This window comes from Phaeovulum sp., from assembly GCF_030684035.1.
GTDB lineage: Bacteria > Pseudomonadota > Alphaproteobacteria > Rhodobacterales > Rhodobacteraceae > UBA6213.
Genome location: NZ_JAUXPI010000044.1, coordinates 1 through 56,217, shown reverse-complemented (window position 1 = coordinate 56,217; position 56,217 = coordinate 1). Strand labels below are relative to the sequence as shown.

Sequence of the window (56,217 nt, the reverse complement as noted above, 5' to 3'; positions counted from 1 at the left end):
TTTGGCATACTGACCTGACGTATCATGGCAAGCCAGGCAATCAACCTGTGTCGGATCGGACGAGGCTTCTTCGCGCACGTCGGTCCAGCCATAGCCGATATGGCACGAGGTGCAACGCGCCTCGTTGCCCGCCACGTTACCACAGAAGGAATTCAGAACTTCCGATTTGCCGAGCAACTGCCCGGTCTCGGGTTGGGTGTAATCCCACTGCCAGTGCACCGTGTGCATGACCTGATCGGAGGCCTCGGTGTGGCAGCTAAGGCACGCTTGCGTGACCTCGGGCCCCGAGGCGAAGGGCTTTTTCAGCACCTCGAACTTGGAATGGTCGGCGGTGCTGCTGCCGACAAGTGCCGCCGCCGGCACCCCCGCCGCCGCAACCTCGGCCTGAGCAGCCACTGCTCCTCCCCACAAGATCGGCGCGAGCGCGAACGCCGCAAGTGCCCATGCGCGATGTGCCATCAGTACCCCGTCTAAAGTATGAAAAGATAACTCCCTGTAATTAGTTTACTGGAGACACATATTATTCTGCAAACGCCGAATTGACGCAGCGGCAGGGCATTGTGTCGCACCCCGCGCGCATTGCGCCCGCATTCCAGCCCCCGCGTCCAGCACCCGACAAGCCCGAATCGCTTGCATCAAGGTGCATTCCCGGCACCAAATGGGCGCGTAATGCTCGACTTCGCCTTGGGTGGCGCTCCACCCCAACCGGATCAGGGGACTGACATGGATTTCAGCATTTCGCGCGGCTTGGGCCTGATGCGGCAGACGGCACCTTTCGTGCTGTTCCGCATGGTCGTCTATTTTGCCATCACCGCCGCCTATATCATCGCCACCGGCACCGGCGCGGGCATCGGCTGGGGCATCGGTGGTTTTGGCGACGAGGAATTCCGCGCCTCATCCACGTTCTGGGGCGGCCTGATCGGTTTTGGCGGCGTCGCCGGGGTGCTGTTCTTCCTGCGCGACTATCTGCTTTATGTCGTCAAGGCGGGCCATATCGCGGTGATGGTCGAACTATTGCAGGGCGGCACCCTGCCGCAGGGGCGGGGCCAGATCGAACATGCCCGCGCCGTGGTGACCGAGCGGTTCGGTCAGGCTTCGGCACTTTTCGTGCTCGACCGGCTTATCAAGGGCGTGCTTGGCGCAATCACCGGTCTGGTGCAGGGCTTGCTTACCATTCTGCCGATTCCGGGGCTCGACAAGATCATGGGGCTGGTGCGCGCCTATCTGCGGGTTGCTGTCGGCTTGCTTGACGAGGTGATGCTGGCCCATGCGATCCGCACGAAATCAGACAATCCCTTTGCCAGCGCGCGCGAGGCACTGGTGCTTTACGGGCAGAACGCCAAGCCGATCATGATCAATGCGGTCTGGCTTACCGCCATCGTCTATGGCCTGTCGCTGGTGGTGTTTGTGGTCATGCTCGCACCCGCCGCCGCGGTGGTCTACCTGATGCCCGGCACGATCGCGGCAGGCGGCGTGGTGTTTGCGCTGCTGTTCGCCTGGGCGGCAAAGGCGGCGCTGATCGAACCCCTTGCCATTGCATGCATGTTGCAGGTGTTCTTCAAGGTCACCGAAGGCCAGACCCCTAACCCGGAATGGGAAGAAAAGCTCACCCGCGCCTCTGACAAGTTCCGCAAGCTGGGCGAAAAGGCGGCAGGCTGGGTGGGGCAGAAACCCGCCGCTCCGCCTGCGGCACAAAACGCCGCGCCCCGACCGGAATGACCGTCGGGGCGCAACTGGAACCTATTTGACGGCCTGTTGCTCAAGGTAGGCGATGACGGCCTTGAGGTCGTCAGCGCTAAGCTTGATGCCGTCCATTCCGGCAACGGTGGCGAGCGCCAGATGCACTTGGCCAGGGTTCTTGCCGCCAAGGTTCGGTGCCACCAGCACGGTTGCATCATGGCCATGGCACTCAACGCAGCCAAGGCCGTCGGGCCCGGATTCAAAGATGGCCTTGCCCATGGCCGCCAACTGGATGAAGGACGGCGAGGTCGAGGCAGGGGTACCCGCGGCACCCGGTGCAACGAGCGTGGCCGTCGCGGTGCCAATGCTGAGCAGATAGGCCGAAGCGGCGGCGATCTGTTCTTCGGTCAGCGTCAGCGGCTGCATCGCAAGCTGTTCAGCCAGCGCCGAGTGCACCGTGTTGAAATCCTGGCCAGGAACAAGCCCCCCGACGACCAGAACCGGGTCAAGGCCGTGGCAGTCGACGCAGGCGGCACCTTCCACACCCGTTTCGTAGATTGCCTTGCCCTTGGCGGCCAGGTCCGCATCTGGCACCGTCTGTGCCCAGCCTGTTGCCGCCCCGGCCAAGCCCAGGGCAATGGCTGCGACCGAAACCCTCGCGCTGCGCAGATGGTTCAAATTCATGACGACCTCCTCGTTCAGGGGCGACGCACCCAGGCACTGCCGCCGCAATTCGGGAAAAGGGCTCGACGCCGCGCTTGCCGCATGTGCCCAAGGCGCACACGACCCGAGGGGCGATGAAGCCCACACCAAGGTACCGGGCAGCGATACTGATCCGTGCCACCCGACTTAGGAACAGTGCGGCAAGATTCGCCCCTGCGCCATGACCCATATCAAATATGTATTTTCAAAAGAGCAAATGTAATCGCCCGGCTGCCTGCGACTTCGGAACCTTCGGTACCTTGGCAGCGGATAGTTACTGTGGGGCGTCGATCGAGTTGAGGTAGGCCGACACCGCAACCATTTGTGGCAAGGTCAAAAGCACGCCCTCCATCTGTTCGATCTGATCCATCACGTCATGCACCTGCAAAACCGTTACCCCGGTCAGGTCAGGTGCAACAAGAACGGTCTGGTCGTGGCCGTGGCATTCGACGCAGCCAATATGTGCCTCGGACGATTCGTAAAGCGCCTTTCCTTCGAGCACCAGTTTGCTCATCGGTGCCGCCGCCGGTGCCGGGGTCAGCGATTGCAGATAGCTCGAAACCGCGACCATCTGTGCCAGGTTGAGCGAAAGCGACTGCATCGCTTCGACATTCTCCAACGCGGTGTGAACCATCTGCACGCTGCCACCCTCGATGCTCGGACCGACAAGGCCCGTCTGGTCTTCGCCATGGCAAGCGGCGCAGGGAATACCGCCTATCCCTGCCTCGAAGATCGCCTTGCCCTTTGCCACCAGATCAGAGCCATCGGCAACCTGCGCCCTGGCAGGAGCCGCCAGCACGGATGCCAGCGCCGCAACTGCCAGTGCAACCCCGCGTCCGCTCCGCGCCAGTTCAAGAATTGTCACCATCGGATCCTCCTGCAACGACGCGCGCACCGGGCCGCGCGGCCCAGCTTGCAGCGCTATCGCGCCTTTCGTGCCGACGCGCTTTGATGTGCATCAAAGATACATATTTACTTGATCGATACCCTGCTTTCGCCGTGCACAAGGTGGACGAGCCGGTGGGCATTTGCCTAAGCCTCGGGCCATTGATGCAGATCAAGGAAGCGCAGACGTATCGGCGTAGGGTCCGGCCAAACCACCGACAGGGGGAAGGCAGTGACCGACTACAATGACGCAGGTGCAGCCGGGGCGATACATACCCGCCCCTCCAAGACAAATCCTTACGAAGACATTCGTTCCAGGGGTTTCCCGATCCTGACACGCACCGACTTTTCCGATGTCACATTTCTGCTGGAGGTCGAACACCCGGCAATGGCGCGCGCCGCGAAGCCCGGGCAGTTCGTGATCATCATTCTCGACGAGCATGGCGAGCGGGTGCCGCTGACCATCGCCGATTTTGACCGGGACCGCGGCACGGTGACGCTGGTGGTGCAAGCGGTGGGGAAATCCACCCGGCAGATGCAGGCAACGCTGCACGAAGGCGGCACGCTTTACGGCATCGTTGGCCCGATGGGGGTGCCGAGCCATGTATCGGGTGCGAAAAAGGTGATCTGCGTCGGCGGCGGTCTTGGCGTCGCGCCGATCTACCCGCAGGCCCGTGCCTTCAAGGAAGCCGGGGCCTACGTCATCGGCGTGGTGGGTTTTCGCAACAAGGATCTGGTGTTCTGGGATGACAAGTTCCGCGCTGTCTGCGACGAGTTCATCATCTGCACCGATGACGGCTCGGTCGGCATCAAGGGCCTCGTGACGCTCGGCATCACCCAGGCGCTGCAGGCCCATGTCGATGTCGACGAGGTGGTGGTGATCGGCCCGCCGATCATGATGAAAGGCTGCGTCGAGACCACCCGCCCCTACAAGGTCAAGACCATGGTCAGCCTCAACCCGATCATGGTCGATGGCACCGGCATGTGCGGCGGCTGCCGGGTGAAGGTTGATGACCGGATCCGCTTTGCCTGCGTCGATGGGCCGGACTTTGATGGCCACAAGGTCGATTTCGATGACCTGATGCTGCGCCTCAAGCGCTACAAGGCGCAAGAACGCGACGCTCTTGAACGTTACGACGAAAACTGCCGCCGCACGCAATTGCCGCATGAAGCCGGGGGGGCGCACTGATGGCCCGCAAGACGATCCGCTCGATTCCGCAGCAGCGCGCGCTGATGCCGGTGCAGGAACCCGAAATCCGCGCCAAGAACTTTGACGAGGTGGCACTCGGCTTCGACGTGCCGAACGCGCTTCTGGAATGCGAGCGCTGCCTGGTCTGCCCGCAGCCCGCCTGCATCGAGGGCTGCCCGGTCAACATCGACATTCCGGGCTTCATTACCCGGATGATCAAGCACGATTACCAGGGAGCCTATGATCTGCTGACGGATTCGACGCTTTTGCCCGCCGTCTGCGGCCGCGTCTGCCCGCAGGAAGACCAGTGCGAAGGCGTCTGCCCGGTGGGTGCGGGCGGCACGCTGGAACCTGTCGCCATCGGGCGGCTGGAACGCTGGCTGGGCGACCGCGCCATTGCCGAGGGCTGGCGCAAGGTCAGCCATATCGAACGGCAGCCTTTTCGCGTCGGCATCGTCGGGTCGGGTCCGGCAGGCATGGCCTGCGCGGCGGACCTTGCCAAGGCCGGGTGCAAGGTCACGATCTTCGAGGCGCTGCACGAACCGGGCGGCGTTCTGCGCTACGGCATCCCCGAATTCCGGCTGCCGAATTCGGTTGTCGATGCGGAGATCGGAGCAATCGAGGCGCTGGGGGTGGAAATCAAGTGCAACACGCTGGTCGGGCGGCTGTTCACCATTGAACAGATGCTTGGCGAGATGGGGTATGACGCGGTCTTCATCGGCACTGGCGCAGGCTCGCCGCGCTTCATGGACCTTCCCGGCGAGGGGCTGAATGGCGTGCTTTCGGCCAACGAGCTTCTGACCCGCTGCAACCTGATGCGCGCCGGTCAGTTCCCCGCCTACGACACGCCGCTGGGTCTGGGCAAACGCGTCGCGGTCATCGGTGCCGGCAATACCGCGATGGATGCGATGCGGGTAAGCCTGCGGCTTGGGGCGGAAGAGGTGCATTGCATCTACCGGCGCACCGAAACCGAATGCCCCGCACGCAAGGAAGAACTGCACCACGCCGAAGAAGAAGGCATTGAATTCCACTGGCTGACCAACCCGGTCGAGATACTCGGCGACGCGAATGGCAACGTGCGCACGCTGCGCTGCGTGCGGATGGAACTGGGCGACCCTGACGCGAGCGGTCGGCGCAGCCCGGTGGTGGTGCCGGGGTCGGAGTTCGATTTCGAGGCCGATACCGTGGTTTACGCAATCGGCACCTCGCCCAATCCGATCCTCGGGCAGACCTCGAAGCTCAAGCTCGACAAGCGCGGCTATATCCAGTGCGACGATAGCCTCGCCACCTCGCTTGCGGGGGTTTATGCGGGCGGCGACATCGTCACCGGTGCCGCCACGGTCATTCTGGCCATGGGTGCCGGGCGCAAGGCTGCGGCAAGCATCAAGCGCTACCTCGGCATCCGCGACTCGGGCAGGGTTTACGCGCCCGAGCATGCCGGGCTCGATGGCAGCATTTTCGGCATCGATCTGGCGGAACGCAACTTTACCCATGTGCGGCTGATCTAGGAAAGCAGGCAGATTATGGACAACAAAGCCGAACAGGCGGTGATCGAACGGCAACCGAGCAAACCGAGGCCAAAGCCAGCGGTGGTGCTGAGCGAGCACATCGTCGAAATCGTTTCCGACTCGGGCGAAGGCGCGCAACGCTGCGGGCAAAGCTTCGGTGCCATCGCGGCGCGATCCGGCAACGGCATCTGGACGGTGGAAATCATTCCCGCCGAAATCCAGCCCCCGCACCGCTCGGTGGCCGGGGCTTCGGGCAACCGGGTGCGCTTTGCCTCTGGCCCGGTGACAAACGGCGGCAACGAGGCCGACCTCGTGGTGGCCTTCAACGAACAGGTGCTGCTCAGCCGTCTGCACGCCGACGAGATCAAGCCCGGCGGCATCATCCTGATGGAAAGCAAATGGCGCAATGACCGCAACGCGGGCATCGCCGCCTCTTACGCGCAGGTTGTCGAGGAGATCCGCACCCGCGGCTTTCGCGTCTATGAGGTGCCGATGGAGGTGGAATGCCTCAAGCTCGTGCCCGACCCGCGCAAGGGCAAGAACATGTTCGTGCTCGGCATGCTCTGCGGCATCTACAGCCTTGATGAAGGGCTGGCGCGGGCGCAGGTGGCGCGGATTTTCGGCAAGAAAGACCAGAAGATCATCGATGCCAACATCGAGTTGCTTGATGCCGGCCGCAGCTGGGCAGAAACCAACCTCGATCTGCGCTTCACCGTTCCGGCCAAGCGCGCGACAGAAGCGCAGGTGGTGATGAACGGCAACACCGCGCTCGCGCTCGGCGTGGTCGCCTCGGGTATGGAAGTGTGCGCGATGTATCCGATCACGCCCGCCACCTCGACCTCGCATTACCTGAGCAACATCTTCGAAAAGGTCGGCTGCGTCGTGCACCAGGCCGAAGACGAGATTGCCGCCTGCGCCTTCGCCATTGGTGCCAGCTACGCGGGCAAATGCGCGGTCACCATCACCTCGGGCCCCGGCCTCTCGCTCAAGCAAGAGGCGCTTGGCCTTGCGGTGATGGCCGAGATCCCGCTGGTGGTGATTGACGTGCAGCGCGGCGGCCCCTCGACCGGGCTGCCGACCAAGGTGGAACAGGGCGATCTGATGGCGGCGATTTTCGGCGGTCACGGCGATGCCCCCAAGGTGGTTATGGCACCCTCGACCATCGAGGACTGCTTTTATTCGGTCATCACTGCGCGCAAGATCGCCGAAACCTTCAACATGGTGGTCATGCTGCTGTCGGATGCGAGCCTTGCAACCGCCCAGCAACCCTTCCCGCGACCGAGCTTCCGCGAAGACTGGCTGGCCCCGCCGGTCAACCAGAGCCCGGTGCCCGAAGATGCCAAGCCCTATGACTGGGATCCGCGCACCGGCATTGCCACCCGCTTCATCCCCGGCCAGCCGAACGGCATGCACTGCCTGACCGGCCTTGCACATGACCGCGACAGCCATGTGGCCTACGACCCCGAGATCAACGAAGAAGGCTTGCTCAACCGCTCGCGCAAGCTTGCGGCGCTGCAAACCACGCTGCGGCTGCCGCCGCTTTGTGGCGGCGACAGCGGCGAAATGCTGTTGATCGGCTGGGGCAGCACGCTTGGCGCGATCGAGGAGGCGGTGGGAATTCTGCGCGCCCAGGGCATCGCGGCCTCATCGCTGCACCTGAAGTTCCTGCAACCGATGGCTTCTGGCATTGGCGAGGTGATGAAGCGCTTCACCCATGTGATGAGTATCGAAAACAACTGGAACGACCCGCTTTCGGACCCGCTCATCACCCCCGAAAACCGCCGCTATTCAAGCCTCGCGCTGCTGTTGCGCTCGCGTTACCTGGTTGACATCGATTGCTGGGGCAACGCCCGGGGGCAACCCTTGAAACCCACCGCAATCGTTGCCGCCGTGCGCTCCAAGCTTGGGAAGGAATAGCCCGATGTCCGAGAATCTTTCCGCCTGCATGATGCGCATGGTCGAAACCGACTATGCGCTATCGGACTACCAAAGCGACATCGCGCCGCGCTGGTGCGTCGGTTGCGGCGATACCGCGATTTTGACCGCGATGCAGAAACTTTGCCGCGATGAGCAACTGGCCCCTGAAAAGACCGTCTGCGTATCCGGCATCGGCTGTTCCAGCCGACTGCCGCACTACATGAACGCCTATGGCTTTCACGGCATCCACGGCCGTGCCTTGCCGGTTGCCGAAGGCGTGAAAATCCGCCGCCCCGACCTCGACGTGTTCGTCACCACCGGCGACGGCGACTGCACCTCCATCGGTGCCGCGCACTGGATCCACGCGATCCGCTACAACATGAACATGACCGTGCTTTTGCACGACAACCAGATTTACGGGCTGACCAAGAAGCAGGCCTCGCCCACCTCGCCGATCGGCCAGAAAAGCAACACCACGCCCTTTGGCTCAGTGCTCTTGCCGCTCAATCCTCTGACCGTGACACTCGGGGTTGCCAACGTGTCGTTCGTGGCGCAGGCGGTGGACTGGATCCCCGATCTGCTCTACGACATCCTGAAAAAGGCGTTCCATCACCGTGGCTTGTCCTTCGTGCGCATCTTGCAGCGCTGCCCGGAATTCATGCAGCACCGCTTTGACGACTATGTGCGCGACCCCTCGAAAATGCGCATTCTCACCCATGGCAACGGGCTGCGCCTCAGCCCCGAGGTTTCGCGCGTCTACAAGAACCAGGAAACCCACGACCCGCTTGATATGGGCCGCGCCCTGGCGATAGCGGCGATTGCCGACGAAATTCCGGTGGGCATTCTCTACAACGATCCCTCGGTGCCCTGCTACGACGATCTGCGCGCCGGCGAACGGCCGTCGACCCCCGCGCTGGTCGAGACCGTGCTGCGGGAGGAATTCGACAAGGTCACGATCTGGCCCGATGACGCGGAACCGGTGGCAGCGGAGTAAAGACATGCAGCACCAGAAAATGCCCGGAACCACGCCCAGCCATGGCCCTGCCAGCGCAGTCAACCGCCCCGCGCTTTTTGCGCGCTATGGCACACTTGAAGATTTGCGCTACGACTACCCGCTTGTGCTGGTCGAGGATGACAAGGGCGGGACCCAGTTCCGCCCGCTGATGCGGCTCATCGACGACGCGCTTGGTGCTGTCGCCCAGCCGGGCCCGGCAGGCGAGGCGCAACGCCAACAGGTGCTGCGGCTCGAGGCCGCGATACGTCGCCGTGTCGCCGCAGGTGAAAGCGGCCGCCTTTCAGACCTGTGGCGGACCTCGGCGGCGGCGCTTTTGCAGGCGCAGGGCGAACAGCCCTTCGGCCCGATGGACACCAACCTTGACCGCGCGCGCGAGCGGCTGCATGCCGATGGCATGGTGATCGGCTGCGATGCGGCCACACCCAAGGCGGTGCTGAGCCATGCCTGGCACGCTGTTCACCGCGACAAGGCCGCGGCCTTTCGCAAGAAGGTCGATGGCCTGATCTTGCGGCTTTCCGACATCCTCAAGGCCGACTTCATGAAATCGGACGAGGCGCATGGTGCCGAGGCGCTGAAATCTGCCGTCGGCCAAGCCGATAGCGTCGGCATCGATTTTGGTGCCCTGTCCGGCATTCTCGCCCGCGCGCGGCCGGTGGACAGGCTGCCCGAAGACCGCTTGCATCGCATTGGCTGGGCGCTTTCGGTGCTTGGCGGCCAGCGCTTCTATGGCCCGGTGCGCGGTTCCGAACTGCTGCCCGGCCAGCCCAAGCCGCACAGCTACATATTCGAAAGCTGCGCCAGAGCGCTTGATGCCTACCGCGAGCGGCTGCCCGAAATGGTGGAATTCGTGAAGGCGCTGACCACGGCAGAGCTGGAAGCCGAGGGCAAGTATCGCCCTGCCCAGCACGACCCGGTGCTCAACGCTTACGACGAAAGCGACCTTACCGCGGAACAGGAAGCCTTGCTTCCCGCCGCGCTGGTGCTGCTGCGCGACGGCGAGGACGACATCGCCGAAACCGTGCGCGCCTTCGAGGCACTGGCATCGGGCCTGCCGATCAAGGTGCTGGTGCAGACCGACGACATTCTGGGGACCACCTCGCCCGAACCATCTCGCCACGCTTTTGGCGGCGGCTCGGCGCGGCTTGCGGCAATGGCAATGGGCACCAACAACGCCTTCGCATTGCAGGTTTCCTCGGCGCATCTTTACCGCATGCGCGATGCCCTGGTGCGCGGCATGCGCTACGATGGCGCGGCGCTTTTCTGCGTCTATTCGGGTGCCACGCCAAGTGTGGAGGGGGTCGCCCCCTACCTTCTGGCGGCGGCGGCAACCGAGTCGCGCGCGTTTCCGACCTTCTGCTACGACCCCTCGGCTGGCCCCGACTGGGCGCGGCGGTTCGACCTTGCCACCAACCCGGCGCTGGAGGCTGATTGGCCCGGCTATCGGCTCGATTTTGAAGATGGCACCGGGCAGCGGCTGAGCATCGATACCGCCTTCAGCTTCATCGACTTTGCCATGTGCGATGCACGCTACGCGCGCTACAGCCAGCCGATTGCGCAAAAGGACTGGTCCGAAAAGATGCTGCCTGCCGCCGATTGGCTGACACTCGAACCGGCCATGGCGGTGGCGCGGGTTCCCTATGTGCTTGGCATCAACGCGCACAACGAGTTGACGCGCTGCGGCGTGGCAGAAAAGGTGGCCGAAGCGGCAACCCGCGCGATTGATGCCTGGCGGCGCCTGCAAGAGCTTGCCGGCATTCGCAATTCGCACGCCGAGCGGTTGCTTGCCGCCGAGCGGGTGAAGTTCGAGGCGCGGACGGCCGAGGCGGTGGCAAAGGCTGTTGCGGCAGCCGCCGCTGCCGCCCCCGCAAGCGTCGGCCCGGCACCGACCGTCGCCGTTGTTGCCTCCGTCCCGGCGGCCAGTCCCGCCAGAGCCGCAGCGCCATCCGCAGCGGCCACGGCGGCACCCGCTGCCAGTGCCGCCGCCGCGCCGCCTTCGGACCTGCCCTGGATCGAAACCGCGCGCTGCACCACCTGCAACGAATGCACGCAGATCAACGCGCAGCTTTTCGCCTATAACGACAACATGCAGGCCTATATCGTCAACCCTGACGGCGGCAGCTTCCGCCAACTGGTCGAGGCGGCTGAAGGCTGTCAGGTGTCGATCATTCACCCCGGCAAGCCGCGCAACCCGGACGAGCCCGACCTGCCTGCCCTGATCGAGCGCGCCAAGGCCTTTGCCTGAGGCAGTGCTTTCGTTTTGTCCGCGTCGGCGCTATCTTGCGCCGACGCGGCGCTTTGCCGCATGGGGGGCCGCAATGCTCGACGGGTTTCAAAGGCTTCGCTCCATCGTCAACGATCCGGCGCTGACGCCTGCGCAAAAGGCGCATGCGCTGGCGGTGCAGGCGGAAAACCTGCTGGCCTACCCCGCGCTTGATCCTGAAACCCGCGACGCGCTTGATGCGCGCATCATCTGCGACATGTACGAGGGTGCGGCACCCTACCGGCCGCGCTATGTGCTGGCCGATTTCTCGGTGGTGCTGGAAAAGGGTTCGTGCTGGCTTGAACTGCCGCCCCCCGAAACGCTTGATGATGCGCTGAACACGCTGATGATTGCCTATCATCATGTGCCCTCGATCACCGGAATGCCGGTCTATATCGGGCAACTTGACGCGCTGCTGCTGCCGTTCTGTGCCGGTGTCTCCGACGACGAACTTTACAGCAAGATCAAGCGCTTCTGGCGCTATATCGACCGGGTTCTGCCGGACGCCTTTCTGCATGCCAATATCGGCCCGACCGATAACGCGGTGGCCCGCGCCATTCTGCGGGTGGATGCCGAGCTCAAGCAGATCGCCCCGAACCTGACGCTGTTTTATGACCCCGCAGTCAGCACCGAGGCGCTGCTGGCGCAGGCGGTGACCAACATCACCGAATGTTCCAAGCCGCATATCGCCAACCACCCGATCCACGCCGCAACCTTTGACGAAGCGGGTTACGGCATTGTCAGCTGCTACAACGCCCTGCCCTTGCGCGGCGGTGCCTCGACCCTGGCACGGGTGAACCTGCGCGAGGTGGCGCTGCGGGCCAAGGGGATCGAGCATTTCCTTGGTGAGCTTCTGCCCCGCTATGTCGAGACCTGTTTCAACCTGATGCAGGCGCGCATCGATTATCTCTATGACGAATCCGGCTTCTTTGAAAGTTTCCTCGTCACCGAAGGCTGGATCGACCGCGACCGTTTCACCGCAATGTTCGGCGTTTTCGGCATGGCCGAGGCGGTGGACATTCTGCAAGGCAAGGCAGGCCTGACGGGCCGCTATGGCCACGACCAAAACGCCAACGCGCTTGGCCTGCGCATCACCGAAGCTCTGGCCGCGATGGTCGAGGCGCGCCCGATGCGGAATGTCTGGCGGGGGCGCGCAATGCTGCACGCGCAAGCCGGGCTTTCGACCGACAGCGAAACCACCCCCGGCATCCGCATTGCCTATGGTACCGAGCCCGACCCGGTCGCCCATGTGCAGGCGCTTGCCCCGCAGCACCGCTATTACGCGAGCGGCGTGAGCGAGATCCTGACGCTGGACGAGACCGTGAAGGCAAACCCGGCCGCAGTGCTTCAGCTTTGCAAGGGAGCTTTCGCCAGCGGCTTTCGCGAATTTACCGCCAATGTTGCCTCGAACGATCTGGTGCGGGTGACCGGCTACATGATCCGGCTTTCAGATGTCGCCCGCCAGGATGCGGGCGAGGGTTCGCGCACCAACACCACCGCGCTTGGGGCCGAGGCGGCCAAGCTCACCGGAATTCTGGCGCGCAAACCACGGGTAGTCGGGCAGGAACTCGATGCGGGCCAACGTCAGTAAGGTTCTGCGCTGGTCGGCGGTCGATGGCCCCGGCAACCGGCTGGTGCTGTTCCTGCAGGGCTGCAATTTTGCCTGCCCCGGCTGCCACAACCCGCATACGATCGGCATTTGCAACAACTGCGGCGACTGTGTTCCCGCCTGCCCGCAAGGCGCACTTTCGCTGACCAATGGCACCATCGCCTTCGATGCCGCGCGCTGCGACGAATGCGACCTCTGCCTGCGCGCCTGCCCGATCAGCGCAAGCCCGATGACTGAAAGCCTGACAGTCGAAGACGTGCTGGCGATGCTGCGCCAGAACCTGCCGTTTCTGAACGGCATAACCATTTCTGGCGGCGAGGCGACGGTGCAGGCAAAATTCGTCGAGGCGCTTTTTGCCGCGATCAAGGCCGATCCGGCACTTGCGGCGCTCAGCTGTTTCATCGATTCAAACGGCCACCTCGGGCCGCAGGGCTGGCAGCGGCTCATGCCGGTGACCGATGGGGTGATGCTCGACATCAAGGCCTTTGCGCCTGGCACCCATGCCGCGCTGACCGGGCGCAGGAACGACAAGAGCCTTGAAAGCGCGCGCATTGCCCAGAAGGCGGGCAAGCTTTACGAGTTGCGCTTTCTGATGGTGCCGGGCTTTACCGACAGTGACGCCGAAATCGATGCGCTGATCGCTTTTGCGCGCGGGCTTGGGCCGGTGCGCATAAAGCTCAACGCATTTCAGCACCACGGCGTACAGGGGCCCGCGCGCGACTGGCCAAAGATGCCGCGCGCCTGGGTCGAAGCCGCCGCCGCAAAGCTGCGGGCGGCGGGGCTGGGCGAGGTGGTCACACCTTCGGTCTGGCTCTAGCCGCCGCAACTCTGGCCGTTATTTCCAGGCGCTCCACGGGAACGGTTTCACGTCGCTTTTCCCGGCAAGAAAAAGCGAGGCCACTTCCAGCCAGTGCGCCAGACCTTCGCCAAAGCTCTTGATGCCTTCGTTGCGGCTTTTGCCGATCAACATCCAGAGGAACTGGATCACGGCACAGAGCGTCAGCAGAGTTGTGGCGACCCGGAGCAGCACCAGCATCACCAGCATCAAGAGCCCGTGCATCCAGATGTTCTTCGGCAGATCGCTTGCAACAGCTTCGGTCGGGGTTTCAGGGGGGGGTGTATCCGCAATTTGGTCCATCTTGCTCTCCTTTCGCGGCAAGCCCCGGCACGAGGCCGCCACTTGCCGCAATTCCAGCGACTTCGGTGGGCATTTAACACCCAATCAGTCGCCCGCGCCATGACCCGGATCAAGCCAGCAGGCGTGCCCGGTCACCGCACTGTATCATATCCGGACCCGGCCCGGGGATCGCACCGATTTACCCCGCCCCATGCCCGCCCGCGCGCCGCTCTGCCAGCTGCGCGCGCCAAGACCAGATCAGGCGCGAAACGGCACCCCAGCGCGAGGTCTGAATGTAGCGCCGCGCATCAAGCGGCGGCGCAAAACCGATCCGCCTATGGCCATTCTCGGCGCTGGAAATCGCCGCAAAGGCGGCGGCCACCGCCCGCAGGATGATCGCCCTGCGCTCTTGCCGGTCGCCGCCGCGCTTGCTGAACCGGGGAAAGGTCGGGTTCGGGTTCATCTCGAAAATCACCGGATGCCCGCTGACCATCCCGTAATCGATCCGGCCAAACTGAAGCCCTCCGATATCGGACATCTGCATGAGCGCCTCGGCATGCGGGTTGTCGCGCACATAGGCGAACTCTTCGGCGTTGAAAGCCTCGGAAAGCTCGCTTTTCGCGGATTTCACCACCCAGTCGGCGCTGCGCAGGATGTGCTGCGGAATGATCTGGTCCCCAATCCGGAAAGCGCCGTATTTGCGAAAAAGGCCCTCGCGGTCAGGCTCTGACTCGAAACTGACCGCGACCCGGCGCTTGAGCGGCCGACCGGAGCCGCGCAGATCCGCGATGGCGGCATCAAATGCCTCATCCGAGGTGATAAGCCCGGTCTCCGAGCCAAGACAGCCGTCCTCAAGCCGCAGAAACACCGGGTAACGCGCCGGGCGGTCGCCGCCGTCGAGCCGGGTGATCTCGACCGGGTTCAGCCCGACCCGATGCAGGCGGCGCAAGAGCGGGTAGCGCTCGGCGGCGTGGCAGGGATGGTTGAGGATCAGGGTTTGCGGATTGTCGCGCAGCGCCGCCTCGGCGATTGCAGCGGCAGCCATCATGCCAAAGCCGTCAAGAAACTCGAAGTCGGTGAAGATGAGCGTGCCCGCTGGAAATGACAGCCTTCGGAATGCCTGCTGATAGGTAACCAGACGGATCGGCGGCAGGCCGCTTCGCGCTTCGGCCAAAAGCTTGCGCGCCGGGTTCCGGTTCATCTCGTGAACGAATAGGACAATCATTCTGCGCTCCCTTGCGCCGCCATCTGCTGGCAGACTGATCGCGGGTAGCGCGCGCCGCAAGCCCGATCCGCGCGGCGCGCGGCAGTGAAATCCGGCATGGTGCAGCCGGTCGGCTTTTCGTAAGAAGAAACTGACAAGGGCTTCGCCGCAACGAATAGCGGCAGACAGTGGGGAAACTCGGGATGGCGCGCGATCCACGCCTGCAACCGGAGGCGCAAGGGCTGTTTGATGATTGCCTTGCGGTCTGGCTGATCAATCTGCCGCGTGCGATTGCGCGGCGCGAGACCATGCAGGGCCAGCTTGATGCGACCGGGATAACCTACTCCATTATTGACGGAGTCGACGGCAACGCTGAGGCGGCCGGAATCGCGCAGCATGTCGATGAAGCCGCCTTTATGCGCAACACCGGCCGACGCATCCTTTGGGGCGGGATCGGCTGCTATCTCTCGCATCTTCAAGTCTGGCGCGCATTTCTTGCGACCGACAAGCCTGTGGCGCTGGTGATCGAGGATGACGCGGTTCTGCACGACGATTTCTGCGAGGCGGTGACGCTTGCACTTCAGGTCCGTCCGCTTTGGGATGTTCTGAAACTCAGCCGGGGCATGGCTGCGCTGCCGATCCGGCAAGGCTTTGTCGGCCGCTATGCGCTCAATGCCTATCTCGGGCCAACTACCGGTACCAGCGCCTATCTGATCAACCGTGCGACGGCAGAGCAGCTATTGCAGAAAATGCTGCCGATCACCCGCCCCACCGACCACGAGTTGGGCCGCTTTTTCGCGCATGATTTCCGCCTGCTCGGGATGGAACCGTTTCCAAGCCATCCCGACCGGTCCCTCGAAAGTCTGATAACCGGGGCCCTGCCCTACCGCCATTTCAAGTTTTCGCGGCACAAACGGCTTTATCACTACTGTCTCAGGGCTACGAATTATCTGCGCAGGTTCCTCTATCTTGCCCGCCACGGCATGATCTGGCCGCAGCGAAAACAGCTGGCGGAAAATACCAGCCACAAGTCGGCTGAGCGTGCCAAGGCATGACCACTTCGCCGCCCGACGAGACGTCGCAGGCCGCCACGCCCGCAACCGACGAGCCACTGGAAAGGCTTGCGCGCTTTGCTTTCGACTGGGCCGACACGCTCTGCGAGCCCGATCATGGCTGCGGCCCCTACCATCGCGCCTGGAGCATGATCCGCCTGCTGACCAAGAACAGCGCGCTGCCCGCAGGCGGGGCGTTCATTGCCGATGGCCTTCACCGCGCGGCCTCTGGCGGGCGGTGCCGCGTGCTGCTGGCAGGGGCCGCCGACACCGGGCTTGTCGCGCTGGTGCTGAACGCGCTTCGCGCGCAGGAGATCGAGCCCGAGATCGTTCTGGCCGATCGCTGCGCAACAACGATCGAGCAGAACCGGCTTTTCGCGCGCCATCTGGGCATGCGCTTCGAGCTGCACCGTTGCGATATATCCGCGCTCACATGCCGCCCGGTCGATGCCGTGGTCATGCACAGCTTTCTCAACTTTCTGCCGGTGCCCGCGCGGCAGGCAATGATCGACGCGCTGGCGCGCGCGCTGCGGCCGGGCGGGTTGCTGATCGCGCATCAACGCCTCGACGTGGGCCGCCGCAAGCATGACCCCCAACCCATCAAGGAAAATCGCGCCCTGCTGGAAAGCGCCGCGCGCGCGCGCGGCTACCCGGACCCGCTTGCGCGCGCCATCGGCGCGGCGGGGGCGGATTTCTGGTCCAATAGCTTCGCGCATGCGCCGACACCCGAGGCCGAATTTCTCGTGCTGCTGGCAAATGCCGGGTTCAACCTCATTTCGCTGTCGCGGCCGCAGGCGGCGGCGACCAGTTCGCCGATCTTCATCGCCGGCCAATCGCGCGAAACTCCGCAGGCGGCAATCCTCGCCGAGCGCATGCCGCCGCGCTAGAAAATCCCGGCAAGCAAAGCGAAGAAAGCCGGGCGCGGCAACCGCAGCATTGCGATCTGGTCCAGATACTTCGCCACCGCCAGGCCCGTCGCCGCGGCAACCAGAGCGGCAATCAGAAGCCTGCCGGGCCTGCCCTGCGACCCTGCCGAGAGCCAGACACCGACCATCGCAGCAATTGCGATCGGCGGGCCGAGCAACCAGACCGCCACCGGCTGAAGCCCCAGCAGCAGCAGCGGAAGCCTGTGCGCCTTCGCAATGATGGGCGGTTCGGTCGGCGCGCCCGTCTCTCGGCTGCGCAAGAACGACCGGCTGCCAGCGAGCGCGATCACGCCAAGCACGACAACCCCCGACCAGACGATGAGCTGTGCATAGCCCGAATAGGCCGCCCCGCCGCGCAGGCTTACCAACGCGAACACCCCGGCAGCCGCCAGCAGCGGCACCGCGAAGGCAGGCTCGGAAAGGCTTGGCGCAGGCCGCTTTGCGCGTACGCTGAAACGCCGCGACATCCACCAGACCGAAAGCAGAATGATCGCCGCGATCACCCAGGCCGCAGGCCGCTCTTGCGGGGCAATCCTGCCGTAACTGAACAATTGCAGCGAAAGATTGAGGTTGCTCTCGATGAAACCGCCCAGAACAAAGGCAATCACGAATGGCACGCGGGGCCAACCGAACTGCTTGAAGAAATACCCAAGCATTCCGAAGCCAACCGCTGCATAAAGATCAACGAGCAGCCCGTTCAGTTGAACCACCGTCACCAGACTTGCAACCAGCATCGGCAGAGCCACCCGGTCGATCCGCAACCGGGTAAGCCGGGCAAGCGATGGCGCCAGCGCCACACCCAGAAGCGAGGTCAGGATGTTCGACAGGAGCAGCGCGAATATGAGCGTGTAGGTGAACGACAGGTCGGTTGTAAGCATCGGCGTACCGGGCACGAATCCATGAATGCCGAGCACTGTGAGCAAGATCACCCCGCCCTCGCTGCCCGGCAATCCAAGCGCCAGAACCGGCAGCAACGACCCGCCATCCTTGGCGTCCACCGCCGCCTCGGGGGCAATCACGCCACGGATATCACCTTTGCCAAACCGGCTCCGGTCGCCAGCACTCTGCACCGCGTGGCCATAGGCCACAAAACTCGCCACCGTTCCGCCGACGCCAGGGATCACGCCGACCAATGTTCCGATCACCGCCGAGCGGATAGTGAGACCCCAGTGGCGAAACACCGCCAGCACACCTTGCCGCGTGGAATCGCCCGCCTCCGGCCCCGGCGCTATGGCCTTCACCTCATAGCTGCGCCGCCAGGAAATGATTTCGGCAAGCGTGAAAAAGCCCAGAAACATCGCCACCGTGTTGAACCCATCGAACAGCTCGAAGTTGCCGAAGGTCCAGCGCGGGCGGCTCGTTTCCGGGTCTGCGCCGACCATCGCAAGGATCAGCCCGAGCAGGGTCACCGCAACGGCCCGGATCGGCGAATTGCTGGGCACGGCGATGATCGTCGAGAGCCCCCAAACCCCCAGAAGGAACTTCTCAAGCGGGCCGAACTGCAGCAGCAATGGTTGAACGAATGGCAGAATTGCGATCAGCACCAGCACCCCGAAAACCGATCCCAGCGCCGACGCGGTGGCCGCACATGCGATTGCCGTGCGGGCACGCCCCCCGCGCGCCATTGGATAGCCATCGAGCAACACCGCCGCGCTGGAGGCATTTCCCGGAATATTGAACAGGATCGCGGTGATCGAGCCCATGAATGTGGCCCCGCCCGTAAGCGCGCCAAACAGCAGCAGCACCGAAACCGGGTCCCATGTCAGCGTTGCTGCAATTGCAACCGCCGCAACGCTCGCCCCGCCGATCCCTGGCAAAAACGACGGGATCATTGCCAGTATCGTGCCCAGAACCGGGATCAGGATGTTTGGCCAGGACAGGACATTGAATATCCCGAGGCCGAGGGGTGAAATCAGGTCTCCCAATCGCTTTTCCCGCTCACCTTCTCAGGGTTTCATCTCGGCCCTGAACTGGTCAAATAGCGGTGCGGCTTCGGCAAGGGCGGCAATGGTGCGGACCACGAGCGCTTCGGCGTCCCTGGCGGTCATCGGGCTTACCGGGCGCCCGACCGCTTCGGCGGCCTGCCGGAAAGCGTCGCTCATGAGCGTGGTTTCGGTTGCGGCGGCAAGACAGGCAAACGCCGCAGGGCGCAAGGAAGCCGAAGCAAAGAGCGCCCTCGACCCGGTTGACAGGTTGACCGCCTGTCGCGCCAGCGCCTGCAATTCGGCACGTTCAGCCTCGGGTAGGGAGGCGCTGCGCTGCCAGACTATACCGCCTTCGCCCGCGAGGTACGGCGCGTCGGGAACCGCCGGATATGCGCCCTCTGAAAGCACCATCAGGATTTCGAGGTCGCTCGATGCGGCGGTCTTTCTGGCTGTCGTCAAGGATGCCGGCGCAAAATCTGTCTCGCCCCGCATCACCGCGGCAGTAGTATCTGCCGACCCCGAATAGCCCGATACAACGCGCGCTTGGAGCCGCATGGCCAATGCCGCAAGGTTGATGCCGGCGAAGTTCGCTTCGGCGGAACTGGCGGATGCCACCAACTCCCGCGTCTCGGGTGAACCGAGGTCAATGCCAGCGCGGCCGATCCACGCGTCGGGGTCGGTATGCATGACGCCCAGAATCCGGACCGAACCATAGCTCAACGCGTTGTCGCCAAGTGCCAGCATCGAAAGCACATCGATGGTGCTGTCGATCAGCATCACCAACTCATCGGCACCGGCCTCGGCCACCGATACCAGCGCCGCCCGCCCGCCACCGCCGCTGTTATAGGAAATGCGCACACTGCTGCCGCTCGCTTGTTCCAGAACCGGGGCAATGCTGCGCGCGTAAAGGTCGTACCCGCCGCCCGGCGCGTTCGGCACGATGATGGTGATCCGCTGGCCCCGGAACAGTTCGGCGCATTCCGCCGTTGCTGGAGTTTGCGCAGATCCCGATTGCGCAGCCAGAGTTGCAAGCATCGCGGCAGAGGCCATGAGATTGAAAATGCGCAAGATCAGCTCCTGTGTCAGTGATCCGGTTAGCCCGGAGAAAGCTCGCATCCGGTCCCCTGGGTTGCAAGCCTCAAACGCAGCGCTTGCCGCGAAACCGAAACCCGGCTGCCGCTGTCCGCGCGCCGCATCTTGCCGCTCAAGGGGGGGGGGAAGTGGTGCCCAGAGCCGGAATCGAACCAGCGACACGCGGATTTTCAGTCCGCTGCTCTACCAACTGAGCTATCTGGGCACCATGCGAGGCGCAGGGCGCTTCGGGTGCGCGTTTCCTAGACGAGCGGGCCGGGCCTGTCCAGAGGCTTTCGGGCAAAAGTTGCCCGCGCCCGGGTCAGTGCACGGGCGCTTCGGGGTCGGCGTCGGCGGGCGGCGGGTTCTCGTCATCAACCGCTTCGCCGGGGATCGCGTAAGACCCGGTCAGCCAGCGCCCGAGGTCCACGTCGGCGCAGCGGCGCGAGCAGAAGGGTTTGTAGGCCACCACAGCAGGCTTGCCGCAGATCGGGCAGTCATCCATTTCACGCGCCCCCCAGAATAGCCGCCAGTGGCACGCGGTCACGCTTGCGGCTCAGCTCGAAATTGCCAAGCGGGGTCCAGCCTGCAAGGCTGGTTTCGGCCGCCTCCCCCTTGAACGCGGCGCGCAATTGCTGTTCCAGCGTGGCGCGGTCTTTCTTGGCCATCGGCGCGAAATCGATGGTGATCTGGCCGCCAAGCCCGCGCAGGCGCAACTGGCGCGGCAATTCGCGGGCCGCGGCAATATTGGCTTTGAGGGCCGCGGCGGGCGAATGGTCGGAGCCGGTATTGACATCGACCGCAACCAGAGCGCGGGTCGGCTCGATCTGCATATGCGCCCCGATCGGCAGAGCCACGCGCGGGGTCAGAAGCGCTGCGAGCGCTGCCTCCACGCCATGCGCCTCCATTGCGCCGGGGGCGTCGGCCACCTCGTCGGGTGCAGGTTCGGCCCAGTCGCGCCAGGCTTCCTCATGCGGGCCGGGGGCGTCGAACAACAGCTCCGGCTCGCCCTCCAGGTCGGCCAGCACCGCCTCGGCAAGCGCCCGCATCTGGGCAATGTCGGCGGCAATTTCCTCTGCCTCGGCCGCCTCACAGGCCGATCGCAGGATCAGCCCCGCGGTGCTGCCCGCCATCGCCGCCGCCGCTATTTCGGCAAGCCGCGCCCGGGTTTCGGCCTCGCAGATGCGGCGCGAAACGTTGAGGCCGGGTACATCCGGGGTGATGATCGCGTAGCGGCTTTTGAACAAAAGCCGCGCGCTCACCGGCACCGCCTTGCCGGGCTCGGCACCCGCCGAGACCTGCACCAGCACCGCTTGCCCCGGCGCGAGCCCCCCGGTTTCGCGCAAAAAGCCTTTCTCGCCACCGGGCAGGCGCAGGAACACCCCGCCCTGGCCTTTCATCTGCCGGTCCACCACCCCGCGGAGTATCGCGCCGGGCGCAAGTGGCACCGCCGCGCCCGGATCGATCAGCAGATCTTCCAGCCGCCCGTCCACCAGCAGCGCCGCCGCCTCGCGGCCACGCAGCACACCCAGAATGACCACGCGCCCCTTCATGCACCCTCCACCGGGTAGCCCGCCGCCCGCAACAGGTTCACGGTTTCGGCAAGCGGCAAGCCGACGACCGCCGAGAACGAGCCTTGCAGCCACGGAATGAACGCCCCGGCACGGCCCTGAATGCCGTAAGCCCCGGCCTTGCCATGCCATTCGCCGCTGGCAAGGTAGGCGTTCACTTCCGGGTTCGACAGCGGCTTGAATTTCACCGTGGTATCTACCACCCGCTCCCACAACCGCGCGCCACGGCGCACCACCACGGCGGTCAGCACATGGTGCCGTCGGCCGGAAAGCGCCCAGAGAAACTCGGCCGCCTCGCCCGCATCCGAAGGCTTGCCCAGAATGCGCCGACCTACCGCCACCGTGGTATCGGCGCACAGCAGCACCTCGCCCTCGGCCAGCGGTACCGCCGCGGCCTTGGCGCGCGCAATGCGCAGCACATAGGCGCGCGGGGTTTCACCGCGCCGAGATGTCTCGTCAATGTCAGGGGTGCGGAACGCATCGGGCACAATGCCCAGCTGCGCCAGAAGTTCCGCGCGGCGCGGGCTGGCAGAGCCGAGAACCAGTTTCACTTGAAACGGTAGTTGATGCGGCCCTTTGACAGATCGTAGGTGTTCATTTCCACCTGCACCTTGTCGCCCGCCAGCACGCGGATGCGGTTCTTGCGCATCTTTCCCGCCATATGCGCGATGATTTCATGGCCGTTTTCAAGCTCGACCCGAAACGTCGCGTTCGGCAGGAGTTCCTTCACGACGCCGGGGAATTCGAGCATTTCTTCCTTGGCCATGGTCACTCCGGTAAGATCCAGCCCGCCAAAGCCGCGGGCGCGCCCTAAATGCGCCGGGCGCGCAGGTTTTTCAAGGCATAACTGGCAGGTGCGGGCAATTGCCGGTCTGGCTTCAGGCCGAAGCATCGGGCGGCGCGCCGAAGCGCTCGACCATCCGCGCCAGGATCTGGTCACGGGTCTTGCGGTAGGCGGCAAGTTTGGCCTCGCGCCCCTCGCCCAGCCCGGTCGGATCGAGGATCGGCCAGTATTCGACATCGAGGTGAAAGAACCGCGTCAGTTCCAGCGCCCGCCGCTGACTGGCAGGCGACAGCGCAACCACCAGATCAAAGCCCGAAAGGTCGTCGCCCCAATCCTGCATCTCGTCGAACGAGCGCACCCGGTGGCGGCCAAGCTCCACCCCGATTTCCTGGCATACGGAAATGGCAAAGCCGTCGGTCTCCAGCTCGTTCTTCACCCCGACGGACTGAACATAGACCGCCTTGCCGTAGAGTTTTTTCATGATGCCCTCGGCCATCGGCGAGCGCGTCGAATTGTGGTCGCAGCAAAACAGCACCGAGTGCGGCAGCTTGCCCAAGGCTCAGGCTCCCGGTGCCAGAACGCAGATCAGCGTGAACAGTCGCCGTGCGGTCGCCCGGTCAAGTTCGGCCTTGCCCGCAAGCCGCTCGATCAGCACCTCGGCACCTTCGTTGTGAATGCCGCGCCGTGCCATGTCGATGGCCTCGATCTGGCTTGGCGGCAGCCGCTTCACCGCATCAAAATAGCTCTCGCAGATCTGAAAATAGTCCTTGACCACTTGTCGAAAGGGCCCGAGCGAAAGGTGAAACTCGGCCAGCCGCTCGCCCGCCTCATTTGAGGCTTCCACCACCAGGCGGCCTTCGCGGATCGCCAGACCAAGGCAAAACGGCCCCGTAGGTGCCGCAGCACCACCGCGACCCGGCAAGGAGAAACTGTTCTCCTCGAGCAGATCGAATATCGCCACCTTGCGCTCCTGCGCGATTTGCGGCGTCGGTGGCGGCAGGCCCTGGTCGTCGATCTCGATCCGGCAGATGCAGTTGGTCGGTGTCATCCCGGCTCCCCGTTCAGCCTCTGAAGCCGTGCCAGAACGCTCAGCCCGTGCGCCTCAAGGCTTTCCGACCGCGCCAACCGCGCCGCGGCAGGGCCGATTGCGGCTAGCGCCGCAGGGGTCATCCGCGCCAGCGTGGTGCGCTTGAGAAAGTCGAATACCGAAAGGCCCGATGAAAACCGTGCCGACCGCGCCGTGGGCAGCACATGGTTCGGCCCGCCGACATAATCGCCAATTGCCTCGGGCGTGTAGGCCCCAAGGAATATCGCACCCGCGTGCCGCACCCTCGCGGCCAGCGCCTCGGGGTCTGCCACGCAAAGCTCCAGATGCTCGGGCGCGATACGGTCGCTGAGCGCCGCCGCCTCGTTCAGATCGCGCACCACGATCACCGCGCCATAATCGCGCCAGCTTGCCCCGGCAATCGCCCGCCGCTCCAGCGTTTGCAGGTGCCGCTCGACCGCCGCGGTGACAGCCTGCCCGAAATCCGCGTCGTCGGTGATGAGGATCGCCTGCGCGCTTTCATCGTGCTCGGCCTGGCTCAAGAGGTCGAGCGCGATCCAGTCGGGGTCATTCGCAGCATCGGCGATGACCAGAATCTCCGAAGGCCCGGCGATCATGTCGATGCCGACCTTGCCGAAAACCCGCCGCTTTGCCGCTGCCACATAGGCGTTGCCCGGCCCGGTGATCTTGTCCACCGCCGCAATCGTCGCGGTGCCGTAGGCGAGCGCCGCAATCGCCTGCGCGCCGCCGATCCGGTAAACGGTATCGACCCCGGCAATCTTGGCTGCCGCCAGCACCAGCGGGTTCACCACCCCGCCCGGCGTCGGGCAGGCGATGACCAGCCGCTCCACCCCCGCCACCCGCGCCGGAATCGCGTTCATCAGCACCGATGACGGGTAGCTTGCCAGCCCACCGGGCACATAAAGCCCGGCCGCCGCAACCGGGGTGAAGCGCCATCCCAGTTCGGCCCCCACCGCATCGGTCCAGAGCGCATCGGCGGGCATCTGGCGGGCGTGATAGGCGCGGATCCGCTCTGCGGCCAGTTCCAGTGCATCCCGGTCCGCGGCCGAGACCTTGGCCACCTCGGCGGCAATCTCGGCAGGCGAAAAGGCGAGCGTCGCCGGGGTCAGGCGCAACCGGTCAAAGCGCTCGGTCAGGTCCAGCACCGCCGCGTCGCCGCGCGCGCGCACCTCTGCAATGATTGCCGCCACGGCCGCGTCGACATCGGGCGCGTCCTCGCGCTTCATCCCCAGAAGCGCCAGAAAACGGGCCTCGAACCCTGGCTCGAGCGTGGAAAGATACTGCGGCATCGGGCGCTCCCTGCTTGCACTCCCCGATTAAGGCCTTCGCGCCCGCCCCGCAAGCGCCGCAACGCAGCAAGGCGCTTCTGACCTGCCACTGAACTTTCTCAAGCCACGACCGGAGCCCGGCCGGCGCGGGTCGAGCAATCGCCCGGAGCGAGGAGCGGTAATCTCGTGCAGCGGGGGGGCGATTGCGTCGGCCAGATGCAGCGCGAACCCGGCGGGGGTCTTGCATCCCAAAGCTGAGTGCGGGCGTTGCCTACCGGAACCTGTTCAGACCAACCGCAGCCACCTCTAGACGATATGGACCTGAACACCGGCGACATTCTGGAAGGCGTCACGCTGGAAGAAAAGGGCCGCGAGATGTTCGAACAGTTCATCCGCGTCGCCTCGGGCGAGGTCACGAAGTCGGAGGCACTCGGTTTTGGCGGGGCAGAGTTCGTGCCGTGGCAGATCGGCGCGGTGATGTGATGCGGCGGATGGCGATGATGATCGGGCTAAGGCCGGAAAAAGTGGCGGAATACAAGGCGCTGCACACAGAGGTTTGGCCGGGCGTGCTGGCGCGGATTTCCGCCGCCAATATCCGCAACTATACGATCTTCCTGCGCGAACCCGAGAATATCCTGTTTGGCAAATGGGAATATCACGGGCAGAATTACGCCGCCGACATGGCCGCGATCGCCGCCGATCCGGTGACGCAGAGCTGGTGGAAGCTGACCGATCCCTGCCAGATCCCACTGGAAAGCCGCGCCGCCGGGGATTGGTGGGCGATGATGGAGGAGGTGTTTCACCATTACTGACAGGCTTGCAGGCAAGCACGCGCTGGTGACGGCGGCAGGGCAGGGAATAGGCCGGGCCTCGGCATTGGCCATGGCGCGCGCGGGGGCGCATGTCATTGCCACCGATGTCAACCCGGCGGTGCCGGAAAGCCTTGGTGCCGAGGGGCTCGAGACAATGCCCCTCAACGTGCGCGACCCGGCCGCGATCGCGGCCGCTGTCGCGGCGGCTGGTCCGGTTGACGTGCTGTTCAACTGCGCGGGCTTCGTGGCCAATGGCACGATCCTCGAATGTGACGAGGATCAATGGGCCTTTTCGTTCGATCTGAACCTGACCGCGAAGTACCGGATGTGCCGCGCCTTTCTGCCCGGCATGCTGGCCCGGGGCGGCGGGTCGATCATCAACATGGCCTCGGTCGCCTCGTCGGTGATCGCGGCACCCAACCGCTTTGTCTATGGCGCAACCAAGGCGGGGGTGATCGGGCTGACCAAGGCGATTGCCGCCGATTTCATCACCCGCGGTGTGCGGGCCAACGCCATCTGCCCCGGCACGGTCGAAAGCGCCTCGCTTGAGGATCGGCTGCGCGCCACCGGCGATTACGCGGCCGCGCGCATGGCATTCATCGCCCGCCAGCCTATCGGCCGCATCGGTCGGCCCGAAGAGATTGCGGCGCTGGCGGTTTATCTTGCATCCGACGAGTCGTCCTATACCACGGGCGTTGCCCATGTGATCGACGGCGGCTGGTCCAATACCTGAGGAAACCCATGAAACTTCTGCGCCATGGCCCGGCCGGGGCCGAAAAACCCGGCTTGATGCATGACGATGGCACGATCCGCGATCTGTCGGGGGTGGTTCCCGATATCGCTGGCGCGGTCCTGTCGGACACGGGGCTCGCGGCAATCCGCGCTGCCAACCCGGCGGACCTGCCGGTGGTCTCTGCCCAAACGCGGCTGGGGCCTTGCGTCGGCGGCACCGGCAAGTTCATCTGCATCGGCCTGAATTACGCGGACCACGCCGCCGAAAGCGGCATGGCCGTACCGCCCGAACCGGTGATCTTCATGAAAGCCACCTCGGCCATTTGTGGTCCCAACGACCCGGTGATCATCCCGCGTGGATCGGAAAAGACCGACTGGGAGGTGGAACTGGCTGTCATCATCGGCACCAAGGCCAAATATGTGACGGAGGCCGAGGCGATGTCCCATGTCGCGGGCTTTGCCGTGACCAATGACGTCTCGGAACGTGCCTTTCAGATTGAGCGCGCGGGCCAGTGGACCAAGGGCAAAAGCTGCGACAACTTTGGCCCGCTTGGACCTTGGCTGGTGACCCGCGACGCAGTGGCCGATCCGCAGGACCTGGCGATGTGGCTGAAGGTCAGCGGTCAGACCATGCAGAACGGTTCTACCCGGACGATGGTCTATGGCGTGGCCCATCTGGTCAGCTACCTGAGCCAGTTCATGACGCTGCACCCTGGTGACGTGATTTCGACCGGCACCCCGCCCGGCGTGGGGCTGGGCCAGAAGCCACCGCGCTATCTGAAGGCGGGCGACGTGATCGAACTGGGTATCGAGGGGCTCGGCCAGCAGCGGCAGGAAGTGATCGCCGATTGAGCGCAGCTTGATGCCGCGTCGCGTGATGCGGCAGCGACCAAAAGCGGCGCGCATGGCGAAACCAAACCGGCCATGCCAGCAACGGCCTGACCCCTGCCCCATACCCTCCGCCACTTGCCCGCGTGAAAGCGTTCGCCCCGATCCGGCTTGGCCGAATTTTTCCGTTGTTTTCGGGGATGTTTTCGGGGGTTATGTATCGACCCGGCGAAATCTGCACCCCTTCGACCGCCACCCGAGCATCGACGTCCGGCAGCGCGCGCGCTGCGGCGGGATGGCAGGGCACAGCGGCAAGGAGAACGGAACGAAGCGCCTTGCCTGGCATGTCGGGGCTTTCGGCCGCGGCCTGTTCGACCAGGTGCAATCGAAGCGCCAGGTTTCCGGACAGCCGAAACCAGTTGGCGCGGCCTCGGGGCATCACAACCCCGCCAGATCCGCAGTCACCCCGTGAATGCCAGCCCCACTCCGCCGACCGCCGCAACGATGACTACTACCCAGGGCGGGGCCTTCCACGCCATCAGCAGGACGAAGCAGCCGAGCGCCAGCGCGAAGTCACGCAAGTCCCCAACGGCGCTGGTGAACACCGGCGAATAGAGCGCCGCACCGAGGATGCCGACAACAGCGGCGTTCGCGCCCTGCATCAGCGACTGCGCTCGTGCCATGGCGCGGAACCGGTCCCAGAACGGCAGGACACCGATCAGGATCAGGAAGCCGGGCAGGAACATTGCAAGCAGCGCGATGATCGCCCCTGCCACGCCGTTCGGCTCAGGCTCCTGCACCGCGCCCAGATAGGCGGCAAAGGTGAAGAGCGGACCCGGCACCGCCTGCGCCGCGCCGTATCCGGCGAGAAACTGGTCCGGCGTGACCCAGCCGGGTGCGACGACCTCAGCCTGCAACAGTGGCAGGACGACATGGCCGCCCCCGAACACCAGCGCCCCTGCGCGATAGAAGCTGTCGATCACCGCCAGCGACTGGCTTTGCCCAGCAATCAGCGGAAGCAGGAACAGAGCCGCGAAGAACGCGGCGAGCGCTGCGGCAGCCACCCTTCGCGATACCGGCATCGTGACATGCCCGCCAACCGGCGCACCCGTCCCGCGCCCCAGCGCCAGACCGGCAAGCGCGCCCAGCACGATTGCGCCGACCATCCCGAAAGCGCCCGGCCGAAACGCCAGCACGACCACCGCGCCGACAGCAATCGCGGCGCGCTCCCGGTCGGGGCAGAGATTCCTGGCCATGCCCCAGACGGCCTGCGCGACAATCGCCACCGCGACGATCTTCAGGCCGTTCAGGGTGCCCGTTCCTATGGGACCCGAAATAGACGCCGCCGTCATCGCAAAGACCAGCAACACCAGCGCCGAGGGCAGCGTGAAGGCGGTGAAGGCCGCAAGCGCCCCGAGCCAGCCCGCGCGCAGCATACCCATGGCAAAGCCAACCTGCGAGGAGGCCGGGCCGGGCAGGAACTGGCACAGCGCCACCAGATCGGCGTAGGCGCGATCGCTCAGCCATTTGCGGCGCGTGACCAGCTCATCGCGGAAATAGCCCAGATGCGCGATCGGCCCGCCGAACGAGGTCAGGCCGAGCTTGAAGAAGGCAGAAAAGACCTCGCCCGGAGTGCCCTGCGACGGTCTGGCCTCGGCCGCGTCGGTCGTGTCCGTCATTCCGCCCCTGCCTCGCCCTTCAGTTCCCGCAAACGAACCCGCGCGACCGCCAGACCTTCGCGCCCTTTTTCAGTGATCGTGTAGAAATTGCGCGACGTCCGTCCCTCGCGTTCGGTCTTGCTGGTCAGGTATCCGTCCCGCTCCAGCTTCGAGAGCATCGGATAGAGCGTGCCCGGCGACAGCCGGTAGCCGTGCCGCGCCAGTTCGTCGATCATCCACTGGCCATAGACCGGGTGCTGCGCCGCATGGTGCAGGATGTGCAACCGCACCAGCCCGGCAAGCAGATCATGATGCTCCATACGCTCGGGCAAGCTGTCATCTCCCGTTTTCGTTATCGACATTCGATAAATCATCCCGTATCTGTGCCGTCAATCCCCTCTGCCGGAGAGCGCGGTATCATGGATATCCTGTTCGTCGCGCTTATCGCTGTCCTCGCCTCCGGGCTCACGCTGTTTTCCGGCTTCGGCCTTGGCACGATCCTGATGCCGGCCTTCGCCCTACTGATGCCGGTCGAGGTGGCCGTCGGTGCCACGGCATTGGTTCATCTGGCCAACAACCTGTTCAAGCTGGCGCTCGTGGGGCGCAAGGCTGATGCACGGGTGCTCCTGCGCTTTGCGGTCCCTGCGGCACTGGCCGCCATTCTGGGCGCGTCGCTTCTGGTCCGGTTGTCCGATCTGCCGACGATCACGGCCTGGGCCGCTTTCGGCAACGAATACCGGATCGAGGCGCTGCCGCTGGCCATCGGCACGCTGATCATGATCTTTGCGCTGCTGGAACTTTCCCCGGCCTTTGCCCGGCTGAAATTCCCGGCGCGGTTACTCCCGCTGGGCGGGCTGACCTCGGGGTTCTTCGGCGGGCTTTCGGGCAATCAGGGCGCGTTCCGGACCGCCTTCCTGATCAAGGCGGGGCTTACCAAGGAGGCCTTCATCGCGACCGGGGTCGTGGCGGCGGTGATCGTCGATGCCACACGGCTGAGCGTCTATGGCCTGTCGCATCTCGCCCGCAACTTCGCAGCCCTGACGCCCGATGTCTGGACGGTGGTTGGCGTCGCCACCCTCAGCGCCTTTCTCGGGGCCTTCATCGGGTCGCGCATCCTGACCAAGGTCACGCTGCGCGGGGTTCAGATCACCGTCGCGCTCACGATGGTCGCGCTTGGTCTCGGGCTGGCCACCGGGCTTATCTGAAGGATTTCAAAGCGCGAAAACGGAAAAGCCCGGCTATACCCCATGCTTCCGGGGTTCGGTTAGTTATTCTCGCGCCCGCCCCGGCGTCTGCAATCGCCGTGCTTTCGAGCGTTCCTTTCCCGCTCCCCTTCCGGCCTTGGTCTCGGTGCTGCCGATCTGCATGTGCAATGGCCGCTGCGATCCACGAGAGGGGATATCGACCTTCAAGGTCTTCGCCCGGCGGCCGTGGGTGCTGAATTTGGGCACCGACCGGCCAAAGGCAGATCAGCCGCAGGGGTCCTCGACGAAGCCGCTCGTCTGGCGGAGAGCCTTGCCGAACCGTCCCTGTGCCCTTCACCTTTCACGGTCAGGCAGCTCTGGATCGCGTTCGTCGGGAAAACAGTCCCGCGGACTGATTCTGACCCTCCTCACCGCCGTAGTCGGGCTGGCGGCCACGCTTGCCGGTCGGCGGCCTCCCAAATCGTCTCGGCGTCGAACCAGATCGTCAGCGCGCCGCGCCGCTTGCGCGCTTCGTTGCAGGTTGGCAAGTTTCAGGTTTGGTGGGGGGGCGTGGGTGAGCCCATGCGATCCAGCTACCGCGCTGGGTTCATGGTGTGAAACCCTCACGGAATTTGTGCAGCAGCGCCAAACGACATCCACAATAATAGGGTCGGTGGCTGCTTTGCCGCCACCGCTGGCCTTCGCGCGGCTGGCGTGGTGGGGAAAAAGGCACCGAGATCAAATCTTTCAAGAGCCGCAGGGCAGAAAGCTGTTTCGGTCACCCGGCTGAATGCGGAGTGTGACCAACTTGGGTGGGATTCATGCCGTTTCCCACTTCCCCCGCCCGAAGCCGGTGCCTGATCGCCAACTTGCGCCCGCTGCCTGGCAGCGCGGCAATTTCGGCGACCCGTTCGGCATTGTCGCGCGCCAGGCTGCCGTCGGCATTCCAGAGGCTGTTTTCGAAGCCAACGCGCGCCTTGCCCCCAGCGGCAAAGGCCGCGGCAAGGCAGGCGGTTTCGGTCGGACCGAAGGCGCAGGCGGCCCAGTCGGCGGGCTCCGGCAGGCCCGCCAGCGCAGTGACAAATTCCGCCAGATCGGCCGGGTCGGAGACCTGCCCGGCGCTGTGGCGACCGAGCACGAACAGGCATTGCAGCCCCGCTCGCGGCATCGTGCCCCTGGCGATTTCGGCGGCAAGTGCCTGCACCTCGGTGGGGCGATAAAGGATATGCTGCACCGCCACGCCCGCCGCGGCCAGACCGTGGTAGAAACGGCGCGCTGCGGTGGTATCGCCATCAGACAGCATTTCCGCCAGCGCCACCGAGACGCCTTCGGGCCGCAGCCGGTCCAGCAGTGCGCGCTGCGCCGGGGGGGTGTAGCGCCCCGCCGCCTCGGTGGTGACCTGTACCGGCATCGCGGGCACCACGCGCGCCATTTCCGCGATCAGTTCGCCATAAAGCCCGGCGTCGAGCACATGTGCGCCGGTCATGTCGCGAACATGCGCGTGCAGTGCCCCTGCCCCGGCGGCATGGCTGGTCCGCGCCGCTTCGACGATCTCGGCAATTGTCACCGGCAGGGCCGGATGGTCGGTCTTGGAGCGCCGCGCGCCGTTCGGGGCCAGCATGATGCGCGGCAGGGTGGCAAGGCGGCCCAGGGTCATTTCAGCCCCTTCATGTTGCCGCAAGCGCGCGCCCGAGCGCAGCCGAAAGCTTGCCCACCAGTTCCTCGATCTCGGCATCCGCGATAATGAAGGGTGGTGCCAGCAGCACATGATCGCCACGCGCGCCGTCGATGGTGCCACCCATCGGGTAGCAGATCAGCCCGGCCTCAAGCGCCTCGGCCTTCAGCGTCGCATGCAGCCTGCGCGCTGGGTCGAAGGGGGAGCGGGTTTCGCGGTCTGCTACCAGTTCGAGACCGCGAAACAGGCCCCTGCCGCGGATATCACCAACATGCGGATGCTGCCCGAAAGCCGCGCGCAGCGCCGCATCAAGCTTGGCCCCCTGTGCACGCACCCGCTCCAGAAGTCCGCGCTCGAAGATCGCCTTAAGCACCGCATTGCCCGCCGTAGCCGCCATCGCGTGGCCCATATAGGTATGGCCGTGCTGAAAGAAGCCGCTGCCTGCCGCAATCGCCCCATAGATGCGCCCCTGCACCAGAAGTGCCCCGATCGGCTGATAGCCCGCACCCAACCCCTTGGCGATGGCGATCATGTCGGGCACCACGCCGTCTTCCTCGCAGGCAAAGAGGTAGCCGGTGCGCCCCATGCCGCACATCACCTCGTCAAGGATCAGCAAAACCCCGTGGCGGTCGCAGATTTCGCGGATGCGTTTCAGGTAGCCCGGCACCGCAGGCACCGCACCCATCGTGGCACCCACCACCGGCTCGGCCACGAAGGCCATCACGGTTTCGGGGCCAAGCACCATGATCTCGGCCTCCAGCTCGTCGGCAACGCGCCGGCCGTAGGCTTCGGGGGTCTCGCCCTCGGCCCGGTCGCGGTATTCATAGCAAGGCGCGATATGGCTGACCTCGACCAAGAGCGGCGCAAACTGCGCCCGCCGCCAGGCATTGCCGCCAGCGGCCAGCGCCCCCAGCGTGTTGCCATGGTAGCTTTGCCGCCGGGCAATGATCCTGTGCCGCTGTGGTTGGCCGATCTCCAGAAAATACTGCCGCGCCAGTTTCAGCGCCGCCTCGACCGCCTCGGACCCGCCCGAAACCAGATAGACCCGATCGAGGCCCTCGGGCGCATGCGCCACCAGCGTATCGGCCAGCGCCTCGGCGGGTTCCGAAGTGAAAAAGCCGGTGTGCGCGAAGGCCAGCCGGTCAAGCTGGGCGTGCAGAGCGGCGCGCACCCCGATGTCGGAATGGCCAAGGCACGACACCGCCGCCCCGCCGGAACCATCAAGGTAGCGCTTGCCCGCGGCGTCGATCAGATAGCAGCCATCACCCGCCACGGCGGCGGGAAGCACGCCCCTGGTTGACCGGCCGAATATATGGTTCGTCATGCAGATCAACCTCTCACGACATAGACGGACTGGCTGGCATGGCGGACCACCCGTGCGGCGTTCGGCCCGAGCAGATAATCCTTCAGTTTTGGCCGGTGCGCGCCGATCACGATCAGATCGACCGCGAGCTTGTCGGCGGCGCGCAGCACTTCGTCATAGATGGAGCCGTGCAGAACGTGCGGATGCGCCTCGACGTCGGGTGGCACATGCGCGCGCAGCCAGTCATTCAGCGCCACACCAAAGGCCGCCAGCGCCTTTTTCTCATAATCCCCGGCAAAGAATGCACCCACCTGCGCCATGCCGAAATCAGGCAGCACCGCCACCACATGCAGCTTGGCCGTGTAGAGCCGCGCCAGCGAAAGCGCCGCCTCAAGCGGGGCTTGCCAGCCCTTGTCGTCGGAAAGATCGATTGGCAGCAGGATTGATCGGATCATCATCTTCCCCTCAGAATGCCGGTTTTGTCTGACGGCGGCGTTGCAGCATCACCACCAGGCCCAGCAACAAGAGCGCGGGGATGTAGAACAGCTCCCTTGGCAGCCGCTCGGCCGGGGTGAGCACGGCCAGCACCTCGGCGCGCTCGCTGGCGTAAAAGTCGATGCCCGAAAGCTTTTTCTGATAAGGAGTGCCGAACATCGGCTCGTCCATGAACATCCGCGTACCCTCGGGGATGAGCAGCAGCCCTGCCGCCGCCGCGCGCCCTGTCTCCGGGGCATTCTCGGCCACGGTATAGACCAGCGTCGTTTGCGTCGTCTTGCCCTGTACGAAGGTAGGCCCGGCCACCACGAAACGGATCTGGTCGCCGGAATTTGCGGCATCCATCGCGGCGGCCAGTTCGACCGGCGGGCTTTCGTGGAACGGTGCCTGCACCCGGTTCAGCCAGAACCCCGGCACGAACAGCGTGAAAGCCACCAGCAGGAGCGCCGCACTTTCCCAAAGCCGCGAGCGGGCGAAAAAATAGCCCTGGGTTGCCGCGGCGAACAGGAGCATCGCAAAGGTCGCAACGCAGAAAATCGCCACCGCCTGCACGAGCCCGCCCCATGTGGCCAGATCAACGCCGTAAAGGATCAGCGAAGGATTGTAGATGAACAGGAACGGCAGCGCCACGGTGCGCAGCGAATAGCCAAAGCCGATGACGCCGGTGCGGATCGGGTCGCCCCCCGAAACCGCAGCGGCGGCAAACGAGGCCAGCCCCACCGGCGGCGTCACATCGGCCATGATGCCGAAGTAGAAGACAAAGAGATGCGCCGCGATCAGGGGCACGATCAGCCCCTGTTGCGCCCCGAGTGTCACCACCACCCCGGCCATCAGCGACGAGACCACGATATAGTTTGCCGTGGTCGGCAGGCCCATGCCGAGGATCAGCGAGAACACCCCGACCAGCAGCAGCATCAGGAACAGCTTGCCCGCCGAGAGCATCTCGACAAGGCCCGCAAGCTCGGTGCCGATCGGGGTCTTGGTGACGGTGGCGACGATGATCCCGGCGGCGGCGGTGGCCACCCCGATGCCGATCATGTTGCGCGCCCCCGCGATCATGCCCTGGATCAGGTCGTCGAAGCCCTGGCGCAGCGCCGCCGCCACATCCTGCCCGCGAAACAGCGCCTTCATCGGGCGCTGCGTGGTGATGATCACCAGCATCATCGCCACCGCATAAAACGCCGATTTCGCAGGCGACTGCATCTCGACCATCAAGAACCAGACCAGCACCAGGATCGGCAGCAGGAAGTGCAGCCCGGTCGGAAACACCTGCGCCACGGTGGGCAGATGGAACACCTTTGCGTGGGGGTCATCGAGCGCCAGATCCTCGCGACCGGCGGCCACCCGCACCATCGCGACATAGGCCAGCAGCACGGCCCCCAATACCAGCGCATTGGCCAGCGCGGGTGCCAGTGCGCGCAGCCCGCCGACGCCGTAAACCAGCGCCGTGAAACCCAGGGCCGCCGCCACGAAACCTGCGAAGATCTTCAAAAACATCTGCGTCAGGCTTTTGGCCTGCCCAAGCGCGGGCATGTCGCGCTTCAGCGCCTCCAGATGCACGATATAGACCAGCGCAATGTAGGAAATCACCGCCGGAATGAAGGCGTGCTTGATCACATCGACATAGGGGATGCCGACGAATTCGACCATCAGGAAGGCTGCGGCCCCCATCACCGGCGGCATGATTTGCCCGTTGACCGAACTTGCCACTTCGACCGCGCCGGCCCTTTCGGCAGAGAAGCCCACGCGCTTCATCAGCGGAATCGTGAAGGTGCCGGTGGTCACCACATTGGCGATAGACGAACCCGAGATCAGCCCGGTCATCGCCGAGCCGACGACAGCGGCCTTAGCCGGACCGCCGCGCAGGTGGCCCAGCCCGGCAAAAGCTATCTGGATGAAATAATTGCCCGCCCCGGCCTTGTCGAGAAGCGCGCCGAACAGCACGAACATGAACACGAAACTTGTCGATACCCCCAGCGGAATGCCGAAAACGCCTGTCGTATCGAGCCATTGCGCGTTGACGATGGTGTTGAACGAAAGCCCGTTGTGCTCGATCAGATCGGGGATCAACCAGCCGCGCCCAAACCAGGCATAGGCCATGAACAGGCCACCCACCACCGCCAGCGCGGGGCCCAGCGCGCGCCGCGACGCTTCAAGCAGCAAAACGATGCCGACCGCGCCGACGATCACCTGCGCTTCGGTCGGCAACCCGGACCGGGCAGTAACCGCCAGCCGCGCCGAAAAGGCAAAAACGTAAAACGCTGTGCCCGCCGCAACGATCGCCAGCAGCCAGTCGATCAGTGGCACCCGGTCGCGCGGCGAGGATTTGCGGGCCGGATAGGCCAGATAGGCAAGCAGCACCGCAAAGGTCAGATGCAAGGGCCGGGTCTGCGACGAGTTCATTACCGGCAGATATTGTCCGAACCAAAGCTGCGGCTGCGCGATCCAGAGCTGATAAAGCGACCAGGCCAGCGCCACTCCGGCGATGAACAGCGCCACCGCGCGGCTGGCGGGCGCGCGCGCGCCGCTGTCGGAACTGGTGACAAGATCCTGCAATTCCGCATCGCTGAACTTCCTCCCGGTCTCGCTGCCAACCGGATCTGCGTCGTTTGCCATATCCAGGCCCCTCTCTCACCATCGACCGGGCCGCAGCGGCATCCGCAGCGGCCCGGCGAAAGAACCATGGGGGGGGGCTGCCTGCGCAGACCCCCAACTCGCATCACATTACTTGATCAGGCCGACTTCGCGGAAGTAGCGCTCGGCACCAGGATGCAGCGGCGCGGAAAGCCCGTCATTGGCCATTTGCGCCGGATCGAGGTTGGCGAAGGCAGGATGCAGTCTCTTGAACTGGTCAAGATCGCTGAACACCGACTTGACGAGCTGATAGACCACCTCATCGGGCACCGCCGCGCCGGTGACCAACGTGGCACCCACGCCGAAGGTCGTCACATCTGCGGCGGAGCCGCGATACATGCCGCCGGGAATGGTGGCGACGCGGTAGAACGGGGTATCGGCAACCAGTTGGTCGATTTCGGGGCCGACGACGTTCACCAGCACCGAATCGCAGGCCGTCGTCGCCTCCTGGATCGAACCCGACGGGTGGCCCACGGTGTAGATCATCGCGTCGATGTTGTTGTCGCACAGAGCCTGGCTCTGCTCGCCCGCCTGCAACTCGCTGGCCATCGCAAAGTCGGCGGTGGTCCAGCCCTTGGCGGCCAGCACCACCTCCATCGTCTCGCGCTGCCCCGAGCCGGGGTTGCCGATGTTCACGCGCTTGCCCTTGAGATCGTCAAAGGTGACGATGCCGCTGTCGGCGCGCGCCACCACGGTGAACGGCTCCGGATGGATCGAGAATACCGCGCGCAGATCGCTGATGGCACCGGTCTGGGCGAATGCCGCCGCGCCGTTGTAGGCGTTGAACTGCACGTCCGATTGCGCGACGCCGAATTCCAGGTCGCCCGAACGGATCGCGTTGACGTTGTAGACCGAGCCGCCGGTGGATTCGACGCCGCAGCGGATACCGGTTTCGGCGCGGGTCTTGGCCATCATCCGGCAGATTGCGCCGCCGGTCGGGTAATAGACGCCGGTCACGCCACCGGTGCCGATGGTGATGAAGGTCTGTTCTTGCGCGGATGCGGCACCGGAAAGCGCCAGGCCGAGCACCGCTGCGGTCGCAAGCAGGGTCATTTTCATGGGATGTCCTCCTGTCAGACTGTAAAGGCTTGTTTCGGGCGCGCCCTCTGACGGGCACGGACCTTGGCAAGTAGATGAAACGTTTGTATCGCCAGAGTCAATCTCGTATTACAGTTGCATTCTCTGATGAGGCCCCCTTGAACGACACCCCCACCCCGCACCCCGAACCCGCCCCGCTGTTCGCGACCCTCGCCGAGCTGGCCGCGGCGCTGACGCGGGCTTCCGCCAGCGCCACGCCGCAGCCTGCGGCGCTGGCGCGCTGGCTGGCCGACCGCCCCGAGGAGATCGCTTTTCAATCGGTGCGCACCATGGCGGCAATGTCCGGCAGCAATGCCAATACCGTGCTGCGCCTTGCCCGCGTCCTGGGCTTCGCCGGGTTCGAGCCGCTGCAAACCGCGGTGCGCGACCTTTTGCGCCGCGAAACCACCGCGGATCTGGCCAGCCGCGTGGCGGCCTTGCGCGCGCACAGCAGCAAGGACCTTGGTGCCTCGCTTCGCGCGGCCACGCTTGGCAATATCGAGGCGCTTTATACCGACGCGCTTGATGCCCAGATAGCCCGCTGCGCCGAAGCGCTGCTGGCAGCGCGCCGGGTGCATTGCCTCGGTGTGCGCAGCTGCTATTCGGTCGCGCATTACCTCAGCTATACCGGCACCATGGCTTTCGCGAACTTTCAGCCGACGCCGGCGCAGCCGGGGCTGATTGTCGATGCGATGTCCACCTGCACGCCCGAAGATATCGTCATCGCCATCAGCTACGCGCAATATTCGGCCGAGGTGATCCGCGGTTGCGATATCGCGCAAGGCTGCGGCGCGCGGATCATCGCGCTGACCGACAGCCACGCCTCACCGATCGCGCGCGGTGCCTGGCAGGTGTTCCGGCTGCCAATGGCGGGGCCGCAACTGCTGCCCTCGCTGACCGGCGCGTTTCATCTGGTCGAGCGGCTGCTGGTGGAACTGGCCAGCCGCAGCCCCGACACCGAGCAGCGGCTGCGCGACGCCGAGGCCCGGCTCTTGCGTTATGGCGGTTATGTGCGGCAGTCCTTCACCACCAAGGTACGCGACAGCTAGAGCCTGTCCGACAAAAGTGGGCACCGGTTTTGTCGCAAGACAGGCGCAAACCAGGAAGCTGGAGTCTGCCTGGCGCTTCTTTCAGCGCCAGACAGACTCGAGACCCGCTTGCCCCGGTGCCGCAGCAGATGTTGGCGCGAAAGCGCGTTCCGTTTCATCCGGCTTTCCAACCATGCCCGTTGATCTTGCGCGAGCTCATGATGCACGACGGCGGGACCGCGCCCGTAGGCGCTGCTCGACGCTGCCGCGATGAGGGTGGTCAGCACCTCGCCAGTGGCACCTGCAAAAGCCGCGCAAAATATGGCGCGGGTCGGCTATCCGGCAAGCGCGAGTCCTGGCGCTTTGGCCCCGCCGCGGGCCGAGCTGCGCACCGTGCCACCCTCAACCGCGGCCAAAGACCCCGATATCGATCGCTACCACCATCTCGGCATTCGCGGCACCCGGATCCCGGATCGGCGTGCGGGCTTGCGGTCACAGGGCCGGACCAGACTGCCCGTTCCGCCGCATCAGGGCGCATCCGCGGTCGGTCTTGCCGGTATCCCCGGAGCATGTTGGCGGCCATTTCGGCAGCCGTCGCCGCAACCGATCGCCCAGCTTCGGTCTGCGCCTCAACTGGCCACAATGCCGGGCCAAAGCTGCGGCAGCATGGTCAACACCGACGGCAAGCGTACGTCGAGCGCGGGAATGCCTGCGGCGCGCGCGGCCTGCAGGCCCTGATCGCTGTCTTCCAGCACCAGGCAGCGCGCCGGGGCGTGGGCCATGGCGCTGGCGGCCATCAGGAACATCCCCGGGTCGGGCTTGGCCTTGCCCGCCTCGCTCAGCGTCACCACCGGGTCGAACAGATCGCCAAGCCCCGCCGCGGCAAGCATCGCCTGCACCACCGGTTTCTCGGCGTTCGAGGCAACCGCCATCGGCAGGTGCCCGAAGCAGCGACGCGCCAGAGCCGCGACCGGCGCATTCGCCCGCACCGTGGTTGCCGCCCGCGCAAGCGTGGCGGTGATGCTTTCGGCTTCGAGCCGCGCTCGGTCGAGCCGCAGCCCGCTTTGGGCGCAAAAGGCGGCGATCAGATCGCGGCGCGCGAACCCGGTGCGGGCTTCGTACCAGGCGCGATCGAGATGCGCACCCTGCGCCGCGAGCGCCGCGCTGAACGCCGCGAAATGCAGATTCGCGCTCAGAACCAGCGTGCCGTCGCAATCAAAGATCAGCGCCTCAGGTACCATGCTGATCGGCACTCCGGGCAAGCGCAGCAAAAAGCCCTGCTCGCGTGACCGGTTTGGGCAAAACCGCCAGCCGCGCACCATACTGCCCGCCCAGCGGGTTGATGTCGGGCAGCCGCCCCGAGACCACGACACAAACCGTGCGCGGATCGGCCAATGCGGCTTCGGCGATCGCCCAGCCTGTGGCCTGCCCCTGCAATGACAGATCGGTGAGCACCAGATCGAAGCGTGCGGCGGCCAGCTGTTCGAGCGCCTCGGCGGCGAACTCGGCCCCGACCACCTCGACCCCCGGCAGCGCCAGTTCGGCGCGCGCAAGCGCAAGTTGCGCAGGGTCATCCTCGACCAGAAGAATGCGCCGCCAAGGCAGAGCAGGCGCTGTGGTCTCGTCGGTCACCACCGGCGGCAGCACCAGGCACACCGTGGTGCCCCTGCCTTCGGTCGAATCGATGCGCATGTCGCCGCCCGACTGCCGGATGAAGCCATAGACCATCGCCAGCCCGAGCCCGGTTCCGGTGCCGTCAATTCGTGCCGAGAAAAACGGCTCCATCGCGTGGCGCAGGACCTCGGCGCTCATGCCTTTGCCGGTATCGGCAACCTCGATCTGCGCCGCGCCATCGGCCAGGCGGGCAATGGAAATGGTGATCTGTCCGCCCGCCTCGATCGCCTGCGCGGCGTTCAGGCAGAGGTTGAGGATCGCGCTTTCAAGCTGCCCGGGGTCCACCTTTGCCAGAAGCGGCTCGGTCGAAGGCTGGATCGTCAGCGCCACCCCGTCGTGCAACGCGAATCCGACCAGATCGGCCAGGCCCTCGACCAGCGCGTTGAGCTCGATCACTTCGGGGTCAAGCTGTTGGCGCCGTGCGAAGGCCAGCAACCGCTCGGTCAGCGAGGTGCCAAGATCGACCGCCGAGCCGATCGTTTGGCGCAGCGCCAACTGGCGCGCGGGCGCGGCGGTTTCCATCAGGTGCAGACTCCCCGAGATGGTAGAAAGGATGTTGCCAAAATCATGCGCGACTTCGCCCGAAACCTTGCCCAACGCCTCGATCCGCTGAATCCGCGCGAGGCGCTCTTCCATCTGCCGCCGCTCGGTCGCATCCGAAACCAGCGCCACCGAGCCTCCGCCAGGCAGCGGGCTTTCGCGCCACTCGGCATGATGGCCATCGGGCAATGAAAGATCGGCAAAGCCACCAGGGCCGGGTTCAACCAGCCAGCCGGCCGCCGCGACGGCTTCAGCCAGCACCACGCGCCCCTGAAGCGATGCAGGGTCGATCCGCAGCACTTGCGCAAGGCGATCATTGGTGCTGACCAGCGCGCCGCCTTCGGCAAGCACCGCGACGCCGTCACTGATTGCTTCCATCATGTTGCCAAATAGCGCGGTGCGCTGCGCCGCCTGGCGGTAGGAACGGTCAAGCCGAAGCGCGTTGGCGCGGAAGCTGCGAAACGCGTACAGGAGCTTGCCGATTTCGTCACCCGCGCCCTCGCCGCGCGGCAGTCGCGATGATCGGTCGCCCGCCGCCAACCGCATCATCGCATCCGAAATGGCGCGCAGGTTGGCGGTAACGTGCCCCGAGACATAGAGGGCCGCGATCAGCGCCAGCCCGGTGCTGGCCAAGCCGATGCTGAGGATCGTCAGCTTGGCCAGCGAAATCGCCGTGGCGGTGCGCGCCCGTTCTTCGGCAATCGTGGCCTGCGCCGCGGCGTTGACCGCAGCCGAATGGGCGATAACCGCGGCGCTGCCGTAGCGGATGCGCACCAGCGCCGCTTCAGCATCTATCGCCCTTGCCAGCTCGAAGCGGCGCAGATCGAAAAGCCCGCCCTCGCCTTCGGCCAGTTTGACCAATCGGCCCAGCGCCTGGGTGCCCGGTGCTGCCACCGCGCCCGCCAGCCGGCGCGACAGGCCGTAATATTCGCGGTGAAACTCGCCCACGCCGATCAGGTTTTCGGCCCGCGAAGCCGCAAGCAAGACCGCCGCAAGCCGTTGCAGACTAAGCCAGTCCTGCCGCTCGGCCAAGCTGGCCCCGGGTTCGGCAGAGAACGCGGCAAAGCGGCGTTCGCTCTGCGCCAGTTCCGCCGCGAGCCGCAGCACAAGGTCGCGCAACGCTGCACGGTCCGAGGCCGCAGCGACCAGGTTGGCAATAGCGGCTCCGGTGTCGGCGAGCACCGGCGCAAGCGCGTCGCCCGGCGGCAGCTGGATTTCAGCGGCTTCGACCAGCGCGGTCGCCGCACCGCCTTCCTGGGCGACTCGAAACGGGCTTTTCAGTGTCAGCAGATAGGGTGCCAGCGTCGCCAGGTCCGAGGCTTGCCGCGAGAGCACCAGCGCGCGTTCGACCGCGACCAGGGTTTCGCCATGCAGCCGGTCGAACCGGTCGCGCGCGCGATCGATCGCAATCCAGGCGACCAAGCCGAGCATCAAGTTCGCCGCCGCCAGCGCCGCCAGCGCCGACATCAACCGCGCCCGTACCGACAGCCGCCTCACGTCGGCGCTCCGGACCGGGTGACAAAGACATAACCCATACCGCGCCGGGTCTGCAAATGGACCGGTTTCGAGGGCACCGGCTCGATCTTTCGGCGCAACCGCAAGATCAGCACGTCGATGGTGCGGTCCATGTACTGCGACAGGTCGTTGCCCAGTTCGCGCATCAGATCGGTGCGCGCGATGATTCGATCGGGGTGGCGCAGGAAATGCTCCAGAAGCCGGTATTCCGCGTTGGTCAGCGCGATCTCGGCACCATCGGCACCGATCAGCTCCCGCCGGGTCAGATCGAGCCGCATCGCGCCGAACGGCAGGATTTGGTTGGCCGAGCGATCCGGCAGGGACGGTGAGGGTCGCCCCGCGCGGCGCAACACGGCGCGCACCCGCGCGATCAGTTCGCGCGGGTTGAAAGGCTTTGACATGTAATCGTCGGCACCCGTCTCCAGCCCGATGATGCGGTCGGTATCGTTGCCGCGGCCTGTCAACATGATGATCGGCAGGCCCAACCGCTGGCGAATGGCGACGGCCAGCGCCAACCCGCTTTCACCGCCTGCAAGCCTGAGGTCGATCAGCGCAAGGTCCACCTCGGGGGCCGGACCGAGAGCCAGGAACGCCGCCCCGTCCGGTAATGGCAGCGGTTGAAAGCCGCTTTCGGCCAACAGCGCCGCGACCGTCGCACGCAAATCCGGGTCATCATCGATGACCGCCACAACTGGCCCGCCCGCAGCCTCGCCCGGCATGTTCTGTTGCCCTCCCCTCGCTTGCGCATGTCTTCGCCGATTACGGCTCCGCTGTGAACTGTGTGGACCGATTTTGTAACTTTGTTCATGAAAAATCCACATCAGACCGGACCTGGAGGTGCCGTACCATCTCGACCGCGGGCGCGCGGTTGTGCCAACCTGCCGCCGACCCGACCGGAAGAGGAGTCCGGTTCGGGCAGTGTCTGGAGGAATAACAATGAATCGCAAACACACGATCAGCGCGCTGGCGCTGGCTGCTGCCTTTGGTGCCTCGGGTGCCTTCGCGGAACAACTGAACGTGGTCTGCTCGAACGAGCAGGCCTGGTGCGACCTGATGACCCAGAATTTCAAGATCGACACCGGCATCGACGTGGCGATGGTGCGCAAGTCGACCGGCGAAGTGCTGGCGCAGATCCGCGCCGAGGCCGGAAACCCCAAGGTTGACGTTTGGTGGGGCGGCACCGGCGACCCGCACCTGATCGCCGCCGCCGAAGGGCTGACCCAGGCCACCACCGCGGATGTCGGCGGTCAACTCGGCTGGTCGCTGAACATGACCGAAATGTCGGGCGGCAGGGCCGTCGGCGTGCATGTCGGACTGCTCGGCATCATCTACAACACCGAGGTTCTGGCCGCGAAGGGCCTGACGGTTCCCGCCTGCTGGAGCGATCTGGCCAGGCCCGAATACCGTGGCGAGGTTCAGGTTTCCAACCCCAACAGCTCGGGCACCGCCTATACCGAGCTGGCCACCCTGGTGCAGCTTTTCGGCGAGGACGAAGGCTTCAAGCTTCTGGCCGCGATCGGGGCGAACGTGAACCAGTACACCAAATCCGGCTCCGCCCCCGGCAAGGCCGCGGCGCGCGGTGAAACCACCATCGGCATCGGCTTCATGCATGACATGGTGAAGCTGAAGAAGGACGGCTTCCCGGTGGCGATCGTCGCCCCCTGCGAAGGCACCGGCTACGAGGTCGGCGCGGTTTCGGTAATCGCCGGCACGCCCAACCTCGCAGCGGCGACGCGCTGGGTGGAATATGTGCTCAGCGCCGAGGCGCAATCGCGCGGGCTCGAGGTGGGGGTTTACAATATTCCTTCGAACCCCGCCTCGGCTACTGATCCTGACGCCCCCGACATGGCAGGGGTCAAGCTGATCGATTACGACTTCGCGACCTACGGCTCTTCGGCGACCCGTGAGCGCCTGCTCGCGCGTTGGGAAACCGACGTGAAATACGCAGGCGGCGCGATCGAGTAAACATGCCGCACACAGAGCCCGCCCCGCCACGCCGCAAGGCCTGCCGGGGCGGGCAATCCCCAAGGGTGCCCTAAAGATGACGCGGACCGCAGGCATTTGGCTTATGATCGGGCTGGCGGGCTATGCGCTGCTGCCCTGGTACATTTCGGCCGGCGGGTTCTGGTCGTTCGGCTGGCTCGCTGCACCGCTCGGGGCCGGGTCTTCGGCGCTGGTCTGGGCCATGTCAGGCCGTTTGTGGCTGGTCGGGCCACTGCTTGGCCTGGGATTTGCCGCTGCGGTGCTGGCAGCGCGCCGCCCGCCGCTTGCAACCGCGCGCGGGCTGGTCGCGGCCGGCGCGCTGGGCCTTGCAACAATGCTCGGGCAGGGACTGATGATCCTCGGCACCGGCACCCGCTTCGGATTGGCCGAGGCGTCGCAGCCCGGCATGGGTGCGGGTGCCTTTGTCACCGCCGCGGCGCTCCTGTTCCTGATCACCACCGGCATCTCGGGGCTTGGCCGTGGCCGGGGCGATGCCTTTGTTACCGGGCTGGTCGGGCTGGTAGTGGCGCTGGTCGCGGTCTTTGTCTTTTATCCGATGGCCTTTATCCTGATCCGCGCCTTCGAGCTGAAGGGCGGGGCGGGATTTGGCGTTTCGGAGTTCCTGCCGCGCTTCTTCGCGCCGGAAATCTGGTCGGTCTCGTGCCTCGGCGGCGGGCGCTGGTGCGGACCGGCCGTGAACTCTTTGCTGCTGGCGCTCTTGACCGGGGCGGGCACGACGCTGCTGGGGCTGGCCTTCGCGCTGATCTTCACGCGCACCGATTTTCCCGCCAAGCGGCTGTTGCGGGTGCTCACCATCCTGCCGATCATCACGCCGCCGTTCGTGATCGGACTTGCGCTGATCTTGCTGTTTGGCCGTGCGGGCACCATCACCGAGTTTTTCGCCGATGCCTTCGGCTGGGAAAAGACCCGCTGGCTTTACGGTTTCTGGGGCGTCTGGCTGGCTCAGATGCTGTCATTCGCGCCGATCGCCTTCCTGGTGCTGATCGGCGTGGTCGAGGGGGTCAGCCCGTCGATGGAGGAAGCCAGCCAGACGCTCAATGCTACCCGTTGGCAGACCTTCCGATATGTGTCGCTGCCGCTGATGCGGCCGGGCCTAGCCAATGCATTCCTTCTCGGTTTCATTGAAAGCCTCGCCGATTTCGGCAACCCGCTGGTGTTGGGCGGCAACTTCAACGTGCTTTCAACCGATATCTATTTCGCCATCGTCGGCACGGTGGCCGACCCGGCCAAAGCCGCGATACTGTCGATGATATTGCTCGCGATGACGCTGAGCGCCTTCGTGCTGCAACGACAGTGGCTGGGCAACAAAAGCTACGCGACCGTCACCGGCAAGGCCGATTCCGGCCGCCATGCGGCGTTGTCAAGCGGGGTGCGGCGCGCCTGTTACGCGCTTGCGCTGCCTTGGGCGGCGTTCACGCTGGCGGTCTATTTGCTGATCGTTTTCGGCAGTTTCGTAAAGCTCTGGGGCTACGACCATACCTTTACGCTGATCCATTACAAACGCGCCTTCGGCATCATCATGCGCAACGGCATCCACTTTACCGGCGCGGCCTGGGACAGCTACTTCACCACGCTCACCATCTCGGCCATTTCTGCGCCGCTAACCGCAGCGGTGGGCCTGGCCACCGCCTACCTGCTGGTGCGCCAGAATTTTATCGGCAAGGGCGCATTTGAATTTTCAACCATGCTTTCCTTTGCAATTCCCGGCACTGTGATCGGCGTTGCCTATGTCATGGCGTTCAACTTTCCGCCGATCGAGTTGACCGGAACCGCGTTGATCCTGATCATCGTCTTCGTGTTCCGCAACATGCCGGTGGGGGTGCGCGGCGGCATAGCCGCGATGAGCCAGCTTGACCGCTCGCTCGACGAAGCCTCGATCATGCTCGGCGCGAACAGCGCCACCACGCTGCGCCGGGTGATCCTGCCGCTGCTGGGCCCGGCCATCCTTGCCGCGCTGACCTACAGTTTCGTGCGCGCAATCACCTCGGTTTCTGCGGTGATCTTCCTGGTTTCCGCGCGCCACAACATGGCGACAGCGTTCATCGTCGGCCGGGTGGAAAACAACGAGTTCGGCATCGCAATTGCTTATGCCACGGTCCTGATCGTCACCATGCTGGCCGCGATCCTTGCGCTGCAGGCGCTGATCGGGCGTCGCCGCCTGCGCCGCACCGACAGGGTTGAGGCGCATTGACACCAACGGAGAGAAAAATGACCCGAGGTTCCGTTCGTTTCGAAGGTGTCGGCAAACGCTTTGGCAAGGTTACGGCGCTTGAGCCGCTGACGCTCGACATCGCGCCCGGCACACTGGTCACGCTGCTCGGGCCTTCGGGCTGCGGCAAGACCACCACCTTGCGCCTGATCGCGGGGCTCGAAAGCGCCAGCGAAGGGCGGATTCTGATCGGCGGGCACGACGTGACCCATCTCGCCGCCACCTACCGCCGGGTGTCGATGGTATTTCAGTCCTACGCGCTGTTTCCACATATGACGGTGCTTGAAAACGTCGCCTACGGGCTGCGCGTCAAACGCCTGCCAAAGGCCGATGTTCAGGCGCAGGCCGAGGAGGGGCTCGCGCTGGTCGGGCTGACCGGTTTCGGTGCCCGGCTGCCCTCGGAACTTTCCGGCGGCCAGCAGCAACGCGTCGCGGTCGCCCGCGCGATCGTGCTCGAACCCGAGGTGCTGTTGCTCGACGAGCCGCTTTCCAACCTCGATGCGAAACTGCGCCGCCATGTGCGCGAAGAGATCCGCCAGATCCAGCAGCGACTTGGCCTGACCGCCGTCTATGTGACGCATGATCAGGAAGAGGCGATGGCGGTTTCCGACCGCATCATCGTGATGAAGAACGCAGAGATCGCCCAGGAAGGTTCGCCACACGACCTTTATGATCGCCCTGCCTCGGCCTTCATCGCCGATTTCATCGGCGACGCGAACTTGATCGACGTGGAGGTGACGCTGGCGGGTGCGACGACCGGGTTGACCCTGCTCGACCGGCCTCTGACGCTGCCATTGGCCAGCATCGAGACGGGCCCGGCGAAACTGGTGCTGCGTCCGCATCAGTTGCAGCTTTCCGCCGAGCCCCTACCCGGCAGCCTGCCCGCCGAGGTTCGCTATGCCGCCTGGCTTGGTAACCAGATCCAGTACACGCTCGATAGCGCCGCAGGCCCGCTGTTTGCCATTACTGCGCCGGTGGCCGCGCCGTTCCGGCAAGGCGACAGTGTTCATCTCACGTTCGCGGCCTCCGATGCGCGGCTGGTGCGGGGCTAAGCTGCATCGGGCGTGTTGCAAGATGCGCGCGAAAGGACCTGCCGGTCTGGCGCGGCGGGCACCCGAAGATCCGACTCCCCGCACGTCCACCGCCGGAATGCTCTGCATCCCGTCGGCTTTGATGGTGGCAAAGAGTATTGCGATATCAATGATCGGTGGTCGTGCGCAGCGGATTGCGGGCGAACCTCGCTGTGTCTTCACCCAAGGCGCTTGCGCATCGGGTGCCCGACGATCCAGCGCCCCTGCCGCGGCGGCCCCGCGGGCCGCCAGCCAGCCGCCAGATAGAAGCGCGTGGCGGTGGCGGTGGCGGTAAGCAGCCCTTCGGTGCAGCCCCGCGCGGCCAGTTCCGCCTCGAGCCGCAGCAGCATCGCCCGGCTGATGCCCCGAAACCGCGCGGCGGGGGCGACATAGTTGAGGGTGATCCTGCCCTGCCCCGACGCCAGCCCGGCAAGGCTGAACTCGCCCACACCAACCAGTTGGCCCGCAACCTCGGCCACAAACACCCCGCCCGACGCAATCCGCGCAGCCAGCGCCGCAGGTGTCTTGTCGGCCAGCCAGCGCGACAGCACGCCGGGGTCGCCGTGGTGATCGGCTTCGCATAACTCGGTGATCGAGGTCACGCGAACCGCAGAAGCAGCCTGCGCATCAGCGACCGCCGCCGGGCGGATCCGCACGCTCACTCCGGGTGCTGCGGGGCCTTGCGCGAGGGTGCCACATAGGGCCGCGTCACATCGCGCAGCGCAAGGTTCAGGCACTCCACCTCGGCGGCAATCGCGCCGTCACCCGCCAGCGTCAGGGTAAGCCGCCCGCTGCCGTCTTCGCCCGGTGCCCAACCGAGATCGAGAAGCGAAAGCACGGTGCCCCCTGCCCCCGGCGTTACCCCAGAAAGCTGCACCGCAAGCACATCGGAAATCAGCAACAGCGCGCGCACCCGCTCGAACGGGCGTCCCTGCGCCTCGGCGCTGACCCGGTCTTCCCAGCGAAAGCGGTTGAGAAGCAACCCCAGCCGCCGCGCCTTGCGGTCATAGTGGATGTCGGCGCTGCTCAGGATCGCGTCCTGCACCAGCGCCGCGAGCACCGCCAGATCTTCGGCAGTTTCGGCTTTCAGCCGCAGCGGCACCTCGGCACCGTCTTCGAAGCGTGCATCGCTCATTCGCGCACCCGCTCGATATCGGCACCGACGGCGCGCAGCTTTTCCTCGACCCGCTCATAGCCGCGATCAAGGTGGTAAACGCGGCTGACCACGGTTTCGCCCTCGGCCGCCAGCCCGGCGAGGATCAGCGACACCGAGGCGCGCAGGTCGGTCGCCATCACCGGCGCGCCTTTCAGCCGCTCTACGCCGATAACGGTCGCGGTGCCGCCATGCACGGTGATGCGCGCACCCATGCGCGATAGCTCGGGCGCATGCATGAAACGATTCTCGAAGATGCGTTCTTCCAGCACGCTCACCCCCTCGGCGGTGCACAAGAGCGCCATCATCTGGGCCTGCAGATCGGTTGGAAAGCCGGGGAACGGCTCGGTCACCACATTCACCGCATTCACCCGCCCGTTGCGGCGGCGGACGAGAAGCCCGCGCGCGGTTTCGGAAACGTCGATCCCCGCCTCGCCCAGCTTCGCCGCGAATGCGCCCACCAGATCAAGCCGCCCACCGATCAGTTCCACCTCGCCGCCACAGATCGCCGGGGCGAGCATGTAGGTGCCAAGCTCGATGCGGTCGGTCACCACCGGGTGCGTGGCACCGCCAAGCCGGTCCACCCCCTCGATGGTGATGGTCGATGTGCCCTCGCCCTCGATATGTGCCCCCATCTTGCGCAGGCACTCGGCCAGATCGACGATTTCCGGTTCGCGCGCGGCGTTCTTCAGCACGGTCGTGCCCTTGGCCAGTGTTGCCGCCATCAGCGCGTTTTCCGTGGCACCCACCGAAACGAATGGAAACTCGACCTGAGCGCCCCGAAGCCCGCGCGGGGCCTTGGCATGTACATAACCGTCGCGCAGATCAAGCTCGGCCCCCAGGGCTTCAAGCGCCTTCAGATGCAGATCCACCGGCCGCGCGCCGATCGCGCAGCCACCGGGAAGCGAGACCACCGCCTGCCCTTCGCGCGCCAGCATCGGCCCGAGCACGAGAATCGAGGCGCGCATCTTGCGCACGATGTCATAGTCAGCCGTGTGGCTGGAAATCGCGTGGCTCGACAGCGCCAGCACCTGGCCGCCCTGAAGGCTTGCCACCTCGGCACCGAGGCTGGCCAGAAGCTGGGTCATGGTGGCGATGTCGGATAGCCTGGGCGCATTCGTCAGGGTCAGCGGTGCCTCGCTCAGCAGCGTCGCGGGCATCAGCGCAAGGCAGGCGTTTTTCGCCCCGGCAATCGGGATGGCACCTTGAAGCGGCCTGCCGCCGCGCACGATGATCTGGTCCATTCAGCTTTCCTGCCTCTCGCCGTTCTGGTCGTTCTTGTCTGCCGTCGCCGTCGCGCGCCCGCGCGCCTGAGCCTTGCGCCGCAAAAGATTGGCGCGCAGCGCTTCGGCAAGCCGCGTCGCGCGCGCGGCCTTGCCCTCTGCCGCCTGTTTTGGAGCTTTGCCGGTCATGCGACCCTCTCTAGCGACATTGCGCGCAGCCGTCCAGATTTCGCGGCGGCGCGCGCAGGTACGCCGAACGGCGCGAATCAAGACGATTTGTCACATGCGCGTGCCCGGCAGCGCCGTCTAGTCTGTCGGAAGCGCATAAACCGGATAGGGCCGTGGTGTTTGGAGTTCACCCCAGAACTGCCGCGTTACGCAGAGTTTTTCTCGCCCTGCTGGTGTTTGTCCTGCTGTCGCCGACGCTCGGCGGGCTTGCGCTGCGCGCTGGGGGCAGCGGCGTCGATGATTTCACTGATCCGCGCTATCTGTGCACCCACGACCTGAGCGCGGCGATGGCAGACCTGGCCGGGGCCGCGCCCGCGACCGGCGACAGGGAGCCGGTGCCGCCCTTCCAGGACCCGAGCTGTTCGCTCTGCATCGCGCTGGCGCGCGCCGTCTTCCCCGAGCCCGCGCTGATCGCGCCAATGCCGACAGCCAACCGCAGCGAAACCCTGCGGCGCAACGACCCCGAGACGCCGGTACTGGCCAAGCGCACGCTGCCGCAAAACGCGCGAGCGCCACCATACCTGATCTGACCGCCGGTTAAGGCGTCGGCACAGAGCCGCCGCACCGCCCCTCAACGGGCGCGCAAACCCGGCACCGCCGCCGTTCCCGCACAGCTTTGCGCCGGGCCTGAAGGGCGGCTGCGCCAACACGCAGCAACAGGAGATCAGAAATGTTCAAAATCACGCTTTCAACAGGCGTAGCCATGTTACTGGCAACCTTCGGCCCTGCGGGAGCAGAGCCGCTGGTAGTTGCCGAGGAACTGAAGGCCTGCATCGAATGCCACTCTGGCACCACCGAGATCGGCCAGCAGATTCTTTCCGCCAAGGCGGGCTGGGCGCAATCGGTGCATGCCAACGGCCAGCGCCAGCTGGTGTTCGACAGTGCCAGCCATCAGGCGATCGGGTTCTATTGGGGCGGATCGATGTCGTCGATGGGCAACGGGTCCAGCTGCCAAGTCTGCCACACCAACGAGGGGTTCCTGAACCGCCTCGCGGGCAAGTATGACAGCCCCGAGGCGGTTGCCGCCGAAGTCCTCGCCCACCCCTCGCCGATCGGCTGTTCAACCTGCCACACGCCGCATCAAGAAACCAACTTCGCGGTTCTCACGGTGCCTTCCGGCACCCCGGTGCACAATGGCATCAACGCAACCTACGACAAACCGGAAGGCAGCATCTGTGTCAGCTGCCACTCGGTGCGGCTGATGGACGGGCGGGTGGCCACCTTCGATACGACGATCGATCGCATCATGAACTCGCTCAAGTCAGACTTCGCGCTCAACGCGCATTTCGGCCCGCATTATGGCGGCGAGGCCGATGTTCTGGTCGGTGCGAACGGTGCCGAATACGCGGGCAGGGAATATCCCGACGACTCGACGCATTCGGTCGATCCGAAATCCAACTGCGTCAGTTGCCACATGCCGTTGCGCACCGACATGATGTCGCATCTGTCCGCCGGACTTGGCAACCACAGCTTCGAGATCACCGCGCCGCTGCGGGGGTCGATGGCGGCGAACCTCGGGGGCTGCGAAAGCTGCCACGATATCGTCAAACGCGACCTGACGACCTATTCGGTGCCGGTCTCGGATGGCTATCTGGTCGCCGGTTCGCTCTACTTTCAGGATGCCAAGGACTGGCTGGCAAGCACCGACTCCGCCACCGTCAAGCTCGAGATTCCCAAACAGCCCGCGCGTCTGGTCAGCGACATTCTGGTGCGCCTTGCCGACCCCGATCAGGGGTGTTCCGGCCTGCTGAAGGCCGCCTATGACAAGGTTACCGGGTCGCAAAACGGCATGAGCTTTGCCAATGACGGGCACGAGCGCTGCGTGATCTCGGGCTACGGCCGCGACAAGCTGCCCGCGGCGACCAGCGAAACCGACCCCTCGGCACGGCTGCTGAAGGCGATCTGGAACTTCGCCCTGATAACCGAGGGCGACGCCAGCATGGGCCTGCACAACCTCAACTATACCTTGCGGCTGCTTTATGACAGCTGCGCCGACCTGAACGATCTCGTCGGCGGCGCGGACCTCAAGACCGCCTGCAATGACCCGGAGGCAAACCGTCCCTGACGCGCTGCCGACCAAGGGTTGACCTCTGCCGGGCGAGGCGCAAGCCTCGCCCGGATCGTCTGGTCCGGCGGTGTGGGACCCGCCGGGTGATCCGCGTCTCTGGCCCTTGCGCCGCCGCTGGCGGCACCGGAGCGGGCACCGGACACCGGCCGGTTTGCGGCGCGAGATTGCGCTTGCACGGCATGGCGATTGCGTCTAAATCCGCGCCCACGGTCTGCAAGACCCAACCGGCGCTGTGGTAGCTCAGTGGTAGAGCACCCCCTTGGTAAGGGGGAGGTCGAGAGTTCAATCCTCTCTCACAGCACCATCTTTTTCCCTTTTCCGAATCCTCTCCGGGCCGCCCCGGAAGCGGCGGTCCTGCGCGGTGGTTTTTCCGTCGAGGAAACGGTTTCCGCTTGTCGATATGCCCCCTGCATCAGGGCGCGTCGCCCAGGGAGACATGATCGCGAGCGACCGACATGGACTTGAGCACCGCGTGGACATGATCGCCCGGGCGCAAGGCGAGCGACGCGACGGCACGGCTGGTGATGCTGGCAAGAATGATTTCTTCGCCAAGCGCAAGCCGCACCATGACCGCCGGGCCTTCGGCTTGCGAGATGTCAACCACCTGCACCGGCAGGATATTCTGTGCCGACAGGCCTTCGGGGTGGGCGCGCGACAAGATCACCTCATGCGCCATGATCCGCACCCTTACCTGCGCCCCAGGGGCGGCATCCAGCCGCGGCAACCACAATGTGCCCGCACGGGTGGTCAGCCGGGTCATGCCATCGTTGGCATGGCTGTGAACCGTCGCACGCAGCATCGCCGCCGCCTCGCGGACACCCATGGCTTGCAGAGCCAAGCGGTCGGACATGACAACCGCCGTCGGCCCGGATGCCACCATCCGGCCCGCCTCGATCACCACCATGCGGTCGGCCAGAAGCTGCGCCTCGTTGACATCATGCGTCACCAGCACCACGGGCATGTCGAGCACCCCGCGAAGAGCGCGAATTTCGGCATAAAGCGCTTCGCGCGTGGCGCGGTCCACCGCCGAAAACGGTTCGTCGAGAAGCAGCACCTGCGGATTGCGCGCCAGAGCGCGTGCGACCGCCACCCGCTGCTGCTGGCCTCCCGAAAGCTCGGCAGGCATCCGCGCGCCAAGGGCGTGCAGATTGACCAGCGCCAGCAGGCGGTGCGCCTCGTCGCGCTGCGCGGCTTTCGTGCGCGCCGTCATGGCCGACATCACATTGGCCTCGGCGGTCATATGCGGAAACAGCGCGTAGGACTGGAACACCATCCCCACATGGCGAAGGTGTGCCGCAAGGTTCACCCCACGCGCCGTATCCACCCAAGTTTCACCGGCAACGGCAACCAGCGCCTGCGCTGGCGTCCAAAGCCCTGCGATGGTGCGCAGCAGGGTGGATTTGCCCGATCCGGACGGGCCGACGAGCGCCAGCAGTTCCCCCGGCTGCACCTCGAACGCCACATCGAGCGGGATCGGACCCTGCGCCTTCACCATGACCTGCAGCACCATCACGACAGCCTTTTGCCAAGGCGCGCCGACAGCCAGAAAGTCAGCGTGATGGTGCCGAGCGAAATTGCCAGAAGCACCGCCGACATCGTGCCTGCACCTGCCATGTCGAACCCCTGCACCTTGTCGTAGATCGATATGGCGATGGTCTTGGTCTTGCCCGGAATCGAGCCACCCACCATCAGCACGATGCCGAATTCCCCCAGCGTATGGGCAAAGGTGAGCACCATTGCGGTCAACAGCCCCGGCCAGGCCAGCGGCAGCTCCACCTTCCAGAGCGACCGCATCGGCGACATCCCGCAGCATGCCGCCGCCTCGCGCACTTGCAGCGGAATCGCCTCGAACCCGCGCTGCGCGGGCTGAATCGCGAAAGGCAGGTTGAAGATCACCGAGGCCAGCAGAAGCCCCTGGAAGGTGAACACCAGTTGCTCGCCGAACACGGCAACCCAGGCCTGCCCGATGGGCGAGCGCGCGCCAAAACCGAGCAACAGATAAAAGCCGAACACCGTTGGCGGCAGCACCAGCGGCAACATCACCAGCGCCTCGACAAGGCCTTTGGCCGCAAAGCTGCGATAGGCCAGAAACCGGCCCACGAAAATCGCAACCGGCAGGAGGATCACCACGGTCCACCCTGCCAGCCGCAGCGACAACAAGAGCGACGTCCAGTCCAATCCTATTCTCCGGGCAGCCCGAAACCGTATTTCTTCATGATCTCACGCGCGGCAGGGGTGCCGATATAGACATAGAAGGCCTCGGCAACCGGCCCCGCCGATTTCAACAGCACCATGCGCTGATTGAGCGGCGCGTGCCAGTCTGCCGGGATAAGTTGGTAGCTGCCAAGTCTGGAGACCTGTTCCGACAGCGCCAGCGAATAGGCGATGATGCCGCCCTCGGCGTCGCCCGAAGTGGCAAATTGCGCCGCCTGGCTGACGTTCTCCCCCAGCACCAGAAAGGGCCCGAGCGCCTCCCATATTCCCTGGTGCCGAAGCGCCTCCATCGCCCGCCTGCCATAGGGCGCATGTTCCGGGTTGGCGATGGCGAAATGGCTGATGTTCCCCGCCGCCAGTGCCGCCCTCAAGGTTTCGAGGCTGCCATCCGCGGCAAGGCGGGAGCCGTGCGGCACCATCATCACGATCCGGCCCTGCGCGTAAAGCGTGCCTTCGTCGCGGGTCAGGCCCGCTGCCGCCAACCAAGCCACATAGCTTTCATCCGCCGCCATATACATCTGGTAGGGCGCGCCCTCGCGAATTTGGGTGGCGAAGTTGCCGGTAGAGCCGAAGGCAAGGTCCACCTTCGTGCCGGTCTCGGCCGCGAAAGCCGCCGCAATCTCGGTCAGCGCAAACTTGAGGTCGGCCGCGGCGGCGATCACCGGCCTGTCCTCTGCCATGGCAGAAACCGGCGCGAGGCCAGACATCAGGGCCAGGCCGAATGCCGCCATGCCACGGCGGGTCTGATCGAGCATCGGCTGTTCCATCCGGGTTGTGATATGTTTCGCCGAACATATCAGCCGATTCATCGGGCCCAGGCAAGCGTTATTACTGCTCGGGAATATCCTTCAGCAGATCTGCCAGCGTGGCGACCGGCTTTTTGCCCGCCGCGGCTGCAGCAGCCACCACCTCCTGGTAGTGCCGCAAGACTGCATGGCCGGTTTCGGTCAAGACCGCGCCGCCGCCTTTCGGCCCGCCGCGGGTGCTTTCGACCAAAGGCTCGCGGAACATCGCGTTCAAGGTCTCGATCAGCATCCAGGCGCGCTTGTAGCTCATCCGCATTTCGCGCCCTGCCGCGGCGATGGACCCGGTGCGCGCGATCCGTTCCAGGAGTTCGGCCTTGCCTGGACCCAGCATTCTGCCATCGCCAAAGACGATGCGGATGCGCAGACCGGGGGGCGGGGCGTTTTTGGCCATGGCGCGACTATGGCAATCCGGGACTGCGCGAGGCAAGCGCAATCTGGTCAGCGGCGGTCGCGAAGCACCGCTGTCGGCGGCGGACACATTGCCAGAGCCGCACCCGGCAGGCCTTTCAGCCGCATTTCGAATGGCCGCAGTCGCCGCAGGTGTCAGCATGGCCGCCTCCGCCCGGGGGTCAGGCAGGTTGGCGGCATTCAGCGCAGTGATTGCCGCCAGAGGCCACCGCGATCACCCAGCAAGGTGCGGCGCTTGTTTGAAACTTGCCGCGCGGAGCCCTGTTGGCTTTGCAACCAGAGAATAAGCCTTACGAAATATTCCACTACTCTGGCGTGAATATCGGCCAATTTTGGCCGATTACCATCGGCAACTGTTCCTTTAGTCTGGAATTATACTAATATAAATTCGAGGTGAATACGCCTCAGGGAGCAATCAGGGAGAAAATATCATGAAATTCAAACCTATTTTCGCCATGACCTGTGTGCTGGCCATGTTCGGTACCACCCCCGCACTTGCCGGTGCCCCCGACGACCCCGGCGCAGGGGGCCAGGCGGTGAAAGCGACAGTCGCGCTCTACAAGAGCGCGGGCATCCCGTTTGGCCAGGCTGTCAGCGAGTTCGTGCAGAACTCTGACGCGAATCTCGGCGGGCAAGTCAGCGCCATCAACGAGCCCAACCCGCCCAACGACAACGGCGGCGGCAACGACTAGCCCCCACCGCATGGCACCTAGTGTTCGACACCTGACGTAGGATTCCCGCCGGTGCCATGCTGTGGCATAGTCGGAGGATGAGACGCTCCGACATCTACCTTTTCCTTGGCCCCGCCGACCGCGCTGAGCTTCAAGCTCTGCTGACCAACCGCAACACGGCGCGCAAGCTCGCGTGGCGGGCGGGCATCGTGCTCGCGACCGCAGACGGTCAGGGCACCGTCGAGATCATGCGGCGGAC

53 protein-coding genes, 2 tRNA genes and 2 pseudogenes (1 of these 57 only partly in view) are annotated in these 56,217 nt (G+C 65.1%); 23 read left to right on the top strand and 34 right to left on the bottom strand.

Translation table 11 applies throughout. The features are described from left to right. A protein-coding gene (locus Q8J98_RS10220) for a tetrathionate reductase family octaheme c-type cytochrome (RefSeq protein WP_305294247.1) crosses the window boundary here: on the bottom strand, positions 1-459 show its 5' end (the start). The gene continues 1,212 nt to the left of window position 1, outside the view; only the first 459 of its 1,671 coding nucleotides appear in the window; it begins with the start codon at positions 457-459; the stop codon falls past the left edge of the window. Between the two features lie 264 nt (positions 460-723). On the opposite strand from Q8J98_RS10220, the gene Q8J98_RS10215 reads away from it, so the two are divergent. Then, positions 724-1,719: a hypothetical protein gene (locus Q8J98_RS10215; protein WP_305294246.1), complete on the top strand. Its 996-nt coding sequence runs from the start codon at positions 724-726 to the stop codon at positions 1,717-1,719. Between the two features lie 21 nt (positions 1,720-1,740). Here the strand turns inward: Q8J98_RS10215 and Q8J98_RS10210 are convergent, their stop codons facing one another. Continuing rightward, positions 1,741-2,364 carry a hypothetical protein gene (locus Q8J98_RS10210; RefSeq protein WP_305294245.1) on the bottom strand — a complete coding sequence of 208 codons (624 nt, stop codon included), beginning with the start codon at positions 2,362-2,364 and terminating at the stop codon, positions 1,741-1,743. A gap of 292 nt (positions 2,365-2,656) precedes the next feature. Then, positions 2,657-3,250 (bottom strand): hypothetical protein, encoded by a 594-nt coding sequence (locus Q8J98_RS10205; RefSeq protein WP_305294244.1) that lies wholly within the window; start codon positions 3,248-3,250, stop codon positions 2,657-2,659. Positions 3,251-3,499: 249 nt separating this feature from the next. On the opposite strand from Q8J98_RS10205, the gene Q8J98_RS10200 reads away from it, so the two are divergent. The 7 genes from Q8J98_RS10200 to Q8J98_RS10170 all read left to right on the top strand — a co-directional run bounded on the left by Q8J98_RS10200 (position 3,500) and on the right by Q8J98_RS10170 (position 13,582). Continuing rightward, positions 3,500-4,456 (top strand): sulfide/dihydroorotate dehydrogenase-like FAD/NAD-binding protein, encoded by a 957-nt coding sequence (locus Q8J98_RS10200; RefSeq protein WP_305294243.1) that lies wholly within the window; start codon positions 3,500-3,502, stop codon positions 4,454-4,456. Further along, the gene (gene gltA / locus Q8J98_RS10195) at positions 4,456-5,964 is read left to right on the top strand and encodes an NADPH-dependent glutamate synthase (RefSeq protein WP_305294241.1); all 1,509 of its coding nucleotides are present in this window, start codon (positions 4,456-4,458) and stop codon (positions 5,962-5,964) included. Before Q8J98_RS10200 ends, gltA begins: the two co-directional genes overlap by 1 nt. Positions 5,965-5,979: 15 nt before the next feature. Continuing rightward, positions 5,980-7,881 carry a 2-oxoacid:acceptor oxidoreductase subunit alpha gene (locus Q8J98_RS10190; RefSeq protein ID WP_305294240.1) on the top strand — a complete coding sequence of 634 codons (1,902 nt, stop codon included), beginning with the start codon at positions 5,980-5,982 and terminating at the stop codon, positions 7,879-7,881. Between the two features lie 4 nt (positions 7,882-7,885). Then, positions 7,886-8,875 carry a thiamine pyrophosphate-dependent enzyme gene (locus Q8J98_RS10185; protein ID WP_305294239.1) on the top strand — a complete coding sequence of 330 codons (990 nt, stop codon included), beginning with the start codon at positions 7,886-7,888 and terminating at the stop codon, positions 8,873-8,875. Positions 8,876-8,879: 4 nt separating this feature from the next. Then, positions 8,880-11,138 (top strand): ferredoxin, encoded by a 2,259-nt coding sequence (locus tag Q8J98_RS10180; protein WP_305294238.1) that lies wholly within the window; start codon positions 8,880-8,882, stop codon positions 11,136-11,138. A 73-nt stretch (positions 11,139-11,211) separates the two neighbouring features. Beyond that, complete coding sequence (locus Q8J98_RS10175; RefSeq protein WP_305294237.1) at positions 11,212-12,747, top strand: YjjI family glycine radical enzyme; 1,536 nt, start codon at positions 11,212-11,214, stop codon at positions 12,745-12,747. After that, positions 12,728-13,582, top strand: a complete 855-nt coding sequence (locus Q8J98_RS10170) for a YjjW family glycine radical enzyme activase (protein ID WP_305294236.1) — start codon at positions 12,728-12,730, stop codon at positions 13,580-13,582. Before Q8J98_RS10175 ends, Q8J98_RS10170 begins: the two co-directional genes overlap by 20 nt. Positions 13,583-13,600: 18 nt before the next feature. Here Q8J98_RS10170 and Q8J98_RS10165 read toward each other — a convergent pair whose 3' ends face one another. Together Q8J98_RS10165 and Q8J98_RS10160 are read right to left on the bottom strand one after the other, a co-directional pair. After that, positions 13,601-13,903, bottom strand: coding sequence for a DUF4389 domain-containing protein (locus Q8J98_RS10165; RefSeq protein ID WP_305185064.1), 303 nt, complete (start codon positions 13,901-13,903; stop codon positions 13,601-13,603). Positions 13,904-14,081: 178 nt separating this feature from the next. Beyond that, positions 14,082-15,107 (bottom strand): hypothetical protein, encoded by a 1,026-nt coding sequence (locus Q8J98_RS10160; RefSeq protein WP_305294235.1) that lies wholly within the window; start codon positions 15,105-15,107, stop codon positions 14,082-14,084. Positions 15,108-15,289: 182 nt separating this feature from the next. Here Q8J98_RS10160 and Q8J98_RS10155 point away from each other — a divergent pair, with 182 nt between their 5' ends. Both Q8J98_RS10155 and Q8J98_RS10150 read left to right on the top strand, forming a co-directional pair. Then, complete coding sequence (locus Q8J98_RS10155) at positions 15,290-16,141, top strand: glycosyltransferase family 25 protein (RefSeq protein ID WP_305294234.1); 852 nt, start codon at positions 15,290-15,292, stop codon at positions 16,139-16,141. Further along, entirely contained in the window at positions 16,138-17,025 is an 888-nt protein-coding gene (locus Q8J98_RS10150) for a class I SAM-dependent methyltransferase (RefSeq protein ID WP_305294233.1), read from the top strand. Before Q8J98_RS10155 ends, Q8J98_RS10150 begins: the two co-directional genes overlap by 4 nt. Here Q8J98_RS10150 and Q8J98_RS10145 read toward each other — a convergent pair. The 10 genes from Q8J98_RS10145 to hisD all read right to left on the bottom strand — a co-directional run bounded on the left by Q8J98_RS10145 (position 17,022) and on the right by hisD (position 24,770). Further along, the gene (locus Q8J98_RS10145; protein ID WP_305294231.1) at positions 17,022-18,989 is read right to left on the bottom strand and encodes a tripartite tricarboxylate transporter permease; all 1,968 of its coding nucleotides are present in this window, start codon (positions 18,987-18,989) and stop codon (positions 17,022-17,024) included. The two genes, Q8J98_RS10150 and Q8J98_RS10145, sit on opposite strands and share 4 nt — an antisense overlap. A 21-nt stretch (positions 18,990-19,010) precedes the next feature. Next, positions 19,011-20,057 carry a hypothetical protein gene (locus tag Q8J98_RS10140; RefSeq protein WP_305294230.1) on the bottom strand — a complete coding sequence of 349 codons (1,047 nt, stop codon included), beginning with the start codon at positions 20,055-20,057 and terminating at the stop codon, positions 19,011-19,013. A 153-nt stretch (positions 20,058-20,210) separates the two neighbouring features. Next, positions 20,211-20,286: transfer RNA gene (locus Q8J98_RS10135), tRNA-Phe, on the bottom strand. 96 nt (positions 20,287-20,382) lie between these two features. Beyond that, positions 20,383-20,565: a DNA gyrase inhibitor YacG gene (locus Q8J98_RS10130; protein WP_305294229.1), complete on the bottom strand. Its 183-nt coding sequence runs from the start codon at positions 20,563-20,565 to the stop codon at positions 20,383-20,385. A gap of 1 nt (position 20,566) precedes the next feature. Continuing rightward, positions 20,567-21,613, bottom strand: coding sequence for a ribonuclease E/G (locus tag Q8J98_RS10125; RefSeq protein ID WP_305294228.1), 1,047 nt, complete (start codon positions 21,611-21,613; stop codon positions 20,567-20,569). Further along, positions 21,610-22,182 (bottom strand): nucleoside triphosphate pyrophosphatase, encoded by a 573-nt coding sequence (locus tag Q8J98_RS10120; RefSeq protein WP_305294227.1) that lies wholly within the window; start codon positions 22,180-22,182, stop codon positions 21,610-21,612. Before Q8J98_RS10120 ends, Q8J98_RS10125 begins: the two co-directional genes overlap by 4 nt. Next, positions 22,179-22,397, bottom strand: coding sequence for a translation initiation factor IF-1 (infA, locus tag Q8J98_RS10115; protein WP_036636451.1), 219 nt, complete (start codon positions 22,395-22,397; stop codon positions 22,179-22,181). The genes Q8J98_RS10120 and infA overlap by 4 nt, the downstream gene beginning before the upstream one ends. Before the next feature lie 112 nt (positions 22,398-22,509). Continuing rightward, positions 22,510-22,971 (bottom strand): low molecular weight phosphatase family protein, encoded by a 462-nt coding sequence (locus Q8J98_RS10110; RefSeq protein WP_305185073.1) that lies wholly within the window; start codon positions 22,969-22,971, stop codon positions 22,510-22,512. A 3-nt stretch (positions 22,972-22,974) separates the two neighbouring features. After that, positions 22,975-23,463, bottom strand: a complete 489-nt coding sequence (locus Q8J98_RS10105; RefSeq protein WP_305294226.1) for a UPF0262 family protein — start codon at positions 23,461-23,463, stop codon at positions 22,975-22,977. Further along, positions 23,460-24,770 (bottom strand): histidinol dehydrogenase, encoded by a 1,311-nt coding sequence (hisD, locus tag Q8J98_RS10100; protein WP_305294225.1) that lies wholly within the window; start codon positions 24,768-24,770, stop codon positions 23,460-23,462. Before hisD ends, Q8J98_RS10105 begins: the two co-directional genes overlap by 4 nt. Positions 24,771-25,058: 288 nt before the next feature. Between hisD and Q8J98_RS10095 the strand changes: the two are divergent. The 4 genes and pseudogenes from Q8J98_RS10095 to Q8J98_RS10080 all read left to right on the top strand — a co-directional run. Beyond that, a pseudogene (locus tag Q8J98_RS10095) lies at positions 25,059-25,232 on the top strand (altronate dehydratase); the annotation flags it as partial. After that, positions 25,208-25,561 carry an L-rhamnose mutarotase gene (locus tag Q8J98_RS10090; protein ID WP_305294224.1) on the top strand — a complete coding sequence of 118 codons (354 nt, stop codon included), beginning with the start codon at positions 25,208-25,210 and terminating at the stop codon, positions 25,559-25,561. The pseudogene Q8J98_RS10095 and the gene Q8J98_RS10090, both read left to right, overlap by 25 nt. Then, positions 25,554-26,294, top strand: coding sequence for an SDR family oxidoreductase (locus Q8J98_RS10085; RefSeq protein ID WP_305294255.1), 741 nt, complete (start codon positions 25,554-25,556; stop codon positions 26,292-26,294). The genes Q8J98_RS10090 and Q8J98_RS10085 overlap by 8 nt, the downstream gene beginning before the upstream one ends. Positions 26,295-26,302: 8 nt before the next feature. Further along, the gene (locus Q8J98_RS10080) at positions 26,303-27,145 is read left to right on the top strand and encodes a fumarylacetoacetate hydrolase family protein (RefSeq protein ID WP_305294223.1); all 843 of its coding nucleotides are present in this window, start codon (positions 26,303-26,305) and stop codon (positions 27,143-27,145) included. A 437-nt stretch (positions 27,146-27,582) separates the two neighbouring features. On the opposite strand, the gene chrA is transcribed toward Q8J98_RS10080, so the two are convergent. Next, positions 27,583-28,800 (bottom strand): chromate efflux transporter, encoded by a 1,218-nt coding sequence (gene chrA / locus Q8J98_RS10075; protein WP_305294222.1) that lies wholly within the window; start codon positions 28,798-28,800, stop codon positions 27,583-27,585. Then, entirely contained in the window at positions 28,797-29,099 is a 303-nt protein-coding gene (locus Q8J98_RS10070) for a PadR family transcriptional regulator (RefSeq protein ID WP_322214990.1), read from the bottom strand. The genes chrA and Q8J98_RS10070 overlap by 4 nt, the downstream gene beginning before the upstream one ends. Before the next feature lie 99 nt (positions 29,100-29,198). Between Q8J98_RS10070 and Q8J98_RS10065 the strand changes: the two genes are divergently transcribed. After that, positions 29,199-29,984, top strand: coding sequence for a sulfite exporter TauE/SafE family protein (locus Q8J98_RS10065; RefSeq protein ID WP_305294220.1), 786 nt, complete (start codon positions 29,199-29,201; stop codon positions 29,982-29,984). Positions 29,985-30,052: 68 nt separating this feature from the next. On the opposite strand, the pseudogene Q8J98_RS10060 reads toward Q8J98_RS10065, so the two are convergent. The 6 genes and pseudogenes from Q8J98_RS10060 to Q8J98_RS10035 all read right to left on the bottom strand — a co-directional run. Continuing rightward, a pseudogene (locus Q8J98_RS10060) lies at positions 30,053-30,511 on the bottom strand (transposase); the annotation flags it as partial. 230 nt (positions 30,512-30,741) lie between these two features. Beyond that, complete coding sequence (locus Q8J98_RS10055) at positions 30,742-31,620, bottom strand: 3-keto-5-aminohexanoate cleavage protein (RefSeq protein WP_305294219.1); 879 nt, start codon at positions 31,618-31,620, stop codon at positions 30,742-30,744. 10 nt (positions 31,621-31,630) lie between these two features. Then, entirely contained in the window at positions 31,631-32,962 is a 1,332-nt protein-coding gene (locus tag Q8J98_RS10050) for an aspartate aminotransferase family protein (protein ID WP_305183916.1), read from the bottom strand. 5 nt (positions 32,963-32,967) lie between these two features. Continuing rightward, on the bottom strand, positions 32,968-33,396 hold the full coding sequence (locus Q8J98_RS10045; protein WP_305183915.1) for a universal stress protein: 429 nt from the start codon (positions 33,394-33,396) through the stop codon (positions 32,968-32,970). A 10-nt stretch (positions 33,397-33,406) separates the two neighbouring features. After that, a complete protein-coding gene (locus tag Q8J98_RS10040) occupies positions 33,407-36,052 on the bottom strand; it encodes a TRAP transporter permease (protein ID WP_305294218.1) in 2,646 nt (881 codons plus the stop codon). Positions 36,053-36,160: 108 nt separating this feature from the next. Continuing rightward, a complete protein-coding gene (locus Q8J98_RS10035) occupies positions 36,161-37,129 on the bottom strand; it encodes a TAXI family TRAP transporter solute-binding subunit (RefSeq protein ID WP_305294217.1) in 969 nt (322 codons plus the stop codon). Between the two features lie 137 nt (positions 37,130-37,266). Here Q8J98_RS10035 and Q8J98_RS10030 point away from each other — a divergent pair, with 137 nt between their 5' ends. Further along, a complete protein-coding gene (locus Q8J98_RS10030) occupies positions 37,267-38,196 on the top strand; it encodes a MurR/RpiR family transcriptional regulator (protein WP_305294216.1) in 930 nt (309 codons plus the stop codon). A 608-nt stretch (positions 38,197-38,804) separates the two neighbouring features. On the opposite strand, the gene Q8J98_RS10025 is transcribed toward Q8J98_RS10030, so the two are convergent. The 3 genes from Q8J98_RS10025 to Q8J98_RS10015 are packed head-to-tail and all read right to left on the bottom strand — an operon-like array spanning position 38,805 to position 42,623. Next, positions 38,805-39,416 (bottom strand): HAD family phosphatase, encoded by a 612-nt coding sequence (locus tag Q8J98_RS10025; RefSeq protein ID WP_305294215.1) that lies wholly within the window; start codon positions 39,414-39,416, stop codon positions 38,805-38,807. Next, complete coding sequence (locus Q8J98_RS10020; protein ID WP_305294213.1) at positions 39,406-41,886, bottom strand: ATP-binding protein; 2,481 nt, start codon at positions 41,884-41,886, stop codon at positions 39,406-39,408. The genes Q8J98_RS10025 and Q8J98_RS10020 overlap by 11 nt, the downstream gene beginning before the upstream one ends. Then, positions 41,883-42,623 carry a response regulator gene (locus Q8J98_RS10015; RefSeq protein WP_305294212.1) on the bottom strand — a complete coding sequence of 247 codons (741 nt, stop codon included), beginning with the start codon at positions 42,621-42,623 and terminating at the stop codon, positions 41,883-41,885. The genes Q8J98_RS10020 and Q8J98_RS10015 overlap by 4 nt, the downstream gene beginning before the upstream one ends. Before the next feature lie 217 nt (positions 42,624-42,840). Between Q8J98_RS10015 and Q8J98_RS10010 the strand changes: the two genes are divergently transcribed. The 3 genes from Q8J98_RS10010 (at position 42,841) to Q8J98_RS10000 (ending at position 47,169) form a co-directional block, all read left to right on the top strand. Continuing rightward, positions 42,841-43,869, top strand: a complete 1,029-nt coding sequence (locus Q8J98_RS10010) for an ABC transporter substrate-binding protein (protein WP_305183908.1) — start codon at positions 42,841-42,843, stop codon at positions 43,867-43,869. Between the two features lie 76 nt (positions 43,870-43,945). Further along, positions 43,946-46,099 (top strand): iron ABC transporter permease, encoded by a 2,154-nt coding sequence (locus Q8J98_RS10005; RefSeq protein WP_305294211.1) that lies wholly within the window; start codon positions 43,946-43,948, stop codon positions 46,097-46,099. 17 nt (positions 46,100-46,116) lie between these two features. Next, positions 46,117-47,169, top strand: a complete 1,053-nt coding sequence (locus tag Q8J98_RS10000) for an ABC transporter ATP-binding protein (RefSeq protein ID WP_305183906.1) — start codon at positions 46,117-46,119, stop codon at positions 47,167-47,169. A 197-nt stretch (positions 47,170-47,366) separates the two neighbouring features. Here Q8J98_RS10000 and Q8J98_RS09995 read toward each other — a convergent pair whose 3' ends face one another. Genes Q8J98_RS09995 through Q8J98_RS09980 form a run of 4 tightly spaced genes read right to left on the bottom strand, consistent with a single transcriptional unit; the run spans position 47,367 to position 49,752 of the window. After that, the gene (locus Q8J98_RS09995; RefSeq protein WP_305294210.1) at positions 47,367-47,843 is read right to left on the bottom strand and encodes a GNAT family N-acetyltransferase; all 477 of its coding nucleotides are present in this window, start codon (positions 47,841-47,843) and stop codon (positions 47,367-47,369) included. A gap of 2 nt (positions 47,844-47,845) precedes the next feature. Next, positions 47,846-48,322, bottom strand: coding sequence for a DUF2948 family protein (locus Q8J98_RS09990; protein WP_305183904.1), 477 nt, complete (start codon positions 48,320-48,322; stop codon positions 47,846-47,848). Beyond that, a complete protein-coding gene (murA, locus tag Q8J98_RS09985; protein WP_305183903.1) occupies positions 48,319-49,584 on the bottom strand; it encodes a UDP-N-acetylglucosamine 1-carboxyvinyltransferase in 1,266 nt (421 codons plus the stop codon). Before murA ends, Q8J98_RS09990 begins: the two co-directional genes overlap by 4 nt. Continuing rightward, positions 49,585-49,752: a hypothetical protein gene (locus Q8J98_RS09980; protein WP_305294209.1), complete on the bottom strand. Its 168-nt coding sequence runs from the start codon at positions 49,750-49,752 to the stop codon at positions 49,585-49,587. Positions 49,753-49,904: 152 nt separating this feature from the next. Between Q8J98_RS09980 and Q8J98_RS09975 the strand changes: the two genes are divergently transcribed. The 3 genes from Q8J98_RS09975 to Q8J98_RS09965 all read left to right on the top strand — a co-directional run bounded on the left by Q8J98_RS09975 (position 49,905) and on the right by Q8J98_RS09965 (position 52,163). Further along, complete coding sequence (locus Q8J98_RS09975; RefSeq protein ID WP_305294208.1) at positions 49,905-50,321, top strand: hypothetical protein; 417 nt, start codon at positions 49,905-49,907, stop codon at positions 50,319-50,321. Positions 50,322-50,461: 140 nt separating this feature from the next. Continuing rightward, complete coding sequence (locus tag Q8J98_RS09970) at positions 50,462-51,856, top strand: cytochrome c3 family protein (RefSeq protein WP_305294206.1); 1,395 nt, start codon at positions 50,462-50,464, stop codon at positions 51,854-51,856. Between the two features lie 232 nt (positions 51,857-52,088). Then, a tRNA-Thr gene (locus tag Q8J98_RS09965) sits at positions 52,089-52,163 on the top strand. Between the two features lie 108 nt (positions 52,164-52,271). Here the strand turns inward: Q8J98_RS09965 and modC are convergent. The 4 genes from modC to Q8J98_RS09945 all read right to left on the bottom strand — a co-directional run bounded on the left by modC (position 52,272) and on the right by Q8J98_RS09945 (position 55,270). Next, entirely contained in the window at positions 52,272-53,369 is a 1,098-nt protein-coding gene (gene modC, locus Q8J98_RS09960) for a molybdenum ABC transporter ATP-binding protein (RefSeq protein ID WP_305294205.1), read from the bottom strand. Next, positions 53,369-54,037 (bottom strand): molybdate ABC transporter permease subunit, encoded by a 669-nt coding sequence (gene modB, locus Q8J98_RS09955; RefSeq protein WP_305294204.1) that lies wholly within the window; start codon positions 54,035-54,037, stop codon positions 53,369-53,371. The genes modC and modB overlap by 1 nt, the downstream gene beginning before the upstream one ends. Positions 54,038-54,039: 2 nt before the next feature. After that, positions 54,040-54,828, bottom strand: coding sequence for a molybdate ABC transporter substrate-binding protein (gene modA / locus Q8J98_RS09950; RefSeq protein WP_305183897.1), 789 nt, complete (start codon positions 54,826-54,828; stop codon positions 54,040-54,042). Between the two features lie 73 nt (positions 54,829-54,901). Beyond that, entirely contained in the window at positions 54,902-55,270 is a 369-nt protein-coding gene (locus Q8J98_RS09945) for a winged helix-turn-helix domain-containing protein (protein ID WP_305183896.1), read from the bottom strand. 448 nt (positions 55,271-55,718) lie between these two features. Between Q8J98_RS09945 and Q8J98_RS09940 the strand changes: the two genes are divergently transcribed. Continuing rightward, positions 55,719-55,979, top strand: coding sequence for a hypothetical protein (locus Q8J98_RS09940; RefSeq protein ID WP_305294203.1), 261 nt, complete (start codon positions 55,719-55,721; stop codon positions 55,977-55,979). The last annotated feature ends 238 nt before the right edge of the window (positions 55,980-56,217 follow it).

Bases quoted from the DNA above. Each gene is read 5' to 3' on its own strand.
- Q8J98_RS10215 (WP_305294246.1), top strand. From the start codon at position 724: ATGGATTTCAGCATTTCGCGCGGCTTGGGCCTGATGCGGCAGACGGCA.
- Q8J98_RS10210 (WP_305294245.1), bottom strand. From the start codon at position 2,364: ATGAATTTGAACCATCTGCGCAGCGCGAGGGTTTCGGTCGCAGCCATT.
- Q8J98_RS10205 (WP_305294244.1), bottom strand. From the start codon at position 3,250: ATGGTGACAATTCTTGAACTGGCGCGGAGCGGACGCGGGGTTGCACTG.
- gltA (WP_305294241.1), top strand. From the start codon at position 4,456: ATGGCCCGCAAGACGATCCGCTCGATTCCGCAGCAGCGCGCGCTGATG.
- Q8J98_RS10190 (WP_305294240.1), top strand. From the start codon at position 5,980: ATGGACAACAAAGCCGAACAGGCGGTGATCGAACGGCAACCGAGCAAA.
- Q8J98_RS10185 (WP_305294239.1), top strand. From the start codon at position 7,886: ATGTCCGAGAATCTTTCCGCCTGCATGATGCGCATGGTCGAAACCGAC.
- Q8J98_RS10180 (WP_305294238.1), top strand. From the start codon at position 8,880: ATGCAGCACCAGAAAATGCCCGGAACCACGCCCAGCCATGGCCCTGCC.
- Q8J98_RS10175 (WP_305294237.1), top strand. From the start codon at position 11,212: ATGCTCGACGGGTTTCAAAGGCTTCGCTCCATCGTCAACGATCCGGCG.
- Q8J98_RS10170 (WP_305294236.1), top strand. From the start codon at position 12,728: ATGCGGGCCAACGTCAGTAAGGTTCTGCGCTGGTCGGCGGTCGATGGC.
- Q8J98_RS10165 (WP_305185064.1), bottom strand. From the start codon at position 13,903: ATGGACCAAATTGCGGATACACCCCCCCCTGAAACCCCGACCGAAGCT.
- Q8J98_RS10160 (WP_305294235.1), bottom strand. From the start codon at position 15,107: ATGATTGTCCTATTCGTTCACGAGATGAACCGGAACCCGGCGCGCAAG.
- Q8J98_RS10155 (WP_305294234.1), top strand. From the start codon at position 15,290: ATGGCGCGCGATCCACGCCTGCAACCGGAGGCGCAAGGGCTGTTTGAT.
- Q8J98_RS10150 (WP_305294233.1), top strand. From the start codon at position 16,138: ATGACCACTTCGCCGCCCGACGAGACGTCGCAGGCCGCCACGCCCGCA.
- Q8J98_RS10130 (WP_305294229.1), bottom strand. From the start codon at position 20,565: ATGGATGACTGCCCGATCTGCGGCAAGCCTGCTGTGGTGGCCTACAAA.
- Q8J98_RS10125 (WP_305294228.1), bottom strand. From the start codon at position 21,613: ATGAAGGGGCGCGTGGTCATTCTGGGTGTGCTGCGTGGCCGCGAGGCG.
- infA (WP_036636451.1), bottom strand. From the start codon at position 22,397: ATGGCCAAGGAAGAAATGCTCGAATTCCCCGGCGTCGTGAAGGAACTC.
- Q8J98_RS10105 (WP_305294226.1), bottom strand. From the start codon at position 23,463: ATGACACCGACCAACTGCATCTGCCGGATCGAGATCGACGACCAGGGC.
- hisD (WP_305294225.1), bottom strand. From the start codon at position 24,770: ATGCCGCAGTATCTTTCCACGCTCGAGCCAGGGTTCGAGGCCCGTTTT.
- Q8J98_RS10080 (WP_305294223.1), top strand. From the start codon at position 26,303: ATGAAACTTCTGCGCCATGGCCCGGCCGGGGCCGAAAAACCCGGCTTG.
- chrA (WP_305294222.1), bottom strand. From the start codon at position 28,800: ATGACGGACACGACCGACGCGGCCGAGGCCAGACCGTCGCAGGGCACT.
- Q8J98_RS10070 (WP_322214990.1), bottom strand. From the start codon at position 29,099: ATGGAGCATCATGATCTGCTTGCCGGGCTGGTGCGGTTGCACATCCTG.
- Q8J98_RS10065 (WP_305294220.1), top strand. From the start codon at position 29,199: ATGGATATCCTGTTCGTCGCGCTTATCGCTGTCCTCGCCTCCGGGCTC.
- Q8J98_RS10055 (WP_305294219.1), bottom strand. From the start codon at position 31,620: ATGACCCTGGGCCGCCTTGCCACCCTGCCGCGCATCATGCTGGCCCCG.
- Q8J98_RS10050 (WP_305183916.1), bottom strand. From the start codon at position 32,962: ATGACGAACCATATATTCGGCCGGTCAACCAGGGGCGTGCTTCCCGCC.
- Q8J98_RS10045 (WP_305183915.1), bottom strand. From the start codon at position 33,396: ATGATCCGATCAATCCTGCTGCCAATCGATCTTTCCGACGACAAGGGC.
- Q8J98_RS10040 (WP_305294218.1), bottom strand. From the start codon at position 36,052: ATGGCAAACGACGCAGATCCGGTTGGCAGCGAGACCGGGAGGAAGTTC.
- Q8J98_RS10035 (WP_305294217.1), bottom strand. From the start codon at position 37,129: ATGAAAATGACCCTGCTTGCGACCGCAGCGGTGCTCGGCCTGGCGCTT.
- Q8J98_RS10025 (WP_305294215.1), bottom strand. From the start codon at position 39,416: ATGGTACCTGAGGCGCTGATCTTTGATTGCGACGGCACGCTGGTTCTG.
- Q8J98_RS10015 (WP_305294212.1), bottom strand. From the start codon at position 42,623: ATGCCGGGCGAGGCTGCGGGCGGGCCAGTTGTGGCGGTCATCGATGAT.
- Q8J98_RS10010 (WP_305183908.1), top strand. From the start codon at position 42,841: ATGAATCGCAAACACACGATCAGCGCGCTGGCGCTGGCTGCTGCCTTT.
- Q8J98_RS10005 (WP_305294211.1), top strand. From the start codon at position 43,946: ATGACGCGGACCGCAGGCATTTGGCTTATGATCGGGCTGGCGGGCTAT.
- Q8J98_RS10000 (WP_305183906.1), top strand. From the start codon at position 46,117: ATGACCCGAGGTTCCGTTCGTTTCGAAGGTGTCGGCAAACGCTTTGGC.
- Q8J98_RS09990 (WP_305183904.1), bottom strand. From the start codon at position 48,322: ATGAGCGATGCACGCTTCGAAGACGGTGCCGAGGTGCCGCTGCGGCTG.
- murA (WP_305183903.1), bottom strand. From the start codon at position 49,584: ATGGACCAGATCATCGTGCGCGGCGGCAGGCCGCTTCAAGGTGCCATC.
- Q8J98_RS09980 (WP_305294209.1), bottom strand. From the start codon at position 49,752: ATGACCGGCAAAGCTCCAAAACAGGCGGCAGAGGGCAAGGCCGCGCGC.
- Q8J98_RS09970 (WP_305294206.1), top strand. From the start codon at position 50,462: ATGTTCAAAATCACGCTTTCAACAGGCGTAGCCATGTTACTGGCAACC.
- modC (WP_305294205.1), bottom strand. From the start codon at position 53,369: ATGGTGCTGCAGGTCATGGTGAAGGCGCAGGGTCCGATCCCGCTCGAT.
- modA (WP_305183897.1), bottom strand. From the start codon at position 54,828: ATGCTCGATCAGACCCGCCGTGGCATGGCGGCATTCGGCCTGGCCCTG.
- Q8J98_RS09945 (WP_305183896.1), bottom strand. From the start codon at position 55,270: ATGGCCAAAAACGCCCCGCCCCCCGGTCTGCGCATCCGCATCGTCTTT.
- Q8J98_RS09940 (WP_305294203.1), top strand. From the start codon at position 55,719: ATGAAATTCAAACCTATTTTCGCCATGACCTGTGTGCTGGCCATGTTC.